The sequence below is a fragment of the Stenotrophomonas sp. ZAC14D2_NAIMI4_7 genome (assembly GCF_003086675.1).
Lineage (GTDB): Bacteria > Pseudomonadota > Gammaproteobacteria > Xanthomonadales > Xanthomonadaceae > Stenotrophomonas.
Genome location: NZ_CP025995.1, coordinates 4,407,581 through 4,465,251 on the forward strand (window position 1 = coordinate 4,407,581; position 57,671 = coordinate 4,465,251).

A 57,671-nucleotide genomic window follows, 5' to 3' on the forward strand; every position below is an offset into this window, starting at 1 on the left:
CCGACATCGGCTCATTCAATCGCGCAAGGCCCGAAGGTCCCCTGCTTTCACCCGTAGGTCGTATGCGGTATTAGCGTAAGTTTCCCTACGTTATCCCCCACGAAAAAGTAGATTCCGATGTATTCCTCACCCGTCCGCCACTCGCCACCCGTAAGAGCAAGCTCTTACTGTGCTGCCGTTCGACTTGCATGTGTTAGGCCTACCGCCAGCGTTCACTCTGAGCCAGGATCAAACTCTTCACTTAAAACTACATGATCCGAAGATCAAAATTTAAAGCTGCAGATGATTGATGCTGGCAACGTATCGCTTGCTTTAAAACAATTAATAGTTGCTTGATCAAACGTCTGCAAGATGGACAATCATCCTTCCTGCAGGCGCCTTCACAAGATACCTGCGCATACTTTCAAAGATCAGGGGAAGTGGCCTCAACGCCGTTCCCGTGTGCTGCGAAGTTTCCTTCGTAGCGAGCCGCCCATTATAGCCGGCTTTTCCGCTTCGTCAACACCTTTTTCAAGGCCGTTTCACCGAGGTGGACGTTGTTGCCGATGCCGCTTCGTCGTTGGGCCCAAGGGCCTTTCGTCGTTGCGAGCCGCCTATTATGCCGGACTTTTTCAGTCCGTCAACACCTTCGTTCGATCATCTCGTCCGGCGGTGGTGGCGTTGCTGGTCGCGTGCCGTTTCCGAAGAAGTGGCGCGCTGCAGCAAGGGAGCGAATTCTAGAGATCCTGCAGGATTCGTCAACCCTTTTCTTTCATCCTGATGACAGCCGTGCGCTCGCGTTGCGCACACTGCGCTCCTGGCGCTATGTATGCAGGGATGGATACCGAACACACCGCACCGGCTGCATCGCCGCACTCGCTCTGGTGGCGCGATCTCTCCTTCCCTGCCGTGGTGGCAGGCTTCATTACAGTGCTGGTGGGTTTCGCCAGCTCGGCGGTGATCGTGTTCCAGGCCGCGCAGGCGGTCGGTGCCGACCAGGCGCAGATCGCCTCATGGATGTGGGCACTCGGTCTGGGCATGGGCGTGACCTGCATCGGCCTGTCGCTGCGCTACCGGGTGCCCGTGGTGACCGCATGGTCGACCCCCGGTGCAGCGATGCTGGTGGTGGGTGCAGGCGGGGCTTCGCTCTCTGAAGCCACCGGCGCCTTCCTGCTGGCCGCCGTGCTGGGCATGGTGGCGGGCTTCTCCGGTGTCTTCGCCCGCTTGATGCAGCGGGTGCCGATGGCGCTGGCCGCCGGCATGCTGGCCGGCGTGCTGCTGCGCTTCGGGCTGGATGTGTTCGTGGCGATGAATACCCAGGTGGTGCTGGCCCTGGCAATGTTCGGCACCTGGCTGGCCGGGCGGCGGCTGTTCCCGCGCTATGCGGTGATCGCCACGCTGCTGGTGGGCATCGCGCTGGCTGCCAGTCGTGGCCTGCTGCATGCGCAGGCGGTACACCTGCAGTTGGCCACCCCGCAGTGGGTCACCCCTTCCCTGTCCTGGTCGGCGGTGGCCGGCATCGCCCTGCCCTTGTTCATGGTCACCATGGCATCGCAGAACATTCCCGGGGTGGCGGTGATGCGCGCCTCGGGCTACCAGGTACCGGTGTCCCCGTTGATCGGCTGGATCGGGGTGGTCAACACGCTGCTGGCCCCCTTCGGTGCTTATGCACTGAACCTGGCTGCCATCACCGCGGCCATCTGCATGGGCCGCGATGCCCATGAGAACCCGGCCCGGCGCTATACCGCGGCCATGGCCGCCGGTGCGTTCTATATCGTCATCGGGCTGTTCGGCGCGACGGTGGCGGCCCTGTTCGCCGCCTTCCCCCGCGAGCTGGTGGCCTGCGTGGCCGGCATCGCCCTGTTCGGCACCATCGGCAACAGCCTGGCCAGTGCGCTGGCGGTGGAGCGCGACCGCGAAGCCGCGCTGGTCACCTTCCTGGTCACCGCCTCGGGCGTCACCCTGGCCGGCATTGGTTCGGCGTTCTGGGGGCTGGTGGCCGGCGCGCTGTGTCTGCTGGTGCTGCGGCCGCGCCGCACCCCTTGAACGGGATCGGCCGTTGCCGGACCGCCCGGCAACGGACCACAGGGTGACGCCTACAGCGGCGACACCGACAACGTCTGCACCAGCACATGGCGGCCCTTGGGTGCCACGGTCACCACGTCGGGGCCGGCGTTGGCCGCTTCCAGGCACACATACTCGCGCCAGCCCTCGCCCACGTCGGCCATCTTCGCGGCCGCTTCGGCACCGGGATTCCACGCCACCAGCGAGCGACTGCCCTCGGTGTGCAGCTGGATGCGGCGCTTCAGCACCGGGTCGCGCAGCACGTAACGCCCGCCGGCTGGGCTGTAGATGCGGTCGCTACGGCCGGGATCGCGCGGGTCACGCAGCGACCAGGGCCCTTGCTGGCGGCGGGTCTGGGCGTAGTTCTCGAACTTGTCCTGGTACTCCGCGCCGTCCACGCCATCGACCTCCACGCGGGTGGCATCGCCTACGCGGAAGTAGTTGTGCAGTGCCTGGGTGAAGCTGACCGGCGTGCTGCCGGTGTTCTCGGTAACCAGTTGCTGGCGCAGCTCGCGCCCCACGCGCACGGTCATGGACAGGCGCAGGCCCAGGTCCTGCAGCGCCGGCGGCACCAGGGTCAGTTCGATGCTGCCATCGTCCAGTCGGCGCGCCTGCTGCAGTTCCCATGGCAGGGTGCGCACGAACCCATGCGCGGGCACGTCGTTGCCCTGCCCCTGGCGCCCGAAGTACGGCCAGCAGACCGGGCTGCCGCCACGGATGGGCGTGGGCAGCGCCGCACGCTGCGGCGACAGCCACATCACGTCGGTCTGGCCCTTCGGTATGAACGACAGCAGCTGACCACCGAACACACTGATGGCCGCCGTTGCGAAGGGAGTTTCCACCAGCCAGGCATCGAGTCCCTGGAACTGGCCACTGCTGACACCCTGGATCTGTTGCACGCTGGAACGACTCCGTAGGGCCGGCGACTGCGCGGCGCTGTAGTTGGCGGGAAGACTGAAGCGGCTGGGTACCGTCGGGATGCGCGGCTCAGCCTGCAGGGCACGCAGGATACGTTGCCCGGCGCGTCCATCGGCGGTAACCCAGCCCAGCCGGCGCTGTTCGCTCTGGATGGCGCGGCGGCTGGCGGTACCGATCATGCCATCGGCGCTGCCGATGTCGTGGCCGCGCGCCAGCAGCAGGGTCTGCAGCTGGCGGCGTTCATCACGGCCAAGGCCGGGATCATCGGTGGGCCAGGCGGTGACCAGACCGGTCCCGCCACGCAGGCGATCGGCCAGGGTGGCGATGGCCAGCGCGTAGCTCTCGGCCGCGTTGTAGCTGTAGATCGCATCGTAGTTGCGGAACACCAGCAGCGCCGGCCCTTTCACCCCGGCTGGCAGCAGCAGGGCCGCACGCGCATCGGCGGGCAGGCCTGCCGGGGCCAGTGCGCTGCCATCCAGTGCGGTGACGCCGGCCGCGCGCCAGTCTGCCAGCGGCCGGCGCTGGGTGCGACCGGCCTGCGTGGCCTTGAACCCCTCGGGGACGCGGACCTCGATGCCCCACGGTTCGCCCGTGCGCCAGCCTGCCCGCTGCAGATAGTTCGCGGTGGACGCCAGCGCATCGGGAATACTGCCGACCAGATCGCGGCGACCGTCGCCATCGCCATCCACGGCAATGCGCGCATAGGTACTGGGCATGAACTGGGTGTGGCCGAAGGCCCCGGCCCACGAACCGGTCAGGCCCTGGGCCTGCAGATCGCCCTGGTCGATCAGCTTGAGCAGCGCCAGCAGTTCACCACGGAAGAACGGTTGGCGGCGGCCGGCGCAGGACAAGGTCGCCAGCGACTGCAGCAGCGGACGCTTGCCGAACACGCGGCCATAATCACTTTCCACGCCCCAGACCGCGACGATCGTGGCGGCATCCACGCCGTACTGGGTCGAAACCTGCTGCAGCAGATCACGGTGCTGCTGCAGGCGGGCACGCCCGTCGTCCACCCGCTGGCGATCGACCAGGGCGGCCAGATAGTCCCAGATGGGCGTGGTGAATTCCGGTTGCGCGTCCAGCAGTGGCAGCACGCTGGGGTCGGGCTGCAGGCCCGCGGTGAGCGTGCTGAAGCGGTCGGCGGCGATGCCCTGGCGGCCCGCGCTGACCTGCAGCTGCTGCATGCAGGCGGCAAACGCCGGGTCGGTGGCGGGCGCAGCGGGCAGCGGCGCAGGCGCGGCCAGGGCGGCCGCCAGGCCGAGCGTGGTCATCAAGGGCATGGCGTCCTCCGTGTTGCCGTTACCTGGCCATGGTAACGCGCCGCCGCCGGACAGCGCCCGGCGCTGCCATCAGTGGGCGCTGGCGCGCAGCAGGCGCAGGCCGTACGCCGGGTCGGACGCATTCCAGTGGGCAACCACTTCCAGGCCCGCCTGCTGCAGCAGGTGGTCGAAACTGGCATCGGTGTACTTGTGGCTGTACTCGACCCGGATGGGTTCACCTGCCTGGAAGTGGAACGTGTGGCCATCCAGATGCACGTCCTGCTCGCACTGGCTGACCAGATCGGTCTCGACGCGCAGGCGGGCGGTGCTGTAGCGCGCCTGGTGGCGGAAACCCTGCAGATCGAAGTCACTGCCGACTTCGCGGTTCAGGCGGGTCAGCAGGTTCAGGGTGAAGGCGGCGGTGATGCCGTCGGCGTCGTTGTAGGCGGCTTCGATCAACGCCGGGTCCTTGTGCAGATCGATGCCGATCAGCGCCAGGCCGTCCGCGCCCATGGTCTGGCGCATGGCGCGCAGCAGGGCGATCGCATCATCGCCGGCAAAGTTGCCCAGGGTCGAGCCCGGGAAGAACACCAGCCGCCGCGCCGCCGGGCGGGTGGGCAGTGGCACCTGCACAGGGCGGGTGAAATCGGCGCAGACCGGCAGCATTTCCACGTCCGGCGATGCGGGGGCGAGCAACTCGATGCTGGACAGCAGGGCCGCACGCGAGATCTCGATGGGGGTATAGGCCACCGGCTGGTGCAGTGCATCCAGCAAGCGTGCGGTCTTCCGGCCACTGCCACTGCCCAGTTCGACCACGTGCGCGTGCGGGCCCACCCGCCGCGCGATGTCCGGCAGCACCTGGTCCAGCAGCGCCAGTTCGGTACGCGTGGGGTAGTACTCGGGGGTGTGGGTGATGCGTTCGAACAGACGCGAGCCGTGCGCATCGTAGAAGTACTTGGACGGCAGCTGTCGCTGCGCCCGCGAGAGGCCGGCCACGGCATCGGCCAGCAGCTGCTGGCGGCCTGGGGTGAGATCGGTCAGCGCCTGCAGCGCGTCCTGTACGGTACTCATGGAAGATCCTTGGCCAGGCGCAGGCCGGAAAACTGCCAACGCGCCGGTGGCATGAAGAAATTGCGGTAGCTGGCACGCACATGGCCGCGCGGGGTGGCGCAGCTGCCGCCGCGCAGTACCCACTGCCCACACATGAACTTGCCGTTGTATTCGCCCAGGTTGCCGGCGAAGGGACGGAAGCCGGGATAGGCGCCGTAGGCGCTGCTGGTCCATTCCCATACATCGCCGAACAGCTGGCGCAGGCCACTGCCCTGCCCCGCGTGCGGATGCAGGCGGTCATCGTCGGCGAAGTGGCCGACCGCTGGCTGCGACGCTGCAGCGGCCTCCCATTCGAATTCGGTGGGCAGGCGTGCGCCATGCCAGCGGGCACAGGCATCGGCTTCGTAATAGCTGAGATGACAGACCGGTGCATGCGGGTCGAGCGCGCGCCAGCCGCCAAGCGTGTACTCCTGCTGCAGATCGTCGTGCCAGTACAGCGGATGCTGCCAGCCCTCGGTTTCGCACAGCGCCCAGCCTTCGCTCAGCCACAGCTGCGGCTCGCGATAGCCGCCGGCTTCGATGAAGGCGCGGTATTCGGCGTTGCTGAGTGGACGGTCGGCCAGCGCATGGGCGGGCAGCAACACCCGATGCGGCGGCGATTCGTTGTCATAGGCAAACGCGGCCTGCTGTGGCCAGGGCGCTGCACCGATGCCCACGATGCTTTCCTCGCGTGCGATCCAGGCCTGCGCCGTCTGCACGCTGGCCACGGCCGCCAGCGATGCATCGTAGGGCGGCTGCAGTGGATTGCACCAGAATGCGTGCTTGATGTCGGTCAGCAGCAGTTCCTGGTGCTGCTGTTCGTGCTGCAGGCCCAGCTGCAGGTGCTGCAGGGCATGCTCGCCGAGATCGCCGTCGAGCAGGCGTGCCAGCACCTGTTCGTCCACGTGCTGGCGATAGTCCCGGACCTGCTGCAGCGAGGGCCGTGACAACAGGCCGCGACGGGGGCGCGCATGGGCGGGCCCCAGGGACTTGTAGTAGCTGTTGAACAGGAAGTCCCAGGCCGGATCCCAGCACCTGTGGCCCGGCAGGCTGGCCAGCACGAAACGTTCGAAGAACCAGGTGGTGTGGGCCAGGTGCCATTTGCTGGGGCTTGCATCGTCCATGCTCTGCAGCATTGCGTCTTCGGCGCTGAGCGGCGCGGCCAGCTGCAGGCTTCTCCCGCGGATACGGGCGAACTGGCGGGCAAGATCACGCTGCGCGGCAGCGACGGCGGCAGGTGCGCTGTGCATGGGGCCAGCTTCGACCGTCGTGGGTGAGCGCGATGTCATGGCGTGCCAGCACCGCTTTCACAGGCTGCGTATTCAAGAAGCGCGCGGCAACGCCGCTAACGGCTTTGCCGCGGCCGCTTCGTGACCGCGCGGGAACCACGCTTGTCCGATCATCCGCTCCGCCAGCCTGCGCATTACCTGTTCGTGCTGCCCGCCCTGCTGGTTGCGCTGGTGCTGTGGGCCACCCTGGGCAACGAGGACGTGGCCCGTGCCGGGCAGCGCGTGCTGCCGTGGTTGCTGGCCTGCCTGGGCGCTGGACTGGCGCTGATGTACAACCAGGTGCGCACCCTGTGCCTGCTGCTGGTGGCGGCCGTGGTATTCAGCGTGCTGCACCCGGACGTGGCCCACTACCTGCGGCAGGGTCGGGTGAGTGCGCTGACCCCGCTGCGCTTCCACGCCATTTCGGCCTGGTTGCCGCTGCTGTTCGCCACCCACGCGCTGTGGCCCGAGCGCGGGCGACGCCGCCAGGACCTGCTGCTGCGCGCGATCGCCAGTGGCACCGTGCTGGCCATCTTCATCCTGCTGGCGGCGCAACAGCCGCAGGGCATGCACGACCTGCTGTCCAACCGCCATTTCGAATGGGTGCCGCGCGACTGGAACGCGCTGGCGCAGCTGCCGGCGCTGCTGTTCCTACTGGCCACGGTGGCGCTGGGCTGGCAGGCATGGCGGCGGCCGCGCCCGCTGCACACGGCCATGCTGCTGGCACTGCTGTGCCTGTGGTGGATGCTGCCGCGCATCTACCTGCAACCGGCACTGCTGCCGGCGCTGAGCGTGGCGGCGTTGCTGCTGTTGCTGGGCGCAACCCTGCAGGAATCCTTCCACATGGCGTTCCGCGATGAGCTGACCGGGCTGCCCGGGCGCCGCGCCTTCAACGAAACGCTGCGGCGCGCGGCCGGCACCTACAGCATCGCCATGGTCGATGTGGACCACTTCAAGAAGTTCAACGATACCCATGGCCACGACACCGGCGATGACGTGCTGAAGCTGGTGGCGTCGCGGCTGGCCCGGGTGGGCGATGGCGGCCGGGCCTTCCGCTACGGCGGCGAGGAATTCGCGGTGGTGTTCCTGGACCGGCCCGCCCAGGCCTGTGTCGAAGCGGTGGAGACACTGCGGCAGAGCATCCAGGACAGCCGCATGCAGTTGCGCGACCGCCGCACCCGCAGCCGTGACGACACCGCCGGGCAGCAGCAGCGCGGCCGCGGTGGCGCCGGTGCCGTGGTGCAGGTGACGGTGAGCATCGGCTTGGCCGATAGCCGGGTGGACCCGCGCCCGGCCGGGGTGGTGAAGGCGGCCGACCAGGCCCTGTATGCCGCCAAGGAAGAAGGCCGCAACCGGGTATGCGCGCATGGCGGCCAGCGCGTGCTGGCCGTACGCGCCGGCTGAGCCTCAGACTGCGTCGAGGTAGTACCAGCGGCCGTCGATGCGCTGGAAACGGCTGTGCTCGGTCATTTTCACCGCGCTGCCGCCGCCGATGCGGTAGCGGGCGGTGAAGCGGACCTCTGCGGTATCGGCGCCGGTGACGGTGTGTTCGTGCACGATCAGGCCCAGCCAGTGGGTGCGCTGGCCGGGCGCATCGTCCAGCGACAGCTCGGCCGGACGGGTATCGGGGTGCCAGGTCTGGCGCAGGTAATCGGCCTGCTGGCGTACGTAGGCGCTGTAGCGCGACCGCATCAGGCGCTCGGCATCGGGCGCGGCTTCACCGGCATGGTAGCGGCCGCAGCACGCGGCGTAGGGCGCGGCCAGGCCGCAGGGGCAGGTTTCGGCAGGGCTGGGTTTCATGCCGGTATTGTCGCGCGGGCCGCCGCAGGCTTCCATCGGCAATGGGCGTATGCTGTCGCGCCCTGCTGCTGTGGTTGATGGCCGTGCTGGAGCTGATTCCCCCCGAACTGTGGTGGCTGGTGCTGATCGCCTTCATTGCCGGCCTGGTCGATGCGGCCGTGGGCGGCGGCGGCCTGGTGCAGCTGCCCGGCCTGTTCACGGTGCTGCCGCAGCAGACACCGGCCATGCTGTTTGGCACCAACAAGTTCAGCTCGATGTTCGGCACCGGTGCGGCCGCGTGGCGCTATGCGCGCAACGTGCGTTTCCCGTGGAAGCCAGTGCTGTTCGCGGCCGCCACGGCGTTCGTGTTTTCCTTTGCCGGCGCCACGGCGGTCAGCCTGTTGCCCAAGGACGCGGTGCGCCCGCTGGTGCTGGTGCTGCTGGTGGCGATGCTGGGCTATACGCTGTGGAAGAAGGACTTCGGCGCCCTGCACCGGCCGCAGGAGATCGGCCGCCGCGAGCTGGCGATCGCGCTGGCGATCGGCGCGGCCATCGGCTTCTACGACGGCTTCTTCGGGCCGGGCACAGGCAGCTTCCTGATCTTCCTGTTCGTGCGCTTCTTCGGCCTGGACTTCCTGCGCGCGTCGGCCGCATCGAAGGTGGTGAACCTGGCCACCAACGTGGCCGCGATCTCGTTCTTCATTCCCACCGGCAACATCCTGTGGCTGTTCGCGCTGCCGATGGCAGCGGCGAACATCATCGGTTCGGTGGTGGGCACGCGGCTGGCACTTAAGGGCGGCACGCCCTTCATCCGCAAGCTGTTCGTGGGCCTGGTGGTGGTGTTGATCGCGCGGATGGCGTGGGACACGTTCCGCGGCGCGTGAGCGCGACGCCATGACCCGGTAGGTGCCAACCTTGGTTGGCACGCTGTTCCGCTCGCGGAGAGCCGCCGGGCGTGGCCCGGCACTACCCCATCAGGCGTCGGCTTCTTCCGGTTCGCTGGCCTGCTGGCGGCTGCGCTCGGGCAGCTTCAGGCGCTTGCCTTCTTCGTCGTACTCGATCAGCAGCACGCCTGAATCGTGGCGGCCGCTGATTTCGACGAAGCAGGCGCCGCCAATGAACGGCTCCAGCGTCATCACCGATTTCAGCGGGGTGGCCACCACCATCTGGAAACCGAAGTTGTCGAAGATGTTCATGGCCAACGCGGTGAACTCGTTGTCGGCCTTGTCGAAGGCTTCGTCGAGCACCACGGCGGCATAGCTGGGCAGCTGGCTGTCAGCGCCGCCCAACTGGTAGCGCAGCGCTGCGGCCAGGCAGGTGGTGGCCAGCTTCTGCCGCTGGCCGCCGGATTTGCCGGCGCCGCTGCGGTAGATTTCCACCTGCTGGCGGGTTTCGGCATCCAGTTCCACGCCGATGAACTCCACGTGCATGCGCACGTCCAGCACCAGTTCGCGCCAGCGCTTGTCCTCGCCTTCCTGCGAACCCAGCCGGTTCACCAGCTGGCGCAGCACGGTGAACTGCGATTCGGCCACTTCGCGCTGTTCGGTCTGCTGCTGCGACAGGACTTCACGCAGCTGCTGGTGGAACTCGCCCACTTCCGGCAGACGGCGATCGCTCAGCTCGATGGTCAGCAGGGTGCCGCGGTTGAACGGCACCTGTTCCAGGCTGGCGTTCACTTCGTCCAGGCGCTGGCCGATCGACTTGCGGGCCTCAGCGCTATGGCGCTGCAGGGCCAGCAGGTTGTTCTTGCTCTGGTTCTGCAGCAGGTCAAAGAAGCGCTCTTCGTGCTGCGGCAGGCCGTCGCGCTCCAGGCGTTCCAGACGGGCCAGGAAATCATCGGCCGACGCCACCGAGACGGTGAAGTCGCCCGATTCTTCCGGCCACTGCTGGATGAAGCGGCGGAAGCAGCCCAGCAGCAGGTTTTCGACGCGGTTGACGTCCTGCTGCGAGGACGACAACTGCTCGTTCAGCGCGTTGCTGACCTGGCGCATGTGCGCTTCCAGCGTTTCCAGGCTGAGCGGGCCCTGCTCCTGCAGGCGCTCGGCCAGCCCGGCTTCCTGCTCCTGGGCCAGCGCCGGCAGCACCAGCGCACGGCTCTGCTGCCGTGCGCGGTCCAGACGGTCGCGCTCGCGCACCAGCTGGCCACGCTCCACGCGGGTGTCTTCGTAGGTGCGGCGGGCCTGTTCGATATCGGCGCGTACCGCATCGATCTGCTGCGCCAGGCGGGCCAGGTCGGCATTGCCTTCGCGCAGGTCGCGCAGGCTGGCTTCGATATCGGCCACGCGCTGCTGCGGGGCGGCGATGTCGATCTCGTTCCAGCTGATGCCCACCAGTTCGTGGCAGGCCAGGCGGCGTTCGTTGTCACGGTCACGCTGGCCACGCAGGCGCGCGATGTCGGTCTCGCAGCCAGCGATACGCTTGGCGAGCTCCTGCGCTTCCTTTTCGAACGCACCGACCTTGTCGTGGTTGTTGAAGCCCAGGATCCAGCGGCGGCGGTCGCCGACCGCGCTGCGGTCATCCTTCTCGAAGCGGTCGCCCGGGTGCTTGACCTGGCCTTCGCGGGTGATGCCGCGATCGACGTTGCGCAGCTGCTTGGCATCCACGCATTCGTAGTCGAAGCGCTTGCCCAGCTCGCGGCGCAACCAGCCTTCGAACACATGGTCGCGCAGTTCCAGCTTGTGCAGCAGCGAACGGCCCGACGGCTCGCGGGCGAAGGCCTCGTCGTTGCGGCGCACGCGGTAGTAGGTGAAACGCATGCCCAGGTGGGTGCGGTTCACCCATTCGGCCACGTCGTTGTAGTGCTTGTCGTCGACCAGCAGCGACAGGGCGAAGCCGCCCAGCACGCGCTCGATGGCGCCCTGCCAGGCCTGTTCGTCCGAACGCACCTGGATCAGCTCGCCGACGAACGGCAGTGCCGCTTCGGAAATGCCGGTCTCTTCGGCCAGGCGCGCGCGCAGCTTCTGCATGGGCGCGGGAATGTTGGAAGGCGTGCGCTGCATCGCCTCCAGTTCGCCACGCACTTCACTGAAGCGGCGCTCATCATCGCGCTTGCCTCCGAGGCGGTCGCTGATCGCATCGTCCAGGGCGCTGGAGGCACGCTGGCGGTCCTGCAGTTCGGTCTGCGCCTGTGCGACCAGTTCGGCAAAGCCGTGCGCATCGTCGGGCAGTTCGGCCTGCAGCTTCTGCGCGGCCTCGCGGGCCTGGTTGTACTTGGCCAGGCGACGGTCGCGCTCGGCTTCGGCACGGCCCTGCTCGCGTTCCAGTTCCTCGATGCGTTCGCCGCCCTGCTGGCGGCGCTGCAGTTCCAGTTCGGCCAAGCGCTCGGTGTGGTTGTCCAGCGCGGCCCGGCGCTGCGATTCCTCACCCAGCAGGCCGCGGTCGCGCACGTCCATCTCGCGCAGGCGCGCTTCGATCAGCAGCTGGCGGCGGCTTTCGCGGAAACTGTCGATGCCCAGCTTGAGGGCTTCGTCGTCGCCACGCTGGCGCGACATTTCCTTCAGGTCGTTGTAGTGGGCACGCGCCGGCAGCAGGGTTTCCACCTGGCGACGCGCGGTCACCACGGCCTGGTGCGCGCCATCCAGTTCGGCGAAATCGCTGACCAGGCGCTCGGCCGCATCGAAAGTGCGTGGCGTATCGAGCATGAAGTCGCGCAGGAAGACGTTCAGGTCGCCCAGGTTCTTGGCCGACTGGGTCTTGTGCAGCAGGCGCAGCGCCATCTCGTTGTCGATGCCCAGCAGGTCGCGGAAGCGCTCTGCATAGCCGGAGAACGTGTCGAAATGGTGGACGTCGGCCAGCTTCTGCTTCAGCTTGCGCAGGTCCAGGTCGAAGCCGCCCAGGTCCTTGGCGATGTCGAACGGACGCTCGGCGATCATGTAGTGCTTGCGTACATCGCCGGCCGAGGTGCCGTTGCCGGAGATCCACAGCAGGCGCACCAGGCTGACCACGCGGCCATCACCGGCGCGGTATTCCAGCACCAGGGCGGTCCAGGTGGCGCCCTTGCGCAGGTACTGGGTGGCGATCTCGCCGGTGCCGCTGTCCTGCTGGTCGGCCCACGCGCCGCGTACGTACGACACCAGGTTGCGGTCGCGGCCACTGCGCTCGGCTTCGCGGGCCGCGGCGTTGAAATCGACGATGGCCGGCGGCGTAAGCAGCGCAGACATCGCATCGAGCAGGGTGGACTTGCCCGAGCCGGAGCGGCCGACGAACAGGAAGCCACGCTCGGCGATCGGCACTTCGGTCAGGCCGTTGAAGGTGCCCCAGTTGTGCACCTGCAGGCGTCGCATGCGGAACTGCTGCAGGCGCGGGTCGGGCAGGCCGTCGTTGAACAGGGCGGGAGTGTGCTTGGAAATGGCCATGCGGTGGTCGGGTCTCTCAGGCCTCGGCGGCCGGGGTTTCGCGCAGCTGGCGGTACACCGCCGAAAGCTGGGACACGTCTTCAGCGGAGAACAGCAGCTTCAGCGCCGGCGAGACTTCGTGGCGGTCTTCCTGGCCGCTCAGGCGGGTCAGGATGTGGTTGTCCTTCATCTTCTGCACGGCCGACGCCACGCGGCGGTTGAAGCCGGCGCGGTCGGTGGACAGGTTCTTCTCGTAGATGGCCAGTGCTTCGGCCATCTCGGCGTCAGCCACCACGGCGCGGTTGCCGCGCGCGTCGGCCTCGGCCAACTGCTGGCGCAGGAACAGCAGCAGCACCGAATCGATGAAGGTCAGCGGCGAGGTGCGCAGCAGCACCGGCGCATCCACGTCTTCGGTGTCGGCCTGGCGGGTGAATGCCACGCCGCTGTCGCGGTCCAGCACCAGTTCCAGGAACAGATCGGCCAGCGCCGAGCGGATGCCTGCTTCGCTGCGGATCAGCGCCGGCCACAGCTTGGCGTGGCGCAGCTGGTCGATGCTGGGGCCGATCAGCAGCTGGCACAGCGCGCGGCGCGCATCCAGCGGCAGGCGACCGGTGTCGCCCATGTAATAGACATCGTTGCCGCGGCGCGGATGCGACGCCGCCGGTGCCGGTTCGGCTTCGTAGGCGTCTTCGACCAGCTCGTCCGCCGCTGCTTCGATGGGGTCTTCATGCCAGCTCATGGCGTCTCTCCTGGGTAAACCAAACCAGCGGAATACGTGCGCGGCGTACCTGGCCGTCGCCGCCGCGCCATTGCGCAAGCTCCTGCTCGCCAGCCACCACGTTGCCGAAACGCGTGCCCAGCGACAGGTAGCCGATGACACTGCCCAGGCCCTGCGGGGCTTCGCGCTGCGAAAGTGCCTGGGCGATGCTCAGGCGCGGTTGCGCGTCCAGCAGATCGTGCAGGTCGCGGCGCAGGGTGCGGAAGTCGATTTCCGACGAGGCCACCAGGTCGCCCACGCTTTCCAGGCTGATGCTGGCCGCATCGTTGTACTCAACGTTGCCATCGACCTGCGCGCTGCGCGGATCGTGCAGCTTCCACTGCGACCACGAGCGCAGGCGGCTGGTAGTCAGCTGCAGGTCGCGACCGATGCCACGCTGGGCCGGGAATTCGTCGCGCAGTGCCAGCGCTTCGGACTGGGCCTGCTTCAGCAGCTGGTTCAAGCGGCGCTGTTCCAGGTAGCCACGGCTCTGCACGAAACCGCGCAGGCTGCGCGCGAAGTTCTGCAGCACGTCGTGCACCTGGCCGCCACGCTCGAGCATGGTGCTGGTGAAGCTGCGCAGGAAGTTGCGTTCGTTGCGGTCCAGGCGACGGGCAAAGCCACGCGCCAGCACCGCTTCCAGCGCGGCATCGAGCTGGGCGCTCTGTTCGGCATCGTTGAGCAGCCGCCAGAAGGCCTGGAAGCTGCGGCCGGCATCGCTCTCGCCGATCACATCCACGCCTTCGAACAGCTGCGACAGCACGTCGCCGCGCTCGCCTTCGTCGTCGATGATGCGCTCGCGGAAATCGCGGTTGAGCTGCTCGAAATCATCGCGCACGCGGCGGAAGTCTTCGGTCAGTTCGTCGGCCAGGCCGATGATCTGACGGGTGCGTTCCAGCGCGCGCTTGCCGTCCAGGGCAATCACCCGGCCGGCGCTGACGCGGGCGATTTCCGCATCGATGCGGTCACGCTCGTCGCGCAGCGCGGACAGGCGTGCGTCCGGGTCCGATTCGGTCTGCGCAGCCAGCTGCGAGAGCTGTTCGATCACCAGCGCCAGACGGCTTTCGGTGGCGGCCACGCGGGCCTGTTCCAGGCTGTCGGCGAAACGGATGGCCTGCAGCGCGGGGGTGGACAGTTCGTACTGTTCCTGGTCGGCGCCCTCGGGCAGGCGGCGCTCCAGCCAGCCCTGGGCGAGCCAGTGCGCGATGTAGGCCTGCGCGGTACGCGGCAGGTCGCGCGACAGTTCATCGCTGTTGAGCTGGTCCAGGGCGCGCTGCAGGCGTTCGTGCAGCACCGCCGAGGGCAGCGTGCGCTCGCCGTCCATCAGCAGGCCCTGCAACAGGCCGATGATTTCCGGGGCATGGTCGGCAGCCAGCAGCTTCCACTGCGGCTGTTCGCGCAGGGTGCGGTAACGGGAGATGCGTTCGCGGTGCTTCATGCAGCGACAGTGATCATGTGGGCGGGGTGCGGAAGGCAGCCGCAGGCGGCCGCATGCAATACGGCCGCGCGGGCGCGGCCGGCCACGGCGGGCCGGCGGGGCGCAGGCAAGCGGCTCAGCGCTTGGTGCCCACTTCGATGAAGCGCAGGAACTCGGCGCGGGTACGCGCGTCGTCGCGGAAGCTGCCCAGCATCTTGGAGGTAACCATGCTGACGCCGCGTTTGTGGATGCCGCGGGTGGTCATGCATTCATGGGCGCCTTCGACGACCACGCCCACGCCGATCGGCTGCAGTACATCCTGGATGCACTGGGCGATCTGCGCGGTCATCTTTTCCTGCACCTGGAAGCGGCGGGCGTAGGCCTCGACCACGCGGGCCAGCTTGCTGATGCCCACCACCTTGCCGGCCGGCAGGTAGCCGACGTGCACGCGGCCGATGATCGGCGCCATGTGGTGTTCGCAGTGGCTTTCGTATTCGATGTCGCGCAGCACGATCAGTTCGTCGTAGCCGGCCACTTCCTCGAAGGTGCGTTCCATGTAGGCGCGCGGGTCGTCGCGGTAACCGCTGAACCAGTCGCCATAGGCCTCGGCCACGCGGCGCGGGGTATCCAGCAGGCCTTCACGGGACGGGTCCTCGCCGGCCCAGCGCAGCAGGGTGCGCACCGCATCCTCGGCCTGGTCTTGGGTCACATCGCCCTGCGGGGCGGCCTTTTCGTTGTTCTTGCTCATTGCGTACAGCGTCCCGAACGGGGGGCGAGCATCGTACCCGACCGGGGGGTGGGTCGTCCTGTGGGTCGGGTTCATCGGGGGGTCTGGCGGCGCCTGCCTGCTATCGGTTTGGAGGCGCGGGGGAGGGCAGGCCGGACCAGCCGAAAGCGGGGGCAAAAGCTGGGTTTCATGGCTCCGGAGGGTGCTCTGGTAGCGCCGGGCCATGCCCGGCGGCTGTTTGTGCCGCCGCTGCGCTCGCCGGGCATGGCCCGGGGCTACCGCTCTTGCCTGCAAAAAGCCAACCCACCGCGCTCGCGGGATGATGGGAGGGCAGCGGGGGCCGGGCGGGGCAGGACCGTCCGCGGCATGGATGCCGCGGCCGAGCCTACAGGGACGTACTTGCGGCGTCTCCTGCACCGTCCGGCCCCCGCTGCCCCACCCGACACCAGGCAGGCGCAACGCTTTCCTCAATACACCCACCCATTCAGCAAAAACTATTGATAGGAATGAAATTAGTAGTATCCTATCTATCTCTTATGGACCGACCCCTCGACGAGCGCACCCGGCTGCAGATGCAGCTCAGCTCCGGCCTGCTGTACGCAGGGCGGCAGTGGCAGCGCCTGGCCGACAGCCGGTTGGGCAGCTACGGCATCTCCACCGCCTGCACCATGCCCCTGCTGATGATCGGCCGCTCCGGCGGTGGCATCCGCCAGGTGGCGCTGGCCCAGCAACTGGGCATGGAAGGTCCCTCGCTGGTGCGCCTGCTGGACAAGCTGTGCGCCAGCGATCTGGTCCGCCGCGAAAGCGATGCCAGCGACCGCCGCGCCAACCTGCTGTGGCTGACCGACGAAGGCCAGACCCTGGTGCGCGAGCTGGAAGAACAGTTGATCGGCCTGCGCCAGGACGTGTTCGGCGAACTGACCATGGATGAACTGCACGCCGTGCTGAAGGCATGGCGCCTGCTGGGCGAGGCCGCCGACCGCATCACGTAAGCCCGCACTGCCCCTGCGTGCGCCGCTGCCGTGGACGCGCCAGCGGCGTTGTCGCGTTGTTGTTGTTGCTCCTCCCCTTCCCTACTAACGCCCCCCTACCGATGCCCGGTGAATTCAGTCTCCACGGAGTGTTCGTCCCGACCCTGCTCGGGCTGATGCTGCTGGCCTACCTGGTCAACAGCGGCCTGCACGCGCTGCTGCAGCGTGCCGGCGCCTATCGCCATGTCTGGCACCCGCCGCTGTTCAACCTGGCCCTGTACGGCATCGTGCTGGGTGTGCTGTTCCACCTTCTGCGCTGGATGCAATCGTGAACAAGATCGTGAAAAAGACCCTGCCGGTGCTGCTCACCGGTGCCGCCGTGATCGTTGCCCTGCTGGTGCTGCGCCAGCTCTGGGTCTATTACATGGATGAGCCGTGGACCCGCGATGCGCACGTTGGTGCCGACGTGGTGCAGGTGGCGCCGGATGTGTCCGGGCTGGTGGAGGCCGTGGACGTGGCCGACAACCAGGCCGTGAAGAAGGGCGATCTGCTGTTCGTGGTCGACCGCGCGCGCTACCGCATTGCCCTGGAACAGGCCCGCGCCAGCCTGGCCGAACGCCAGGCCTCGGTGGCCCAGCTGCGCCGCGAGATCGGCCGCGACCGCAGCCTGCAGGACCTGGTGGCCGCCGAGGACGCCGAAGTGCGCCGGGCCAAGCTGCAGGCCGCGCAGGCCGCATTGGCCACCGCTCAGGCCGCCGTGGATCTGGCCGAGTTGAACCTGGCCCGTACCGAAGTGCGCGCCCCGGCCGATGGCCGGGTGAACGACCGCACCATGCGCGTGGGCGACTACGTGGTGGCCGGCAAGCCGGTGCTGGCGCTGCTGGATACCGGTTCGTTCCGCATCGATGGCTACTTCGAGGAAACCCGCCTGCGCGGCGTGGCCCCGGGCCAGCGCGTGGACATCCGCCTGATGGGCGAGGACGTCGCGCTGACCGGCCATGTGGAAAGCATCGCCGCCGGCATCGAAGACCGTTACCGCAGCAACGGCAGCAGCCTGCTGCCGAACGTGACCCCGGCCTTCGACTGGGTGCGGCTGGCGCAGCGCATCCCGGTGCGCATCGCCATCGACGAGGTCCCCGAAGGCGTGCAGCTGATCTCCGGTCGTACCGCAACGGTAACCGTCGACACCCACAGCAAGCACGCAGACAAGGCCGGCACCACGCCGACACAGGCGGGCCTGTGAACACCACCCTGCCCCGTCTCGGCCTGATCATCGCCCTGGCCAGCCTGGCGGCCTGCAAGACCGTGGGCCCTGACTACGCCCTGCCGGAAGGCTCGGCGTTCAAGCGCCCGCAGGCCAATGCGGCCTTCATCGACACCCAGAACCCGGACGTGGCCGCCAACCAGGCGCTGCCCGACCGCTGGTGGTCGCTGTACAACGACCCGGTGCTGGACGGGCTGATCACCCAGGCGCTGCGTGACAACGTCGAGCTGAAGGCTGCCGATGCGCACCTGCGCCGTGCCGCCGCCGTGTACGAGCAGGCGATGGATGCCGGTGGCTTCGAGTACGAAGCCGAGGCCGGCATCAGCCGCGCGCAGCTGTCGGCCGAGTCGTTCCTGCAGGAACACGAACTGCCGGTGATCAACCTGGCCGACGGCAAGTTCGCCGTCAGCTACCAGTTCGATCTGTTCGGCAAGCTCAAGCGCGGTGCCGAGGCGGCACACGCCGACGAACAATCGGTGGCCGCCGCGCGCGACCTGGCCCAGGTGAGCGTGGTGGCCGAGGTGGCCGACAGCTACCTGGAAATCTGCCACGCCAACCACGAACTGCACGTGGCCGAGCATTCGCTGCAGCTGCAGCAGCGCAGCCGTTCGGTCACCCAGCGGCTGATCAATGCCGGCCGTGGCACGCCGCCTGAGCTGGCCCGCGCCAACGCCCAGGTCGCCCTGCTGGAGGCCGCGCTGCCGCCGCTGCGCGCACAGCGGTCGGCCGCGGCTTATTCGCTGGCCGCCCTGCTGGGCCAGACCCCTGGCCAGTTGCCTGCCGGAGTGATCGACTGCGCCGATGCGCCGCGCCTGGCGCAGCCGCTGCCGGTGGGTGATGGCCGCGCCCTGCTGCAGCGCCGCCCCGATATCCGCCAGGCCGAACGCAAGCTGGCCTCGGCCACCGCGCGTATCGGCGTGGCCACGGCCGAGCTGTACCCGGACATCCGCCTGGGCGCCTCGCTGGGCGCGGCCGGTCTGCTGGAAGACTTCGGCACGCCGATGACCCAGCAGTGGTCGATCGGCCCGCTGATCTCCTGGACCCTGCCGTCTTCGGGCACGCATGCGCGCATCCACGCCGCCGAAGCCGGCGCCGATGCCGCGCTGGCCGAGTTCGACCATGCCGTGCTGCAGGCCCTGCGCGAGACCCAGACCGCACTGGACCGCTATGCGCAGGACCTGCGCCGCCTGCAGTCACTGCGCGAAGCACAGCAGCAGGCCGCGCTGGCCGCCGAGCAGAACCGCCGGCTGTACCAGGGTGGGCGCACGCCGTACCTGTCCAGCCTGGATGCCGACCGCAGCCTGGCCACCAGCGATGCCACCCTGGCGGCCGCCGAAGCGCAGGTGTCGCGCGACCAGATCCATCTGTTCCTGGTGCTGGGCGGTGGCTGGCAGACCACGGTTGCCCCCGCCACCGCACAGGCCCCGGCGAAATAAGCGATGGACGGACTGACCGACCGCCAGGCCTGGCTGTTTTCGATCAAGACCTACCTGGCCGCGATCGCGGCGCTGTACATCGCCATGGCCGGCAACCTGTCCCGCCCGTACTGGGCGATGGGCACGGTGTACATCGTCAGCCAGCCGCTGCTGGGCCCGACCCGGGCCAAGGGCGTGTACCGCATCGTCGGTACCCTGGTGGCCGGCCTGGCCACCCTGCTGGTACTGCCGGCGCTGGTGGAAACGCCGATGGTGCTGAGCGCGGCCATGTCGATCTGGCTGGCCGCCTGCCTGTTCCTGGCCCTGCTCAACCGCGGCCCACGGGGCTATGCGTTCCTGCTGGCCGGCTACACCACTGCCTTCATCGGCTTCCCGGCCGTCACCTCGCCGGAGACCATCTTCGACACGGTGGTGGCGCGCAGTGAGGAGATCATCCTGGGCACGGTGGTGGCGGTGCTGTTCGCTTCGCTGCTGTTCCCCGCCTCGGTGCGACCGATGCTGCGCGGGCGCATCAACAACTGGATGGAAGACGCCGCGCAATGGTGCCGGCAGATCCTGGAGCGCGGCCGCGCGCATGCCCCGCGCAACCGGCTGGCCGCCGATCTGGTGCAGTTCGAGGCCCTGATCGAGTTCCTGCGGCGCGATGATCCACGCCATGCCGGCTCCGCCGTTTCGATGGAACGGCTGCGTGAGCGCATGCTGCTGTTGCTGCCGGTGCTGTCGTCCATTGCCGACCGCTTGAGCGCGTTGCGCAGCCACGGCCAGGTGCTGCCGCAGGGCCTGCCGGAACTGGTGGACGATATCCGTGAGTGGATCGACACCCCTGCCAGCGCCAGCGACTACGCGCGCCTGCACGCGCGGATCAGCGCGCTGAAGCCGCAGGTGGACCGCGACCTGCAGCACCTGCAGCTGGCCAGCCTGCTGCTGCGCCTGGAGGAGCTGGTGGACCTGTGGCAGGACTGCCGCACCCTGCAGCACGCCATCGACCACGGCACCGCACCGCTGGACCGCGCGCACTACCGCATCCGCACCGAGCGCGTGGCCACCGACAAGCACGTGGACTACGGCATGGCGCTGTTTTCCGCGCTCAGCGCCGGTGTGGCCCTGATGAGCTACTGCGTGCTGTGGATTGGCCTGGGCTGGGAAGGCGGTGGCAACGGCGCGATGATGGCGGCGGTCACGGCGGCCTTCTTCGCCGCACAGGATGATCCGGCGCCGAGCATGGTCTCGTTCCTGGTCTGGGCCATTGTCGCGTCGCTGGTGGCCGGCGTGTATCTGTTCGGCGTATTCCCGGCCGTGCATGACTTCGGCCTGCTGGCGCTGGTGCTGGCGGTGGCGTTCCTGCCGCTGGGCCTGCTGCTGCATCACCCCAAGAGCGCCCTGTTCGCACTGCCGCTGACGGTGAACCTGGCCGCGCTGCTGAGCCTGCAGAACACCTACAGCGCCAACATCCAGAGCTTCCTGAACTCGTCCATCGCGATGTTCATCGGTATTGGCTTTGCCGTGGTGATGACCCGCCTGTTCCGTTCGGTGGGTGCCGAATGGACCGCGCGCCGACTGGTGCGGCAAGGCTGGACCACGCTGGCCGAGGCCGCCGAAGGGCGCGGCCAGCAGGACCGCCAGCGTTTCGCCGCCCGCATGCTGGATCTGCTGGGCCTGCTGGCACCGCGCCTGGCCGCGACGCCGGAAGGCAGCGACATCGCCTCGGTGGACATGCTCAACGAGGCGCGCATCGGCCTGAACATCCTGCAGCTGCGCCGTGCCCGGCTGGAACTGCCCGAGCGCAGCCGCGAAGCGGTGGAACACATCCTGGAGGAACTGGCCGCGCACTACCGGCGCCAGGTGGCGGCACGTCGCCCGATCGCCGCCAGCGAGGCCCTGCGCGAGCGACTGGATGCCTCGCTGGGGCGCGTGGGCAACGTTGCCGCCTGCAAGGCGCGCGATGAAGCGCTGATGGGCCTGATCGGCGTGCGCTTCGCGTTGTTCCCCGAGGCGAAGGCGCTGGCGCCGGGCGTGGCGATGAGTGCGGCCGGACAGCCGTAGCGCGATACCCTGTGCAGCCACAGACCCTGCGATGGGGTCAGAGCCCTCTCCTGCGGAGAGGGATCCGACCCCGGCGCTGCAACAGGACGGTTCAATGAGTTACGACATGATGGTCTTCGAGGCCAGCGCTGCACCACGCGAAGCAGCGGCCTTCATCGCCTGGTTCGAGAAGCAGGCGCAGTGGGGCGAGAACCACGAGTACGACGACCCGGCGGTCAGCAGCCCGGCGCTGCAGGCCTGGTTTGCGGACATGGCGCGGGAGTTCCCGCCAATGAACGGCCCGCTGAGCAACGATGATGACGACCGCGCCGAAGTGACCGATTACAGCATCGGCCGCGAGGTGATCTACGGTGCGTTCGCCTATTCGGTGGCGGAGCGTGCGCACGGGCGCGTGCAGGACCTGGCCGAGAAGCATGGCGTGGGGTTCTTCGATCTCAGCGCCGATGAAGCCGCGATCGTGTTTCCGGATGGGCTGGTGTTGATCGCGGAGTGAGGGTGGCGGCAGGGCTGCGCCCTGCACCCGCAGAATCAACGGCAACGGCAACGTCAAAAGCGGGGATGGCGGGGTGGGTCCGGCTGCGGGGGACGCTGCAAGTACGTCCCTGTAAGCTCGGTCGCGCCATCCATGGCGCTCACGCCCCCGCAGCCGGACCCACCCCGCCTTCGACAGTTTCCGGCGATCTGCCGGAGCACGGGGTCGGATCCCGTTGCTGCGCAACCGGCTCTGACCCCATCTGAATATCGATGTCTGACAGAAAAATCGTGTCGACCAAGGTCGACACCTACCAACAGCCTGTCGGAGTCGACACAGCAGATCCACGCCATGCGTGGATGGGGGTCAGAGCCCGTTCCCGTCGGGAACGGGATCCGGCCCCGCTTCGGCGCCCAGCCGCCAGGCGAGGCCGCCCAAGCGGCTCGCGTGCCGCTTCAACGCGGCCACCAGCACCTCTTCGCTGCCGGCCAGATGCAGCCGCTGGCGGGCGCGGGTCAGGCCGGTGTAGACCAGTTCGCGCGAGAGCACGCGGCTGTCCTGCCGCGGCAGCTGCAGCCACACCTCATCGAACTCCGAGCCTTGGGCCTTGTGCACGGTCATCGCGAAGGCGCTCTCGTGCGCCGGCAGTGCGGCCGGATGGAAGGCGCGGGGCTGGTCGAGCGTGTCGCCGGGGAACCAGGCCGCCATCGCACCCTTCGGGTCGCGCAGGCAGATGCCGATATCACCGTTGAACAGGCGATGGCGGTAGCTGTTTTCGGTCACCAGCAGCAGACGCCCCTGGAAGTAGCCGGGTGTGTTGCCGGCCAGCAGCTGTTCAATGCGGCTGTTGAGCCCGCGCGCGCCCTGCGGGCCTTCGCGCAGTGCGGTGAGCACGCGCAGGCGACCAGCCTGCTGCAGCGCGCGGCCGGGATCGTCGGCCTCGGCCAACGCGCGCCAGTGCGAGAGCAGGTGCTCGCGCTGGCCGCGCAGCGGATCGGCATCGTGTTCGTGGAAGCTGACCCCGGACAGGCTGCCGTCGCGCAGCAGGGCGAGGGCGGCGCCGCTGTCACCGTCGCGCACGGCCTGGGCCAGCGGTGCCAGCTGCAGCGCATCGCTCTGCCGATAGCCGCGCTGCAACTGCACGCGGCGGCCAGCGAAAGCGCGTGGCGGTGCCTGCGGCTGCAGGGTGGGCGCGGCCAACAGGCCGTGCAGCGCCTGCGCGTCGTCGGCACGGGTGCCGCTGCCATCGCCACTGGCACGCAGGATCGCGCTGAGCACATCGCCGGCTTCCACCGACGGCAACTGGTCCGGATCGCCCAGCAGGATCAACCGCGTACCGCTGGCGATTGCATCGACCAGCTTGGCCATCAGCGGCAGATCGATCATCGATGCTTCGTCCACCACCACCACGTCCACCGGCAGTGGATTGTCGGCGTGGTGGCGGAAGCGTGGCGAATCGGGAATGACGCCGAGCAGGCGATGCAGGGTGGTGCCGGTGCTCGGCAGCGCTGCACACAGCGCCGGGTCCAGCCCTGCTTCCTGCAGCCGCTGCACGGCCAGGCGCAGGCTTTCGGCCATGCGCTCGGCGGCACGCCCGGTGGGCGCGGCCAGGGCCACCTGCGGTGCCGGTTGCCCCGCCTGCAGCGCCTGCGCGGCCAGCAGCAGCAACAGGCGGGCGATGGTGGTGGTCTTGCCGGTACCGGGGCCGCCGGTAACCAGCGCCAGCGGGTGGCGCAGGGTCACCCCGGCCGCACGTGCCTGGTGGTCTTCCTGGGTGGCGGCGGCGGGGAACAGACGCGCGAACAAGGGCGCCAGCGCGGCCATGTCCGGCGCCGGCAGCGGGTGCCGGCCGATGCGCTGCAGTCCGGCGGCCAGCTGCCGCTCGTATTCGCGGTAGCGGCGCAGGTACAGCAGGCCGTTTTCCAGCACCAGGGGTGCCTCGGCGGCGGCGGCATCCGGGTCATCGGGCTGTGCCACCCAGGGCGAGGCCTGCAGCTGGGCCAGCCACTGCGGCGGCGGCGGCCACGCGGTCACGCCCTCGATCAGGCGACCAGGCTGCGCCGGATCGAAACCGGCATGGCCCTGCGATACCGCCAGCGAGGCCAGCGCGGCGGCCACCGCCACCGCATCGGGCGTATCGTCGCGCAAGCGCAGCAGGCTGGTGGCCAGGGCATGGTCGAGCGTCCGCAGGTGGCGCCCCACGTACAGCTGTTTCAGCAGGCTGGTGCTCATGCGCTGGCTCCGATGGCACGCGCGGCCAGTTCGGCATGGGCGGCGTCGCCACCGGCAAACAGCGCGTCCAACCCATCGACCAGCTCGGGGGCGAAGCGGTCGACATGGACCCCGTTGCCATTGCCGTCCAGGCCGCGGCAGAACAGGTAGCGGATGCCGCCGATGTCACGCGCGTAGTCGTAGGCGCGGCCCAGGCGGAAGCGCAGCCAGCGGTGCAGCGCCACGGTATAGATCAGCGCCTGCAGGTCATATTCGCTGTGGCGCATGGCGATCTGCAGCAGGTCCGGGCTGTAGCCCGGCAATCGGTTGGATTTGTAGTCGAGCACGTACCAGCGCCCATCGCGCACGTAGGTCAGGTCGATCTTGCCGGTCATCAGGCCTTCCAGGCGGCGGCGCAGGCCGAAGCCGCGGCGCGCGCTGGCGATGCCATGGGCGTGCAGCAGCTGCAGCAGCGCCGCCACACTGGTCGGCTCGATGGCGAAGTGGAACTCGATCTCGGCGCGGCGTTCGCCCTCGCCCAGGCTGTGCAGGGCACCGCCCTCGGGCAGCGCGACAGTGAGCGTGTGGCCCACCAGCGGCACCAGCACGGCCACACCATCGTCCAGGTCCTGGTCGGCGTAGCCTTCGTCGTGCAGCGCCTTGCGCAGCAGCGCGGCCTGCCCTTCGGGCGCGGGCTGCTCGGGCGTCCAGCTACCCCACGCGGCGAAATCGACGTTCTCCAGCGCCTCATGCAGCACGTTGCCGAAACGACTGCCCATGAAACGCGGGTCCGGCGGCTCGGCATCTGCGGCGGCCACGTCGGGCAAGGCCGGTTCCAGCGGCAGTTCGGCGCCGGCCGGTTCATCGGCGGCCGGTGCCGGCAGTTCGGTGGCGGCCGCTTCGACATCGTTGCCGGCATCGGCGTGTGCGAGCTGGGTGAAGCTGTACACCCACCAGTCGTGCGGCACGCGCCGGGTCAGGCTGCGCACGGCCGGCAGGTCGCCTTCCTGTTCGGCCGGCAACTGCGGCAGCCGCAGCACCGGCGCGCTGTCGTCAATGCAGACGTCGGCGTGCGTGCGCAGCGTCTGCAGATCCCCCAGCAGCGGCGCCAGGCGGGTCTTGCCCAACCCGGCAAGGTCACCGATGGCGATCCACAGCGCGTGCTCGGCGCGGGTCAGGCCCACGTACAGCAGGCGGGCGTCCTCGGCACGCTGCTCGCGATCGCGCTGGCTGCTGGCAGTCTCCCAGGCCTCGTCCTTGTCCAGCTTCCAATGCAGCTGGCGCTGGCCGTCCACGTGCACCGTGCAGTGCGCCGCGCTGTTGGGCGCGCCGCCGTCGATGCCAACGAACGGCAGGTACACCAGCGGGTATTCCAGGCCCTTGCTCTTGTGCAGGGTGATGATCTGCACCCGCCGCGCATCCGATTCCAGGCGCAGCAGCTGCTGTTCGTCGTTCTGGTCGGCATGGACCATCTGCCCCTGCAGCCAGTCCAGCAGGCCATGCATGCCCAGTGCCTGCGCCGAGGCCTCCTGCAGCAGTTCGCCCAGCTGCAGGTAGTTGGTCAGCCGGCGCTCGCCATCGATCAGCGCCAGCAAGCGTTCGCCCTGCGCGGCACAGACATCGGCCACCACGGCGAAGGGGCCGCCGCGCTGCCAGCGCTCGCGCCAATGCAGCAGCTGGGTCTGGAAGCCCCGCTGCAGGTCGCCTTCGCGCTCCATGCTGGCGATCGCGCTGGCGGGCTGGCCCAGCAGCACGGTCGCCAGCGCGGCGCGCAGCCGCCCTTCGTCGGCCGGCTGCAGCAAGGCGAGCAGCAAGGCGCGCAGATCGCGGGCCTCGCGGGTGGCGAACAGGCTCTGCTTGCCGGCGGCCACGGCGGGAATGCCCACCGCGGCCAGCGCGCGCTGCACCAGCGTTGCCTCGCGGTGCGAACGCACCAGCACGGCGATATCACCGGGCTGTACCGGCCGACCACGCAGCACCGCCGCGCCCGCGCGGGCATCGACCAGGGTCTGGTGGATGGCGGCCACGCAGGCCTGGGTCGCTGCCGCGCGCGAGGCGTCGGCGCCCATCGTCTTGTCGCCGTCACTGCGCAGCACGCGCAGGGTCAGTGCCGGCGCCGCTGCACCATCACGCAGGTAATCGTCATCGCCGCGCACGCCACCGGGACGCACCGGCTCGAAGCCGATACCCGCCTCCAGGAAGGCCTCGTCGCCGCCGTTGTCATACAGCGCCTGCAGCGCGCGCAGCACCGAGGGCCGCGAGCGGAAGTTCTGATCCAGCGGCGGCGCCGGCTGCGCGGCCTGCTTGGCCTTCAGGTAGGTGTGGATGTCACCGCCGCGGAAACCATAGATGGCCTGCTTCGGGTCGCCGATCAGGAACAGCGCCGGTGCCAGGCCCAGGGTCTGCACCTCGGTCGAATCGCCGAACACCGTGTGGAAGATGCCCCACTGGCGGTCGTCGGTGTCCTGGAATTCATCGACCAGGGCGATGCGGTACTGCTGGCGCAGTTTGCGCACCAGGTCCAGCCGCTGCGGCCCCTCCAGCGCCTGGGCCACGCCGTCGATCAGGTCGTCATAGGTCTGTACCCGGCGCGTGCGCTTGAGTGCGGCCAGGCGCTGGGCGGCCTCCTCGCGCAGGACGTGCAGGAAGTTCAGTGCGGTGCCGCGCAGCCACTGTTCACGCTGCGCCAGAAGTGCCACGTAGCGCTGCAGCGGTGCCTGCAGCGGGGAAGACGGCGTGCGATCGACGAACTTCTTGTTGGTCTTGGCCGCCAGCGCATCGGGCAACAGGGCCGGCAGACGCTCGCTGGAGAGCAGTTCGGTCGCATCGCCACGCTCGCCCCAAGCCAGCAGCTGCCTGCCCAGCGGGTGCAGCCAGCCCAGCTTGTAGGACACGCCGTTGATCCATTTGTTGTCGACCGCTTCGCACAGATCCAGGAAGAACTGTTCGCCATGCTCGCGCACGGCAAGCAAAAGTTCTGCCGCCGCGCTCTGCAGCGCCGGGCGCGGGTCATCCACGGCCAGCGGCTGCGGGCGCGGGTACAGCGGCGGCGAGGCCAGCAGCGCACGCAGGTCCGACGCCAGCGCATCGGGGTGCGACCACAGCCAGGTCAGCGGTTCCAGCGTGGCCGGGTCGTTGGCATGCACGCGCCACAGGTCGGCAGCCAGTTCCTCCAGCAGTTCGCGGTCGCTGGCCAGCAGCTCCGGCGGATCGAAGGTATGCCCGCTTTCCAGTGCGTACTCGCGCAATACGCGCGTGCAGAAGCCATGGATGGTGAAGATCGAGGCCAGGTCGATCTCGTCGGCGGCGACCTGCAGGCGGCGCTGCAGGGCGGCCGCACCTTCGCTGCCGCCATCAAGATGCCGCTGCAGCACCTGCCGGGTCAGCAGCGCGTCGGGGGCTTCGTCGGCGGCCGGCGGCAGGTCCACCAGCCGCGCGGCCAGGGCCAGACGCTCGCGGATGCGCTTGCGCAGTTCCTGGGTGGCCGCATCGGTGAAGGTCACCGCCAGGATCTGGCCGATGCGCAGGCGCTGTTCCACCACCAGGCGGGTGAACAGCGTGGCCAGGGTGAAGGTCTTGCCGGTACCGGCGCTGGCCTCGATCAGGCCGATGCCCTGCAGCGGCAGCAGCAGGTAGGGATCAACGGGGGGATTCATGCGTCGGCCTCCTTGCCGGTGCCAGCGGGACCGCGCCCGCCGCGTACCGCACCGAACACGATCTGGCTGTTGCGCAGCAGATCGGCATAGCTGTCGTCATCGGCAAAGGGATCGGCACCCCGCAACAGCAGTTGCCAGGCATCACTGTTCGCTTCGCCCCAACTGCGGTCGCTGCCGTGCCATTGCTTCCATCCTTCGCTGCGCTGTTTTTCCACGGGCGCGGTGAACAGCACCCAGCCGGTGTACGGGGCGAAGCGCAGCGGTTCTCGCAGGCCGCGCTGGCGCAGCTGCAGCAGCGCACGCAGCGCAGCGCGGGCCGAGGACACGCTCAGCGCAGGCAGCAGGTGCGGGCCGGGGCCGGCGTCGCCGCCATCGTGGAACTGCACCAGCGGCAGCGCATCGCCGGCGGCATTGGCCAGCAGCCAATCCAGCCCCTGGCGGATGACCGCATTGCCGTTGAGCGTGCCCGCGCGCAGCCGCACCAGGCCATCGGGATGGCGATCGGCCACCCGGCCATGCAGGCGCACGCCGTCGATGTCCACGTCGTAGCGGCGGCTTTCCAGCGGCTGCCCCTGCATCCAGCCCAGCATCGCACTGGCATAGGGGCGGGTCTTGAGCTGTTCGGCTTCGAACTGGCGTTCGCCCAGCGCACCGGACGGCAGCAGCCCGCGCGCGCGCAGGCGCGGGTACAGCGGCTCGGCATCGCCGTTGAGGGTGGCGCGCACGACGGCGGCCTGCACGCTGCGCTTGTCCGGCCCGCGCGCGGACAGCACCAGCGGCTCCAGGTCATCCACCTCCTCGACCTCGTCGGCCAGGCGCAGGCCCAGGGCCTGGGCCAGGAACTGTCCGGCCGGGTCACACAGGAAGCGGCGCAGCGCATCCAGTGCGACCTCCGCTTCCACCGCACCGTCCAGCGGCGGTGGCAGCGGCGCGTCGAACCACGCGGGCAGCCCAGTGCGCTGGCCGGACAGGCGCCCGGCGGCCGGGTGCCACTGCCGGCGGTAACTGAAGCGGCGCCCATCGCCTTCGCCGAACGCAGCCGGCGAGAACGGCTGCAGCGCGTGGCGCACGGTGAAGTCACGCGTGGCTGCGGCCGGGTCCAGGTGGTAGCCGGCCGCGGCGTCGATCAGTTCACTGACCAGCACCGAAGGTTCACGCACGCTGCCGTCGCGCGGGTCCGCCCCCAGGTAGCTCAGGTAGAACACGTCCTGGGCGGCGGCGAACAACTGCAGGAACAGGAAGCGATCATCCTCGCGGGTGGAACGGTCGCCTGGGCGACGACGCGGCGTATCCAGTTCGGCGGTGAGCTGGTTCAGGCCCGCAGCCGGGTCGCGGCGCGGGAAGTCGCCATCGTTCAGGCCCAGCACGCAGATCACCCGGAACGGCAGCAGGCGCATCGGCACCATGCGGCCAAAGCTGATGCCACCGGTCAGCAGCGGCGCGCGGGTATCGGCTTCGGATAGCGCACCGGCGAAGTGGGCACGCACCACCTCCGGTGGCACACCCTCTTCGAAGCCGGCGCGGGTGGCATCGTCGGCAAACTGGTTCAGCAGCTTGCGCAGACGCTCCAGTGCGCGCTGGCTGTTGGGTGAGGTGGGCGCTTCGGGCAGCAGCGCATCGAGCAGGGCCAGCAGGCGCTGGCGCCACTGTGCCGGGGTCAGCGTTTCGCCCAGCCGGCGCTGGTACAGGGCCAGCACCCGCAACAGGCGCAGCAGCCGGTCCAGCGCGTCCAGTGCACCGCCTTCCAGTTCGGTCCACGGCGCCACACCGGCCAGATCGACGTCGCTGCCGGTGGCGTGGCCCAGCAGCAGCCGGTCCAGCGCGAACTGCCAGGTATAGGCATCATCGCGCGGCGCCTGCATCTGCCCGCGGTGGTTGGCATCGATACCCCAGCGTGCGCCGGCCTGCTGCAGCCAGCCGTGCAGACGGTCGAAATCCACCGCCTCCAGGCCGGCGGCCTCGGCCAGCGGCGCGCTGGCCAGCAGGTCCAGGATCTCGTTCAGGCCGAAGCGCGATACCGGCAGGCCCAGCAGGTGCACGAACACATCGGCCAGCGGCTCACCGGCCAGCGGGCTGCTGTCGGCCAATGCATAGGGAATGTGGTCTTCTTCGCCGCTGCGGCCGCCGAACACCGCTTCCAGATACGGCACGTAGGGGTCGATGTCCGGCGCCAGCACCGCGATGTCGCGCGGCTGCAGCGGGGGATCGAAGCGCGGGTCCTGCAGCAACGCACGCAGCTGGTCGTGCAGCACCTGCAGTTCGCGCAGGCGGGTGTGGCAGGCGTGCACCTGCAGGCTCGGGTCATCGCTGTGCAGGCCATCGCGCAGTTCCCCCGAAGGCAGCGCGCGGCGGTGGAAGAGATCGCGCTGCAGGCGGTGCAGCAGGCTGTCGGCCAGGCCGCCCTCGGCCAACGTGGGCCGGGTGTCTTCTTCCGGGTCGGCATAGGCGGCGATCTCGCCGGCCGGATGCACCACTTCGTAACTGCCCAGCACCGCCATGAAGTCGCGGCCGGCGGCGCCCCAGGCCTCCAGCAGGCGGTTTTCGCCGGCGGCTTCGCCGAACGGGTCCGGTGCACCGCTGCGCAGGCGCTCGGCAAGCGTCTGCAGGTCGCCCCAGTACGACTGCACCGGGGTCGGCATATAGAAGTGCATCGCGCCCACGCGCGACTGGGTGGCCATGACCCGCAGCACATCTGGCGAGATGTTCAACGTGGCGAAGGCCGACAGGCGCGGCGGCAGGCCCTGCGGCAGCGGCTTGCCCACGCCTTCGTAGCGATCCAGGTAGTCCTGGATGCGCCGCGCGCGGTAGCCCTGGCCATGGGCGATGGCCCGCCACAGGATCGCCTGCGGATCGTCCGGGTCGGCACCGGCATCCCAGCGCAGCAGCCAGTCGCGGCGCCAGGCCTGGTATTTCTCGAAGACCGCGGCCAGTTCGCCGGCCAGCGCCCAGGGCTTCAGCGTGTCGCCGCCGGCCAGGTAGGACTGCAGCGCGCGCATCGCCGGCTGGGCCAACAGCGACGGATCGCGCAGGGCACGGTACAGTTTCCAGTGCAGCCCGGCCGCATCCAGGTCGTCGGCTTCACCGGGCACGTTCGCGTTGAGGGCGCGGGCAACGAATTCGCCCGGGGTGAGGAACTCCAGGTTCGCCGCTACGCCATACTCGGCCGCCAGGGTGGCCTGCAGCCAGCGGCGCATGGCTACCTGGGGAATCAGCACCACCTCCGGGGCCAGCAGCGGCTGGCCGGGAACCGGCGCACGCACGTTGCGCGCCAGCAGCGCGGCCAGCACATCCAGGGAGTTGGAATGGTAGAGACGGAAATCGTTGCCGGGGTCACTCATCGTGCACAGTGTGCCGCACGACCGCCGCTATTCAATGGTGTACCGGCAGGACCGGTACGGATTGTTCCGGGGTACCGCAACATTGTCCCGGCCGCGCCGGTGGCACGGCGTGCCACAATACTGCACCGTCCAGTCCGCTTATGTTCAGCCGACTGGCCCGATTCTGCCCTGTCGAAAAAACGTTAATGGTGCCCATGTCGGCTTCCGCCTCCAGCTTGGTGCAGTTGTCCAACGTCCGCATCGACCGGAGCGGGCGCACGATCCTGCGCGATGTATCGCTGCAGGTTCCGCAGGGCAGCATCACCGCCGTGCTCGGCCCGTCCGGCAGCGGCAAGTCCACCCTGCTGGCCGCGCTTACCGGTGAACTGCGCCCGGTATCCGGGCAGGTCACCCTGTTCGGCAAGCCCATTCCGCACGGCAGCGCCGAACTGCTGGAGATGCGCCGCAGCGTGGGCGTGCTGCTGCAGGGCAATGGCCTGCTGACCGACCTGACCGTTGCCGAGAACGTCGCCCTGCCCCTGCGCACCCACACCCGCCTGCCGGCGCCGGTGCTGCGCCGGCTGGTGCAGATGAAGCTGCACGCGGTGGGCCTGCTGGCCGCCGCCGATGCCTGGCCGCGCGAGCTGTCCGGCGGCATGGCGCGGCGCGTGGCGCTGGCCCGCGCGCTGGCCCTGGACCCGCCGCTGATGATCTACGACGAGCCGCTGACCGGGCTGGACCCGATCGCCTCGGGGGTGATCATGAGCCTGATCCAGCGCCTGAACCACAGCCTGGGCCTGACCAGCATCATCGTCAGCCACCACGTGCACGAGACCCTGCCGATCTGCGACCAGGTCATCGCCATCGCCAACGGCGGGGTGGTGTTCCAGGGCAGCCCCGAAGCGCTGCAGACCAGCCAGGACCCGCTGCTGCGGCAGTTCCTGCATGGCCAGCCCGACGGCCCCATTCCCTTTGACGCTGCGCCGCGGGCGAGGGTCGCCTGATGCCGTTCGTGCAAGCCACCCGTTCGCTGGGCCGCGCCGGTCTGTTCTCGCTTACCGTGCTGCGCGGTTCGCTGCCCACGCGTGATTTCCTGGCCGAGCTGACCCGCGAGATCTACAAGATCGGCGCGCGCTCGCTGCCGATCATCGCCGTCGGCGGTGCCTTCGTCGGCCTGGTGCTGACCCTGCAGGGCTACCGCACGCTGACCACCTTCGGTGCAGCCGACGCGCTGTCCACGCTGCTGGGCCTGTCGCTGTACCGCGAGCTGGCGCCGGTGCTGACCGCGCTGCTGTTCATCGGTCGCGCCGGCAGTTCCATCGCCGCCGAACTGGGCCTGATGCGCGCCACCGACCAGATCAAGGCACTGGAACTGATGGCCATCGACCCGGTGGCCAAGGCCGTGGCCCCGCGCTTCTGGGCGGCGGTGCTGACCGTGCCGTTGCTGACCGGCGTGTTCTGTTCGCTGGCCATCAGCGCCAGCTATTTCGAGGCCGTGCACGTGCTGGGCCTGGACAACGGCGTGTTCTGGTCGGCGCTGCGCAACAGCGTGGACTTCTGGGACGACTTCGGCGTGGCAATGCTGAAGTCGGCCATCTTCGGTGGTACCGCCGCGCTGGTGGCCTCGTATGTGGGCTTCCACGCCGAACCGACCATCGAAGGCACCTCTGTGGCCACCACCCGTGCGGTGGTGAACGCCTCGCTGCTGGTGCTGATGTTCAACTTCGTGCTGTCGGCAATGCTGTTCACGTAACCCTTTCCACCGGCGGTGCGCAGGGCGCGCTGCCACCCAGAGACGATCAGGTATTCCACATGGCCATCCGCGGTCCCAGACTTGAATTCTCCGTCGGCGCATTCCTGCTGCTGGCCCTGGCTTCGCTCATGGTGCTGGCCGTTGCCTCCACCAACCAGCGTTGGAGCTGGGGCAGCCAGGGCTACGAGCTGAAGGCGCGCTTTTCGCAGGTCGGCCAGCTGCGCAAGCAGGCACCGGTGAAGATCGGCGGTGTGACGGTCGGCCAGGTAGCGGCCATCGATCTTGACCCGGTGAAGTTCGAGTCGATCGTGACCCTGCGCATGGACAGCAAGATCAAGGACCTGCCGGCGGACACCTCGGCCGGCATCTTCACCAGCGGCCTGCTGGGCGAAAGCTACATCGGCCTGCAGCCGGGCGGCGATCCGGACGTGCTCAAGGCCGGTGACGAGATTGTCTTCACCCAGCCGGCGGTCGATCTGATCCAGCTGGTGGGCAAGTACATGTTCAGTGGCGGCGCCGGTGGCGGCGCCGACCAGAAATCCAACGAGAGCGCCCCCGCGCCTGCAACGGAACCGCAACCATGAAGACGAAACTGATCCCGGCCCTGCTCGCTTCCTCGCTGCTGCTGGCCAGCCCGCTGCTGGCCCAGGCGCAGCAGTCCACCGCACCGGCCGTGGCCGCCCCGCAGGGCCAGGCCGGCAAGGTGGTCATTGATGCCAGCACCCGCATCCTGAACACCCTGCAGCAGCGCCGCAGCGAGTTCAGCAGCAACCCGGCCAGCCTGCGCAGCTACATCGACAGCGAGCTCAACCGCACCTTCGACCGCGACTACGCCGCGCGCCTGGTGCTGGGCACGCACGCCCGCGGCGCCTCGGACGCCGACATCAAGCTGTTCGCCGATGCCATGGCCGACAGCCTGATGCAGCGCTACGGCTCGACCCTGCTGAACATCCAGGGCAAGCCCAGCTTCCGCCTGAAGGGCGAAACCCCGCTGCCGGGCAACCGCGGCGTGCGCGTGGCCACCGAACTGGTGCGCGCCGGCGCCGAGGGCACCCCGGTGGAGTACTGGATGCGCAATGTGGGCGGCCAGTGGAAGATCTTCGACGTGAACATCGAAGGGATCTCCTACGTGCAGACCTTCCGCAACCAGTTCGACGCGCCGCTGCGCCAGAAGGGCATCAAGCAGGTGGCCAGCGAACTGCGCAGCGGCAGCATGCAGGCCGGGCCGGCGGGCAATGGCAAGTAAGCCGCTGGCGCTGCTGGAAGGCGACACCCTGCGCCTGCGCGGGGTGTTGGACCGCGCCGCGGTCATCGCCCTCTGGCCGCAGCTGCAGGCCCTGCCGGCCAAGCTGGCACGGCTGGAACTGGGCGACGTGGAACGCGTGGACAGCGCCGGTCTGGCGCTGCTGGCCGAACTGGCCGCACGTGCACGCGCACAGGGCCATACCCTGGCCATCGCCGGCGCCCCGGCCGGCTACAACGAACTGAGCGCGGCCTACCGGCTGTCGCCCACCCTGGATTTCACCGCACCTTCTGCTGCGAGCTGACATGAACGTCGTACGCGCCATCTCCCTTCTTCTTGTCGCCGCCGCGCTGAGCGCGTGCGCCGGCAAGCCCGCGCGCAGCGACGCGCCCGTGGCCGACACCGTAGTGCCGGCCGCCGCCAGCGAACCGGTGGCCAGCGATGCCGTGCCGGCGACCGACGTGGCGCCGATCACTGACAGTACGGCCGCCGCACCGGCCACTGCCGCTGCCACAGCCACGCCGCCTGCCGCCCAGGAGGACAGCGCTGGCAACACCACCGCCGCTGCCGGCGACGATGACGACTTCGATGCGCTGTATGGCAGCAATGCCACCACCGCCGATGCCTCGGCCTACGACCCGTGGGAGCCGCTGAACCGCAAGGTGCACGCGTTCAACAATGCTGTTGATCGTGGCGTCGCGCGCCCGCTGGCCACCGCCTACACCCACGTGGTGCCGCGCTTCGCCCGCACCGGTGTCAGCAACTTCTTCAGCAATCTGCGTTCGCCGCTGACCATCACCAACCAGCTGCTGCAGGGCCGACCGGGCGATGCCTGGGACACCCTGGGTCGCTTCCTGATGAACAGCACGCTGGGTATCGGTGGCCTGTTCGATCCGGCCAGCAAGGCCATGGTCCCGCGTCGCAATGAAGACTTCGGGCAGACCCTGGGCGCCTGGGGCTGGCGCCGTTCGCGCTACGTGGAACTGCCGTTCTTCGGCCCGCGTACCGTGCGCGATGTGTTCGGCCTGGCCGGTGACATTCCGCTGTCACCCATCCGCACCATCGAGGACGACAAGGTCCGTATCGGCCTGCAAGGCCTGCAGCTGGTGGACACCCGCGCACAGCTGATGGCGCTGGACGATATCCGCGACAGCGCGGTGGACGAATACGCGCTGACCCGCGATGCCTGGCTGCAGCGCCGCAACTACCAGATCGAGAACGATCTGCGTGGCAAGCGCGAACGTGGCAGCGACGACGCCAATTCGCCTATTCCGGTCGATGCCATGCCGATGCCGCAGTGGAGCAACTGATCGCTGCGACCGGCGCATGAAAAAACCCCGCCTTGGCGGGGTTTTTTTCTGGCTGCTGCCCTGGGGTCAGGCGGCCAGAGCGGCCTCGACCGCTTCGCGCAGGCGCGCATCATCGGCGGCCACGTCCGGTGCGAAGCGGGCGATGACCTTGCCGTCGCGGCCGATCAGGAACTTCTCGAAGTTCCACAGCACCGCCGGCGCCGGCAGAGTGGGAATGTCCTTGCCGGTCAGCAGCTCGCGCAGCGGACCTTCGCCGATGGCCTGCGGCTGGGCGGCGGTCAGCTGCTGGTACAGCGGGTGGATGTCCTCACCGGCCACGCTGATCTTGGCGAACATCGGGAAGCTGACGTTGTAGGTCAGCTGGCAGAACTGCTGGATCTCGGCTTCGCTGCCCGGCTCCTGGCCGAGAAAATTGTTGGCCGGGAAGCCCAGCACTTCCAGGCCCTGCGCCTGCTTGTCGGCGTACAGCGCCTGCAGGCCTTCGTACTGCTTGGTCAGGCCGCACTTGGAGGCCACGTTCACCAGCAGCAGGACCTTGCCGTTGTAATCGGCCAGGGACGACGGCTGGCCGTCGATGGTGGTGAGGGAAATGTCCTGGATCGGGGTGCTCACGCGGGTGCTCCGGCAATGGCGGGAAAGGTCTGCCAGCATAGCGCCGCGCGCGTGCTGCGCGCGCTCAATCCACGCAGATCGTGCCCTGTGCCTTGCCCGCTTCGATGCGCTGGCGGCAACCGAAGTTCTGGCTGACATCGCGCTGGCAGGTACCCGTGGCGACCACGCCTGCCTCGGTTTCACCGGTGGCCAGGCACTGGCCGCTGCAGTCCTGCTTGCCGCTGCAGGTCTTGCCCGCATCGGCATAGGGAATCACGCACTGCACGCGCTGCAGGCGGCCCAGCGGCTGAAGGGTGCCGCCGGCGGCGCGGCAGTCGACATCGCGCGCTTCCTGGTAGGCCTGGCTGGCTTCAGCGGTATCTTCCGCGGCCGGCTGTGCCGCCGCATCGGCCGCCGGCGGCGTACTGCTGCAGGCGGCCAGCAGCACGCCCAGGACAAGGCTGGCAAGGAAACGAAGGCGCATGGTCGGACCCGCTGGCGGTAATCGAGGCCGCCAGCATACGCACCGCACGGTGCAAACGGTGTGTCAGCCCTGCCCGGCTTCGTCGGCCTCGGGGGCTTCGTCTGCGGCCAGACCGTCGGGGAGCAGCTGCCGGCTCTGTTCGGCCGGCAGGGACTCCACCTCGCGCAGCCTGCGCGCGATCGCCCGCGTGCGCACGCCGGTCTGGTCGATCTGCTTGCTGGCCTGGTCCAGCTTGGCCTTCACGTTGTCCAGCACATCGCCGAACTTGCCGAATTCGGTCTTCACCGCGCCCAGCAGGCTCCACACCTCGCTGGAGCGCTTTTCGATGGCCAGGGTGCGGAAGCCCATCTGCAGGCTGTTGAGCAGCGCGGTGACCGTGGTCGGCCCGGCCACCACCACGCGATGGTCACGCTGCAGCAGGTCCACCAGCCCGGGGCGGCGGATCACTTCGGCGTACAGGCCTTCGGTGGGCAGGAACATCACCGCGAAATCGGTGGTGTGCGGCGGCACGATGTACTTCTCGCAGATGGACTTGGCCTGGATCTTCACCGCCCGCTCCAGCTGCGCGCCCTGCACGCGCACCAGTTCGGCGTCGCCCTGCTCCTGTGCATCCAGCAGACGCTCGTAATCCTCGCGCGGGAACTTGGAATCGATCGGCAGCCACACCGGTGCATCGTCGGCGGCGCGGCCAGGCAGGCGCACCGCGATATCGACCATCTCGCCACTGTCCGGGCGCACCTTCACTGCGCGTGCGTACTGCTCCTGGATCAGCGTCTGTTCCAGGATGTTCTCCAGCTGCACTTCGCCCCAGCTGCCGCGCGTCTTCACGTTGGTCAGCACACGCTTCAGATCGCCCACGCCGGTGGCCAGCTGCTGCATCTCGCCCAGGCCGCGCTGCACCTGTTCCAGGCGCTCGGACACCAGCTTGAACGACTGCCCCAGGCGGGTTTCCAGGGTGGACTGCAGCTTCTCGTCCACCGTCACCCGCATCTGTTCCAGCTTCTGCGCGTTGTCGGTCTGCAGCGCGCGCAGCTGCTCTTCCAGGGTGGCGCGCATTTCGGCAATGCGCTGCTCGTTGCGCTGGGTCAGTTCCTGCAGCCGCAGGCCCAGGCTTTCGGTCAGACGCTGCTGCGACTGCGCGCCTTCTTCGCGGCCCTTGCGCGCATCGTCCACCAGGGTCTGGCGCAGCGCGCCCAGCTGGGTATCGGTGCGCGTGGTCAGTTCCTGCAGTTGCTGGCCGAAGGCATGGATGCGCGCTTCCTGTTGCTGGCCGAACACCTCCAGCTGCGCGCGCAGCTCCTGCAGGCGCTGGCCCAGCAACGCGCCGCTGCGCTGCTGGCTGTCGGCCGCTTCGGCGCGCGCCTTGCGGGCGTCTTCGCCCAGCGCTTCGCGCAGCAGGTCCAGGCGCTGGTCGGTGCGGGTCGAAAGATCGGTCAGCGCGCGGGCGAAGCCATCGAGCTGTTCACGCAGTTCGCTGCGGCCACTGCGGGCCTCTTCGCGCACGGCCTGTTCCAGGCGGTCATGGGGGGGGCGGCGCAGCAGGGCGACCAGCTGCAGGACAAGGATGGCCAGCAGGAGGCCGCCAACGATGAGGAATTCAGTTTGCATGCCGCCAGTGTAGGCTGGCCCCGTCTCAAACGCTGCGCCTGACCATGCTGGAACTGTACGGAAAGCCGACGTCGATCAACGTGCGCAAGGTGCTGTGGCTGGCGGCCTTGCTGGGCCAGCCGCTGCGGCACCACGTGGCCCCGGCGGCCGAGCTGCTGCGCGGGCTGAACCCCAACGCGCAGGTACCGGTGCTGCGCGAGGGCGACTTCGTGCTGTGGGAATCCAACAGCATCTGCCGCTACCTGGCCGCGCGTGCCGGGCGCGATGATCTGCTGCCGATGCAACCGCAGGCGCGGGCACGGGTGGAGCAGTGGATGGATTGGCAGGCCACCGACCTGAACACGGCGTGGCGCGCGGTGTTCATGGCCCGCGTGCGTGGCCATGCCGACTACCCGGACGATGCGCGGGCGGAGGCCAGCCTGCTGCAGTGGAACGGGCTGATGGCGATGCTGGATGCGCAACTGGCGCAGCGTGCCCACGTGGCCGGTGATGCCTTCACCCTGGCCGACATCGTGCTGGGGCTGTCGACCCAGCGCTGGCGCTGCACACCGGGCGACAAGCCGGAGCTGGCCAACGTGGCCGCCTGGTTCGAGCGCCTGCGGCAGCAGCCGGGGTTTGCCGAGTACGTCGACAACGGCGTGGCCTGAGAGGTGGGTGTTTCTGCAGGGCTTGCAGCCCTGCACCTGCCGTAGAGTCGAGCCATGCTCGACTGAAGAAGCAACAGCAACAGCGGGCATTCCGTGGGATGGCCGGGTGGGTCCGGTTGCGGGGGACGCCGTAAACCCATACATGGGGGCTTAGCCGCGCCATCCATGGCGCGGATACCCCCGCAACCGGACCCACCCCGCCTTCGACAGACTTCCGCGATCTGTCGGAACGGCACGGGGTCAGATCCCGTTGCATCGCAACGGGCTCTGACCCCGGTTCTGCTCTTGATCTTGATTTTGTTTTTTCTTTTCCGTGGCTGACCGCACACGGAAACTGTCAGAGGTCGGGCGGGTTGGGTTCGCGGGACCGCAGGCGCCATGGATGGCGCCTACGAGCCTTATCTGATGGAAATCTGGCAGCGTAGGTGTCGAGAGCCGGCGTGGGCCGCCGTATGAGCCTGGATCTCGACGATCGCCGTGTAGCTTGGCGCCCACGCCGGATTCTCCCTTGATCCGCCCGAATAGATATGAGGTTTGTTTCAAATTGCAGGTCGCCAAGGAGGCCTGTAACACCTCCACATCGGTCAAGGCCGTTGCCCGCCGCCATGGCCTGGAGTTCTCCACGGTGAGGCGGTGGGCAGCGACCTACCGGCTGCATGGTCGTCAGGGGTTTAACCGCAAACCCCGGTCTTACGATCTCCAGTTCAAGCTGGCCGTCCTGGAGAAGATGAGCCAGGACGGCATGTCCGCGCGCGAAGCGACCACTTTCTTCCAGATCGGCAGCGCCGGCGCAGTAGGAGAGTGGCTCCGCCTGTATGCTGAGGGGGGTGCCCAAGCGTTGGCGCCGCCACCATTACCGCCTCAAAAGCCCATGAAAAAGACCCGCTCGTCCAAGCCCGCCGAGGACATGAGCCGCGATGAGCTCCTCAAGGAAGTGGCCTACCTGCGTGCGGAGACCGCTTACCTAAAAAAACTCGATGCCTTGATCCGGGAAGAGCAGGCGGCGCAAGACGCAAAGCGCAAGCCGTCCAAGGATTGAGGCAGACCTACGCACTGCCGCTGTTGCTCGAGGCAGCCGAGCTCTCTCGCAGCACGTTCTATTACCAGATCAATGCCTTGGCCCAGCCCGATGGGGGCGAGGAGGAACTGCGTGAGCGCATCCGCTCGATCTACGACAGGAACCAAGGGCGCTACGGCTACCGCCGCATAACGCTGGAGCTGGCCAATCAGGGCGAAGCCATCAACCACAAGCGGGTGCAGCGGCTGATGACCGAACTGGGCCTTCGCTCGCGGGTACGCATCAAGCGCTATCGCGCGTTCAAGGGAGCGGCCAATGTCGTGGTTCCCAACGACCTGGGCCGCCAGTTTGAGGCTGAGATGCCCAATCGTAAGTGGGTGACCGATGTAACCGAGTTCAAGGTGCAGGGCATGAAGCTCTATCTTTCGCCGATCATGGACCTCTACAACGGCGAAATCGTGGCATACCAGATGAAGCGCCGGCCCGTGTTTGACCTGGTGGGTGAAATGCTCGACCAAGCGATCAAGAAGCTTTCGCCCGAAGATCGGCCGATGATCCACTCCGACCAAGGCTGGCACTACCAGCACGAGAACTACCGCCACAAGCTCGAAAAGCACTCGCTGAAACAGAGCATGTCCCGGCGCGGCAACTGTCTGGACAACGCGGCCATGGAGAGCTTCTTCGGGACCCTGAAGTCGGAATTCTTCTACCTGAACACCTTTGACAGCATCGATAGCCTGGAAGCTGGCCTGGTGGAGTACATCCGTTACTACAACGAGAATCGTATCCGCCTGAAATTAAAGGGCTTGAGCCCGGTAAAGTACCGGGAGCAGGCCGCGCTGGCCGCCTGATCCCCCAGCCTTTACGGCATCCGGTAGATCCACGCCATGCGTGGATGGCAGGCCAAGCGTGCGCACCAAGGTGCGCACCTACCAAACGCAGGGCTTTACGGCATCCGGTAGATCCACGCCATGCGTGGATGGCACGCCAAGCGTGCGCACCAAGGTGCGCACCTACCAAACGCAGGGCTTTACGGCATCCGGTAGCAACTGTCTTGTCAGGGTCTGCCGAGGGCCAACTCGGCGTCCCGCTTGCGAGCATTGAGGATCACAAGCATTTTGCGCATGACAGCCACCAAGGCGACCTTGCTCACTTTGCCTTTGGCCTTCAGGCCAGCGTAAAAATCGCGCAGCCGTGGTTCGTACCGGATGGCTGTAAGGGCCGCCATGTAGAGGGCTTCACGCACCACCGCGCGCCCACCACTTATGCGCCGCTGGCCGTGCCACGTCCCACTTTCACGGTTCATCGGCGCCACGCCCACCAGGGATGCAATGGCTTTGCTCCCGAGGCTGCCCAGCTCGGGAAGCTCACAGGCCAGCGTGCTGACCAAGACAGGACCCACCCCTTTGAGGGAGCCGATGTCTTTCCAGGAAGGCTGTCCTTCAACCTGCTCGGCGATAGCCCTATCCAATTTTTTCAGGTCTTCAGATAGCTGAGCTATGTGGCGTTGCTTCATCGCAATCAGATCCGGATCAGCCAAACGCCGCAAGCGCTGCGTCTCACTGACCCGCATCTGCACCAGTTGCCTGCGGCACTGTGAAAATTCAGCCAGCCGTTGTTGCCAGGGAGCCGGCGGGACGTAGCGGGTCAGTTTCAGCAGATGGGCCATCTCCGCCAACACCTTGGCATCGAGCCTATCGGTTTTCGCAGCCTGACCGGTGCCTTGGGCAAACCGTCGGGAACGCGCCGGATTGATGCGCACCATGGGCAGGCCGGCAGCGTGCAAGGCATCCAGCGCGGCCCGCTCGTAACCCCCGCTGGCCTCGAGAACAATCTGCTTGATGGGCCACTTCTTCAGCCACCGGATCAAGCTGGAAAAGCCACGCTTGTCGTTGCTGAATTGGCGGAACTGGTCCTCATGGACGGCCACATCCAGCGTACCTTTGCTCACATCGATCCCGATCCCAAACATGACAGAACTCCGCTAGGCTGACAGGGTCGAGAGCTCTCCCTGCTTGCCCAGTCTTATCAGTTCGAGCGCCAACTCAACCAACTGTTCGGGCGATTCAGGGAGAATCCGGCGTGGGGACCCAAGCTGCTCTACGGACGAGCCGTGATGCGGAAGATGCTGGTCATTCTCAACGCCCGCGTGCGCGACGCCTCAAGCGGACCGATCCCCGCTTGAGGCACGCCCAGGGCGCACGGCAGCGGCTGCCGGCCGGCAGCCGGCTTTGCCGTGCCTGTCTGCCAGACGGCCAAAATCCCATCCCACAACACAGTTGCTACAAGGACGTACTTGCGGCGTGTCCCGCGAACCCAACCCGCCCGACCAAGCGCAGGCTTTCCGCGACCAACCCACAGCCACGAGGGGCTCAGCCGTTGGCCGGAACCCTCACCAGCCTTCCAGCACGATCTTGCCCTTGGCGCGGTGGCTTTCCAGCACTGCGTGCGCGCGGCGCAGGTTGGCCGCGTTGATGCGCCCGAAGTGCTCGCCCAGCGTGGTCTGCAGCACGCCGGCGTCGACCAGCTCGGCTACCCGGTTCAACAGATCGTGCTGCTTCTGCATGTCCGCCGTCTTGAACAGCGGGCGGGTGAACATCGATTCCCAGTGCAGCGACAGCGCCTTGCGCTTGAGCGCCATCACGTCCAGTTGGCCCGGGTCATCAATCAGCCCCAGCTGGCCCTGCGGCGCCAGCACCTCCACGATCTGCGCGTAGTGCTGGTCGGTGTGGGTCAGGCTGGCCACGTGTTCCACCTGGGGGATGCCCAGCCGGGCCAGGCCTTCTGCCAGTGGCAGACTGTGGTCGATCACGTGGTGGGCGCCCATGGCGTACACCCAGTCCTGGGTATCGGGGCGCGAAGCGGTACCGACCACCGTCAGCCGGGTCAGCTGGCGTGCCAACTGCACCAGGATCGAGCCGACACCGCCGGCGGCGCCGATCACCAGCAGGGTCTGCCCTTCACCGCCGCCCTCGGCAACGCGCAGGCGGTCGAACAGCAGCTCCCAGGCGGTGATCGCGGTCAGCGGCAGGGCTGCCGCCGCGGCATCGTCCAGCGTGGCGGGCTTGCGGCCGACACTGCGCTCGTCCACCAGCTGATATTCGGCATTGCTGCCCGGGCGGTCGATCACGCCGGCGTAGTACACCGCGTCGCCCGGCTGGAACAGCGTCACCTCGCTGCCCACCGCGTCGACCACGCCTACCGCGTCCCAGCCCAGCACGCGCGAGGTTTCGGTGGCGGCGCTGCGGCGGACCTTGGTGTCGACGGGGTTCACGGCCACCGCGCGCACGCCCACGCGCACATCGCGCGGGCCGGGCTGGGGCAGGTCCAGGTCGATATCGACCAGGGCCTGGGGGTCATCGATGGGCAGGCCGGCGTGGGTATAGGCAATGGCGCGCATGGGGCGGTCCAACGGGGAAGGAAGGCACAGCGTGCGCCGCGCACAGTCCCTGGGAAAGGCGCAGAATCAGTCAGCACTTTCACTCTGGCAATGAAAATGATCCGTTTCGACGACCTGCAGCTGTTCGTCCGCACCGCCGCCCTGGGCAGCTTCTCGCAGGCCGCGCGCGAAGCCGATCTGCTGCCTGGCCAGGTGGCCGCCGCGGTGGCGCGGCTGGAACGCGAGCTGGACCTGCGCCTGTTCGTGCGCACCACCCGCAGCCTGCGCCTGACCGGCGAAGGTGCGCTGTACCTGCCCTATGCGCAGGAGGTGCTGGCCACCCTGCGCGAGGGCCAGGCACGGGTGCAGGGCGACGCGGCCGAACTGCACGGCACCCTGCAGCTGTCGGCGCCGTCGGATTTCGGCCGCAACCTGCTGCTGCCGTGGCTGGCGACCTTCCGCGCCGCACATCCCAAGCTGCGCCTGCACCTGCGACTGTCCGACGAGGTTGCCGACGTGTTCCGCGACCCAGTGGACGTGGCGATCCGCCTGGGCCAGTTCGACGATGCCAACTACGTGGCCCTGCCCCTGCTGGAAGGCAACCGCCGCGTGCTGGCCGCATCGCCGGCCTATCTGCAGCGGCGCGGTGTGCCGGCACGTCTGGAGGATCTGCGCGAGCACGACTGCCTGGCCTACCAGCTCGGCGGACGCACCTACGACCGCTGGGCCTTCGAGGTGGACGGGCGGCGGGTGGTGGTGCCGGTGCGCGGCCCACTGGTCTGCGACGACGCCGACGTGGTGCGGCGCTGGGCGGTCGCGGGTGAAGGCATCACCTACAAATCCTGGCTGGACCTGCGCCAGGACGTGCTGGAGGGCCGTCTGCAGGTGCTGCTGGGCGGCGTGGGCAGCCACATTCCGCTGCAGCTGGTCTGCCCGCACCGCAAGCAGTTCTCGCCGGCGGTGCGGCAACTGCACGCGCAACTGCGCCAGCACCTGCAACCGCTGCTGTCCGGCCTGCCCGCTGGCGACGGCGTGCCCCTGTCCCCCACTGCGGCTCTGGCCGACAATAACGGCCCCCCGCAACAACAATGAGCCATGCCATGCCGTGGATGGGCATCCAGGACCTGTGGACGTTCCTGCTCGCCGTACTGGTGTTCCTTGCCCTGCCCGGGCCCGGCACCTTCACCCTGCTCACCGCCACCGGCCGTGGCGGCGTGCGCGGCGGCTACACCGCGTTGGCCGGGCTGCTGGTGGGCGACCAGATCCTGATGTGGCTGGCCCTGGCCGGCGTGGCCGCGCTGCTGAAAGCCAACCCGCTGGTGTTCCACGCCGTGCAGTACCTGGGCGCGGCCTACCTGGTGTGGGTGGGCATCAGCCTGCTGCGCACGCCGAAGCCTGATGGCGGCGATGGCGGTCCGATCCGCATGCAGCCCGGCCGCTACTTCCAACAGGCGATCCTGGTCAGCCTGCTCAACCCGAAGGCGATCCTGTTCTACATGGCGTTCCTGCCGCTGTTCATCGATCCCACCGCGCACCACGGCATCGCCACGTTCGCGGCGCTGGCCGGCATCATCTTCGTGGTCAGCGTGGCCTACTGCTCGCTGCTGATCGGTGCGGGCAACCTGGCGCGGCGGCGGTTGATCCAGCACCCGCGCGTGAGTACGGCGCTGCGCCGGGTGGCTGGCCTATTCCTGGTCGGCTTCGGTATCCGCCTGGGCTTGAACGGGTAACACAGCCCCGTAGCACCGAGCGTGCTCGATTGAAGGAGCCGTAGAATCGAGCTTGCTCAACTGCTTTTGGCAGGAGCAGTCGAGCAAGCTCAACTCTACCAACCCCGAGCAGTGGAGCGAGTTTGACGCTACAGGCCGGCCATTTTATGCCGATTCCGTCACCCTGATCGGCCCATGGCGCGTGACATGGCGGGTATGACCCCCGTCAGTGGTAATGCTGCGCTGCGTTGGGTCACACTCGGGAACTTGTCGTTCCAAGTCATCCCCTTCCGAGGCCTGCATGTCCCTGCTCCGGCGCAAGTCCCTAGATTCCGTCACCGACCATGAAGCCGGTCGGCGCCTGGTCCCGACCCTCAGCTGGCCGCACCTGATCGCCCTGGGTATCGGCGCCATTGTCGGCACCGGCATCTACACGCTGATCGGCGTGGGCGCCAACCTGGCCGGTCCGGCAGTGCTGATTTCCTTCGCCATCGCCGGCGCCGTGTGCGCCTGCGCGGCGCTGTCCTACGCCGAACTGTCGACCATGATGCCGGCCGCCGGCAGCGCCTATACCTACAGCTACAGCGCGCTGGGCGAAGTGTTCGCCTGGGTGGTGGGCTGGAGCCTGATCCTGGAGTACTCGCTGGTGGTGAGTACCGTGGCGGTGGGCTGGTCGGGCTACTTCGTTGGTTTCCTGCAGTGGGTGCATACCCAGTTCGGCATCGACATCACCCTGCCTGCGGCGCTTGCCGCCGGGCCGCACGTGGCCGGCGGCTTCATCAACCTGCCGGCCATCGTCATCACCTGGCTGGTGGCGCTGATGCTGATGGCCGGGACCAAGGAAAGCGCCACCCTCAACGCCATCCTGGTGGTGTTCAAGCTGATCGCGCTGGCCGTGTTCGTGGCCGTGGCCCTGCCCGCCTTCGACAGCAGCAACCTGCAGCCGTTCATGCCGCACGGCTTCGCCAAATCCATGGGGCCGGACGGCGTGGAGCGCGGCGTAATGGCTGCGGCGGCCATCATCTTCTTCGCGTTCTATGGCTTTGACGCCATTTCCACCGCGGCCGAAGAAACCAAGAACCCGGGCCGCGACCTGTCGATCGGCATCATCGGTTCGATGGTCGGCTGCACCATCGTGTACGTGCTGGTGGCGCTGGCCGCCGTGGGCGCGATGAGCTATGCGGTGTTCGGCCAGAGTGCCGAGCCGCTGGCCCTGATCATGCGTGAACTGGGCAGCCCCAAGGCCGCCATGTTCATCGGCGTGGTGGCCATCATCGCCCTGCCCACCGTGCTGCTGGCCTTCCTGTATGGCCAGAGCCGCATCTTCTTCGTGATGAGCCGCGATGGCCTGCTGCCGCGCCGCTTGTCCAAGGTAAGCGCGCGCACCGGTACGCCGGTGGCGACCACGCTGTTCACCGCCGTGGTGGTGTCGGCGCTGGCCGGTGTGGCGCGCCTGGACGAGATCGCGGCGCTGGCCAACGCCGGTACCCTGGCCGCGTTCACCGCCGTGGGCATCTGCCTGGTGGTGCTGCGCCTGCGCGAACCGAACCGCGAACGCAGCTTCCGCACGCCGCTGGCGTTCGTGGTGGGGCCGCTGGCCGCACTGGGCTGCATCTATCTGTTCATCAGCCTGCCGCACACCACTCAGCTGTACTTCCTGCTGTGGAACGTGGTCGGCCTGGTGCTGTACTTCGTGTACAGCCGCCGCAATGCGGTGATCGCGCGCTGATCTGTAGAGTCGAGCCATGCTCGACTGCTGTTGGCAGAAGCAGTCGAGCACGGCTCGACTCTACAAAGGCGCAGTCGAGCATGGCTCGACGCTACGGAGACGCGTAGGCCTGCGCTTGGCGCATCACCCGCAGCAGGTTGCCGCCCCAGATGTCGGCAATCTGCTGTTCGGTGTAGCCCTTGCGTAGCAGCCAGGCGGTGATCTTCGGCAGTTGGCTGACATCGGGCAGGTCGCTCAGGCCGCCACCGCCATCCCAGTCCAGGCCGATGCCAACGTGCTCCGGACCGACGACTTTCAGAATGTGCTCGAAGTGGGCGAAGAAGTCGTCCAGGCTGGCGTGGCGTATCGGGTGTTCATGGTCCAGGGCCCGCTCGGCCTGCTGCAGGGCGACGCCCTGGGCGATGGTCATGCCTTCCCAGCCCCCCATCTGCCTGCCCAGCGCTTCCTCGGCCTGTTTGCGTTCGGGCGTCTTGCCGGTGTCAATCAGATAGCCGCCGTAAGCGTTCACCTGGATCACCCCACCGGCCTTGGCCAGCTTGCGCAGGCGCGCATCATCCAGATTGCGCGGGTGGTTGTAGACCGCCTTGGCCGAACTGTGCGACAGCACGAACGGCACCGGCATCATCGCCAGCAGATCGTCGAACACGGCATCGGAAGCGTGCGACTGGTCGATGACGATGCCCAGCTTCACCGCCGCGCGCACCAGGTCCTTGCCGGCCGGGCTCAGGCCTTTCCACTCCGGCCCCTTGGGATCGGTGGCCGAGTCGGCGAACTCATTGTTGGCGAAGTGCACGGTGCTGAGCAGGCGCAGGCCGGCACGGTGGTAGAAGCTCAGCAGCGTGGGGTCAGCCACCAGCGGGCTGGCGTTTTCCATGCTGATGTAGACCACGCGCTTGCCTTCGCCCTTGATCCGCGCGGCATCATCGGCGGTCAACGCCAGCGCGAAGCGCTCCGGGTTGGCGGCCAGCATCTGCCGGATCTCCAGCAGGCGCTGCAGGCCGTGGTCGCGCTCGGCCAGGTGGGCGGCGGCGCTGCGGTCGCCCTGGTCGGTGTAGATGGCCCAGAAACCGCCATCCAGTGCGCCATCCACCATACGTGGGTAATCCACCTGCGAGAGCGCGTTGTGGTCATGCCGCTGCTCGATGTCAAAGCCGCTGCGGCCGAAGTTGGCCGGCGTATCCAGGTGGCTGTCCAGGGTCAGCAGGCGCTGCTGCAGCGCCTTGGCACGGGCCAGCTCCTGCGCGCTGAATTCGATGGCGTGGGCGGACAGCGGCGCACTCAGCGCCAGGGCAAGCAGCAGGGACAGGCGACGCAACGACGGCATGGGCATCCACCGGCAATGGGAAGAGCACGACCATAGCGCCGCGGCGGCCATCACCGGTAGTGCCAGGCAGCCGCGCGCACTCCATTACACTCGGCGGCAGCCGCTATCGACAGCGGCAGCCCGCACGCTGCGCCACCGCTGAAACGGAATTCCCATGTCCCATCCCGTGCCACCACCGCTTCCCACCGTACAGCCTGCGCCCGATAGCGCGCCGCTCAGCGTCGAGCAGCTCAAGCGTGATGTGCTGCCGGCCTTGTTCCTGGGGCGCATCGACATCGGCCGCTACGGGCCGGCCGACCTGGCCAGCGCCAGTGCGGAGCCGGCGTGGCAGGAAGGCAGTGCCCACGCGCTGGCCAGGGCACTGGCCGATCTGGTCAGCCGCCTTTCCGAACACGACCCCAATGCACTGCTGGAACGCGCCAGCTGGTGGGACCGCTTCACCGGTGCCGATATCGAACGGCGGCTGCGCCGGCGCATCGCGATGGGCGGCAACGGTGACGTGCTGTCCGAAGTCGAGCACCAGGCCGCTGCGGTGCGCAGCAGCGTGGACCGTTTGAATGCACAGTTGGATGCACACGACGAACAGGGGGCGCGCCTGCAGATCTACATCGATGCAGGCGTGCAGTTCCTGCAGGAGCTGCCAGCGGACAGCGGCAGCAGCGACGATCCGCTGGTGCTGGACCGCCCCGTGGAACGCCTGCAGCGGCGGGTGGCGAACCTGACCGCGCTGCTGGCCAGCCATTCGATGAGCCGCATCCAGGTGCAGCTGGCGCGCAACCACGCCATTGAACTGCTCGACCGCTACTGCGAAACCGTGCAGATCCTGCTGCCGATCTGGCGGCAGACCATCCAGGCCCTGCAGAACAGCGACAACGCCAGCCCGCAGATGGTGGCGCGTGCGGCACAAGCGCAGGACCAGCTGAAACAGGCCCTGCAGCAGCTGCTGCGTACCTCCGGAGCACCGGCATGACGTCTTCCAGTCCCGATCCACTGCAGGTGCCGGCGGCGTTGCAGCCGCGGGTCGAAGCCGTTCCCGGCCTGCGCGCGCTGTACCGCCGGGGTTCGTTCGCGCGCACCCTGGGTCTGGCGTGTTTCGCGGTGCTGCCGGCCACGGCGCTGCTGTCCATCATGCTGCTGCAGGGCCTGACCGGCAGTCCGCCCTCGGCGCACGTTCCCGCCGGCTACGGCAATGTGCCTTCGACCCTCGCCCTGCTGGCATTGGCCAACCTGAGCATCGTGGGCGGCCTGCTGGTCTGGATGGGGTTCGGCCTGCGCAGGGTGCTGCTCAACCGCGGCGTGCGCCACTTCACCTTCTCGTTCGTGATCGGTGGCTCGGTGCTGGTGGCCCTGTTGGTGGGCAACGGCTTCGTCAGCCCCGACTTCAGCCGGTCTGAGGCCGGCGATGGCAGCAAGCTCGACAGCACGCAGCTGCCTGCGCTCATCGACAGCCCGGGGTTCACCGCGCTCAGCCCGCAATGGCAGGGCTATCTACAGGCGCAGCGTTCGCTGGCACGCGCCTCCTCGCCCTTGAACGACACCGGCTTGGCCATCGCCCGCGGCGAGGATATCGGCATCGCGGTGCCGGCGGTGCTCCGTGCGCGCTTCGAAGCCAAGGCCAAGCTTCCCTATTCGGCGGCCAGCCAGGCATGGCAACGCGACCACTGGCTGCGCAACGGCGTGCAGCATGTCGTTGGCATGGCGATCGCCTGGTCGCTGCTGCTGCTGATCATCGCCGGCATCGGCCTGACCACGCTGGGGTACCACGTGCGCGGCCGGGCGCGGGTGATCAATGGCCTGCTGCTGCAGTTGCAGGGGCCGTCGGTACCGGGTGTGGCACCTGTAGCGTCGAGCCATGCTCGACTGAACTGATCAGCACCTGTCGCGTCGAGCACCGCTCGACGCGACAGGTCGGAATCAGTCGACCACGCGGCAGAACACGGCCTTCAGGTAGCGCGATTCCTGCACGTGCGCCATGAACGGGTGGTCCGGACCGGCGCCGGCCACCTTCAGGATCTGGATCGTTCGGCCGGAGAAGTACGCCGCGCGGCGCAGCATGTCCAGGAACTGATCCTCGGCCACCAGGCCGGTGCAGGAGAACGTGGCGAACAGGCCGCCCGGCTTCACCACGCCCAGTGCCAGCTTGTTCATGTCCAGGTACTTCTTCAGCGCGGTGATTACCTGGTCACGGTCGCGGGTCATCTTCGCCGGGTCCAGGATCACCACGTCGTACTGCTCGCCGCGGTTGGCGGCATCGCGCAGCCACGGGAAGATGTCGGACTGGATGAACTTCGGGCGCACGTTGTTCAGGCGCGAATTGCCCTTGGCGATCTGGATCACGTCTTCATCGATGTCGATGCCGACCACTTCCGACGCACCACGCGCGGCCGCGTACACGGCGAAACCACCGGTGTTGCAGCACAGGTCCAGCACGCGCTTGCCTTCCACCTGCTGGCTAAGCCACTCGCGGTTCTCGCGCTGGTCAGCGAAGAAGCCGGTCTTGTGCGCACCGGCCGGGTCGGCACGGAACTTGATGCCGTACTCGGTGATGACCGACGCTTCGGTGGTGGTGTTGCCGTGGAAGTCGAAGCTTTCCTGCTTCTGCACGTGTTCGTCGGCGAAGCTGTGGAAGCGGCAGCCCGGGAACTGCTCGCGCAGCGCGTCGTAGATCCACTCGCGGTGGCGGAACATGCCGGCGGCGAAGAATTCGACCACCACCAGGTCGCCGTAGCGGTCGACCACCAGGCCGGACAGGCCGTCGCCTTCGCTGTGCACCACGCGCCAGGCGTCGGACACCGCGTCGAGCTTCAGCACCTCACGGCGCAGCGACACCGCCTGGGCGATCCTGCGCGAGAACCAGCCGGCATCCACCGGCACGTTCTGATCGATTTCAAGGATGCGCACGGCAATGCGCGAGTGCCCGTTGTAGAACCCGCGGCCGATGAATTCGCCATCAATGCCGACCACGTCGACGATGGAACCGGGCTTGGGGCGGACGGTCGGCTTTTCGACCAGCTTCTGGAAGATCCACGGGTGGCTGGAACGCCACGCATTCTTCAGGCGGACAACGGGCAGGGGGGTATTCATCCGCCTATTGTAAACCGGCCGGCGCGCCAACCAAGGTTGGCACCTACCAAGGCGGCATGGGGTCAGAGCCCCTGCGGGGATCTGACCCCGTCGGGCGGCCCTATTTGACGGCGGGCCGGCCAGGCCGCAGAATCGGCGCCAGAAGGGGAGTAGCTCCCAGACGTTGTCGCCGTCAATTCGAGCCCGCAGGCTCCGGTGCAACGGCAATCCCACCCGCGTGGGGTTGCGAGCGAGACCTTCGCCGTACTGGCGAAGCTCTGTCCCTGGATCCCCCGATCCTCCGTTGCAGATCCTCGCCGTACGGCCTGGCATTCATCTTTCCAACGGATATTCCCAATGCAGACGATCGGTAATGTGTGGATGTGGGGCGGCTTCGTGGCGGTGGTGATCATCGCCCTGCTGGTCGACCTGGTGTTGATGCGTCACGGCGGCCCGCACAAGGTCACCTTCAAGGAAGCCCTGTGGTGGTCCATCGGCTGGGTCGCCCTGGCCCTGCTGTTCAACGCGGGCCTGTGGTTCTACCTCAGTGAAACCGCCGGCCAGGTCGTGGCCAACAAGGTGGGCCTGGAGTTCCTGACCGGCTACCTGGTCGAGAAGGCCCTGGCGGTGGACAACATTTTTGTCTTCCTGATGATCATGAGCTACTTCGCGGTGCCGGAGGAACAGCGCCAGAAGGTGCTGATCATCGGCATCCTGGGTGCGATCGTGCTGCGTACGATCATGATCTTCGCCGGTAGCGTGCTGATCAGCCAGTTCCATTGGCTGCTCTATGTGTTCGGTGCCTTCCTGCTGTTCACCGGCTGGAAGATGTGGTTCGCCGCCGGCCAGGAACCGGATCTGGAAACCAACCCGGCCCTGCGCTGGATGCGCAAGCACCTGCGCCTGCTGCCGGGCTATGAAGGCAATGCGCTGAGCGTGAAGCGCGATGGCGTGCGCTGGTTCACCCCGCTGTTCGCGGTGCTGATCCTGATCGCGGTGACCGACGTGATCTTCGCCGTGGACAGCATCCCGGCCATCTTCGCCATCACCACCGACCCGTTCATCGTGCTCACCTCCAACGTGTTCGCGGTGCTGGGCCTGCGCGCCATGTTCTTCCTGCTGGCCGGCATGGCCGACCGCTTCCACCTGCTGCCGTATGGTCTGGCGCTGGTGCTGGGCTTCATCGGCATCAAGATGATGATCATCGACCTGTTCAAGATCCCCACCCCGGTGTCGCTGGGCGTGGTGGCGGTGATCATCGCCGCGACCGTGGTGCTCAGCCTGAAGTACCCGCCGAAGGAAGGCACCGGCGCGGCCTGATCCTGGCCGGGCCTGCAACACGGCCGGCGGGATTGTCCCGCCGGCCGCGCCCACTCTCCCGCAGCGGTGGCCTTGGTTTCGCGCCAGCCACCGCCATTGCTGAAGCATGGACAACAACGCGCCCCTGCCCGCCGGCGACGTGCCGGCCCCCCGCAATGACCGCCAGCGCATCGTGCGGGCGTTCAACACCAGCCTGGCCGCCGTGCTGGTACTGGTGGTCGTGTTCGCCCTGCAGGGCAGTTTCGACTGGCGGCCCTGGGCGGTGGCGCCGCTGGAAGCCAAGGGCCTGCTGGGCCTGATCGGTGGGCCGATGCTGCATGCGTCGGTGGAGCACATCGCCGCCAACAGCATCGCGATCCTGATCCTGGGCACCCTGGCCGGCAGTGTCTATCCGAAGGCGACCCTGCGAGCCCTGCCCCTGCTGTGGCTGGGCTCGGGCGTGGGCGCGTGGATGCTGGGCAACCCGGGCAGCGTGCACCTGGGTGCCAGCGGCGTGACCCACGGCCTGATGTTCCTGCTGGCCAGCCTGGGCCTGCTGCGCCGCGACCGCGCGGCCATCGCCACCGGCCTGATCGGCATGCTGTTCTACGGCGGCATGTTGATGACCATCCTGCCGCATGCCGACGGCGTGTCGTGGCAGTCGCACATGGGCGGTGCCTTTGCCGGCATCATCGCCGCCCTGCTGTTCCGCAACGCCGACCCGCTGCCGCCGCGCCCGCACTACAGCTGGGAAGACGAAGAAGACGAGGTGCAGCCGCTGGCCGACGACGAGCTGGAGCCGCCGTCGCCGCAGCGCGTGCCAGTGCTGTGGCAGCCGCGCGAAGGGCCGGATTACGTGGTGATTCCGTTCCGCCGGCCGGACGAACCGCGCGGTTGACCGGTGCCGCGGTCAGATCCCTGAAGGGGCTCTGATCCTACCCGCACGTGTCATTGCCCGGTAGCGGCCGAGCTCGGTCGGCGCGATTGTTGTGTGCCAACCAAGGTTGGCACCTACCAGGGCACGCCCCAAGCCGATCAGTTCGCTGCTGCGCCCGTGCCATCCACCGCCTGCCGGCCCAGTGCCGGGTCGTCGGTGAAGAATGCATCGATGCCTGTCGCCAGGTAGGCGCGCATTTCCGCAATCGAACCTTCCGGGTTGCGCGCGTTGTCCGCGCCCTTGCGCAGGTTGCTGGCCTGGAAGTGGTTTTCCGGGCGGAAGGTGTAGGGAATGACCAGCAGCCCGGCCGCATGCGCATCGCGTACCAGGGTCGTGGGCGTGCCCAGCGCGCCATCGGCCTGCAGCGGAATGATCGAGCGCAGCTCCGGCCCGATGCCATCGGCATAGGTGGCGATGTGCTCAAGGCCGGCGGGGGTCATCATCTGTGCGTAGGTCAAGCTGCCGCCGGCCTTGGTGATGTCCGCCGGCTTCACCTCGCCCTTCCACAGCAGCTGCAGCAGGCGGATGTTGCTGCCACGCCCCAGCTTGCCGCGCAGGTAGCGCAGGTTGGCGGTCTCGAACGACTGGATGGTGACCGGGCCGACGTTGGTATAGGCATTGCCACGCAGCGCGGCCAGCAGCGCGTCTTCCATCGGCAGGCCGATGGACTGGAAGTAGCTCGGGTGCTTGATCTCCGGCACCAGGCCGATGCCGCGGTTGGCACGCCCGGCCTGCTGCACCAGGAAGGCCAGGATCTCGTCCAGGGTGGCGATGCGGAACTGGCCATCGAAGGCGGTGCTGCGCAGTTCCGGCAGGCGCTCGCGGGTGTACAGGGTCTTCAGCTCGGCCAGGGTGAAGTCTTCGGTGAACCAGCCGGTCACGCTCTGGCCGTCGATCACCTTGGTGGTCTTCCGCTTGGCGAATTCCTCGTGCTCGGCCACGTCGGTGGTGCCACCGATCTCGTTCTCGTGGCGGGCCACCATCACCCCGTCCCTGGTCATCACCAGGTCCGGTTCGATGTAGTCTGCGCCATCGGCGATGGCCTGGGCATACGCGGCCAGGGTGTGTTCGGGCAGCAGCGCACTGGCGCCGCGGTGGCCATAGACCAGCGCCTTGGGCGCGGCCGGGGTGGACGATTCAGCACTCATGGCCACCGATGGTGCCACGGCCAGCGACAACAGCAACGCACAACCCCACGACTTCACTGCGACGTCCCCAAACGATCTGTGATGGCCGTCAGTATGCGGCGGCAATGTGACAGACGGGGGAAGCACGGGCCGGATTCCCGCAGGGGCTCAGACCCCAGCGTCTGGCCTGAGCCTTATGCCAACCAAGGTGGGCATCTACCAGAGGCGGAGCCTATTTGCCGATGCAGAAGCTGGAGAAGATCCGGCCCAGCAGGTCATCCGCACTCATCTGGCCGGTGATCTCGCCCAGCGCGTCATGCGCCAGCCGCAGCTCCTCGGCGGCCAGTTCCAGGTGCTCGTGCACCAGCTCGCCATCGGCGCGCTGTGCGTGTTCCTGCGCGCGTTCGATCGCGTCCACGTGGCGGGTGCGCGCGGAGAACTCACCGTCCACCTGCTCGCCTGCCCCGGCCGAGGCGATGCCGCGCAGGCGTGCGTGCAGGTCGTCCAATCCCGCGCCGGTCGCCGCCGAAACGAACACGCGTTCCGGGTCGTCCAGCGCCGGCAACGCGTCCAGCAGGTCCGACTTGTTGTGGATGTAGACCTTGTGCGGCACGTCGGCCACGGCCTGCCCCAGCGCGGCCTCACCGGCGGCCGGATCGCGCGCGTCCAGCACGATCAGGGCCAGGTCGGTGCGCTCGATCTCCACATGGGCGCGGCGCATGCCCTCGCGTTCGATGGCATCGCCGCCGTCGCGCAGGCCGGCGGTGTCGACCAGGGTCAGCTCCAGCCCGTCCAAGCGGATCGTCTCGCGCAATGTGTCGCGGGTGGTGCCGGCAATGTCAGTGACGATCGCGCGTTCGCTGCCGGCCAGCGCGTTCAGCAGCGAGCTCTTGCCGGCATTGGGCGGGCCGATCAGCACCGCGTGCAGGCCATCGCGCAGGCGGCGGCCGCGCTCGGCATCGCGGCGCAGCAAGGCCAGGTCGCCGCGCGCTTGTTCCAGTCCCCGCCGCACCTGTGCGCCGCCCAGGGTATCCAGCGGTTCGTCGGCGAAGTCGATGGCTGCTTCCACGTGGATGCGCAGCAGCACCAGTTGTTCCACCACCGCGTCAATGCGGCGCGAGAACACGCCGTCCAGCGAACGCCGTGCCGCGCGTGCGGCGCGGTTGTCGCCCGCGGCGATCAGGTCGGCGATGGCTTCGGCCTGGGCCAGATCGAGTTTGCCGTTGAGGAAGGCGCGTTCACTGAACTCACCTGGCCGCGCCTGGCGCGCGCCCAAGGCGATGCAGCGCGCCACCAGTTGCTGCAGCAGCACCGGGCTGCCGTGGCCCTGCAGCTCCACCACTTCTTCGCCGGTGAAGCTGTTGGGCGCCGGGAACCACAGCACGATGCCATCGTCGATCACCTCGCCGTCGGCATCACGCAGACGTGCGTAGTGGGCGTGGCGCGGGCGCAGCGAGGGCGCGCCGAGCGCGCTGGCGATGGCGGCGGCTCGCGGGCCGGACAGGCGCAGCAGGCCGACACCGCCCGCGCCGGGCGCACTGGCGATGGCGACGATGGTATCGGTGCGGGTCACGTCGTTCATGGCTCAGAGCTTCTCCAGCTGTGCGCGCGCCTGTGCGGCGCCACTGCCCTGCGGCTGCAGCGCCAGGTAGGTGGTGTAGGCCTGCTTCGCCTTGGCCTTGTCGCCGGCATTGAAGTAGGCATCGCCCAGGTTGAGATGGGCGACCGCGCGCGACGGGTCGATCTTCAAGGTGTTTTCCAGCCAGCGCGCCGCTTCGGCGTAGCGCTGTTGGCGGTAGTAGACGAAGCCGAGGTTGTTGGCCGCCTGGGCGAAGTCCGGGCGCAGCTTCAGTGCTTCGGCGAACTGCGCGGCGGCTTCGTCATACTGCTTCTCGCGGTACAGCTGCAGGCCGCGGTCGTTGGCCTGCTGCGCGCGCTGGCGGTCCGAGGCCGGACCGGCCGTGGGCACCACCAGCTTGGCTTTACCGCCCTGCAGGTCGGCCACGGTCACCGGCGCCTGCGTGCCCTTGGCATCCTGCACGGCGTCGACCTTGTTGTTCAGCGCGATCGCATCGGCGGTCAGCTGGCGGGTATCGGCGTTGAGGTATTCCTGGCTGTCCGGCACCTGGAACACGAACTCGCCGCCCTGCGAACCGGGCAGGCTGCCGAAGGCCGGGGTCTGCTGCGAAACCGCCGACACCGCCGGCGCGACGTAGGCGGCCAGCTCGGTACCGGTGATCAGGCCATCGCCATTGAGATCGCCCTTGCCGGCCAATGCCTGCAGCAGCACCCAGGTGAACACCGAATGGCCGTTCGGGCCGGCATCGGCCACCTGCTGATCGGCGCCACCGGCGGTCAGCATCTGCCGCGCGCTGCGGCGCGCGTTCTCGCGCAGGAACGACGACGACGACGGACCACCGCGGGTCAGGCCCAGGCCGCTGTAGCAGGCATCCATCACGAACATCACGTGCTTGGCCTGCATGCTCTCGGCGATGTTCTGGATATCGGTCATCGCGATGGCGTCGGTGGCGAATTCCTTCGGGTCCGAATCCACCGGAATGATGTAGCCAAGATCGCGTCCGGAGGCGAGCTGCCGGGTCGCGCCGTGGCCGGCGAAGAACACGAACACGCGATCGTTCTTTCCGGTGCGGTCGTCGGCCAGGCGGTCGTGGAAGGCGGCCAGGATGTTGTTGCGGGTGGCCTGTTCGTTCTTCAGCACGATCACCTGCGAAGACGGGAAGCCGAACTGCCCGGTGAGCGTATCGGCCACCGCCTGCGCATCGTGGCTGGCGTATTCCAGCTTCGGCCACTTGGCGTAGCTGTCGATGCCGACCACGATCGCCCATGATTTCTCGTAGCCGGTGGTGACAGTGGCATCGTTGCTGGCGCCCTTGCGCGGGCGCGCGACGGTGAATTCGCGGCCGTTCCAGCCGGCGAACTGGTAGCCGTCGGCAATCAGCCGATCGAGGATCTGCGGCAGCGCCTTCACCGCGCGGTCGTGGATATCGTGGAACAGGATGATGCCGCGCTGTTCCTTGTTCACCTGGCCCAGCACGCGCTGCACGATCGATTCCGGCACCGGGTCGGCCCAGTCCATGGAATCGATGTTCCACATGATCGACTTCAGGCCTGCTTCGTTCAGCAGCTGCAGGCCTTCGGCATTGCGTGCACCGTAGGGGAAGCGGAACAGCGGCGCGCGCTTGCTGTCCACGTCCTTCAACAGGGTGTCGGTGTCCAGCACCTGCTGGCGCAGCGCATCGCCGGTGGTGCGCGAGAGCTGGGCGTGGGTCAGGCTGTGGTTGCCCACGGCGTAGCCCTCTTCCATCAGGCTGCGGCTGATCTTCGCCATCGGCCCCAGGGTGACCTTGCCGTCGGCGTCGACCTTGCCCAGGTTGCGGCCCACTTCGAAGAACACGCCCGGCACGTCGTAGCGCTTCAGGATGGCCACCACTTCATCGGTATAGGCCTTGTGCGGGCCATCATCGAAGG

The 57,671-nt window shown here is 68.1% G+C and carries 45 protein-coding genes and 1 other annotated feature (2 of these 46 running past the window's edge); of the genes, 24 read left to right on the forward strand and 21 right to left on the reverse strand.

The features are described 5' to 3' along the window. Positions 1-197: a sequence feature (16S ribosomal RNA rRNA prediction is too short), on the reverse strand (it extends 94 nt beyond the left edge of the window). 619 nt (positions 198-816) lie between these two features. Further along, positions 817-2,025 (forward strand): benzoate/H(+) symporter BenE family transporter, encoded by a 1,209-nt coding sequence (locus tag C1922_RS20055; RefSeq protein WP_108751389.1) that lies wholly within the window; start codon positions 817-819, stop codon positions 2,023-2,025. A 50-nt stretch (positions 2,026-2,075) separates the two neighbouring features. On the opposite strand, the gene C1922_RS20060 is transcribed toward C1922_RS20055, so the two are convergent. The 3 genes from C1922_RS20060 to egtB all read right to left on the reverse strand — a co-directional run bounded on the left by C1922_RS20060 (position 2,076) and on the right by egtB (position 6,559). Next, positions 2,076-4,232 (reverse strand): lytic murein transglycosylase, encoded by a 2,157-nt coding sequence (locus C1922_RS20060; RefSeq protein WP_108751670.1) that lies wholly within the window; start codon positions 4,230-4,232, stop codon positions 2,076-2,078. Positions 4,233-4,310: 78 nt separating this feature from the next. Then, positions 4,311-5,291 carry an L-histidine N(alpha)-methyltransferase gene (egtD, locus tag C1922_RS20065; protein WP_108751390.1) on the reverse strand — a complete coding sequence of 327 codons (981 nt, stop codon included), beginning with the start codon at positions 5,289-5,291 and terminating at the stop codon, positions 4,311-4,313. Beyond that, positions 5,288-6,559 (reverse strand): ergothioneine biosynthesis protein EgtB, encoded by a 1,272-nt coding sequence (gene egtB, locus C1922_RS20070; RefSeq protein WP_108751391.1) that lies wholly within the window; start codon positions 6,557-6,559, stop codon positions 5,288-5,290. Before egtB ends, egtD begins: the two co-directional genes overlap by 4 nt. Before the next feature lie 141 nt (positions 6,560-6,700). Between egtB and C1922_RS20075 the strand changes: the two genes are divergently transcribed. Continuing rightward, on the forward strand, positions 6,701-7,981 hold the full coding sequence (locus tag C1922_RS20075; protein WP_108751392.1) for a GGDEF domain-containing protein: 1,281 nt from the start codon (positions 6,701-6,703) through the stop codon (positions 7,979-7,981). Between the two features lie 3 nt (positions 7,982-7,984). Here the strand turns inward: C1922_RS20075 and C1922_RS20080 are convergent, their stop codons facing one another. Further along, entirely contained in the window at positions 7,985-8,377 is a 393-nt protein-coding gene (locus C1922_RS20080; RefSeq protein ID WP_108751671.1) for a YchJ family metal-binding protein, read from the reverse strand. Between the two features lie 83 nt (positions 8,378-8,460). Here C1922_RS20080 and C1922_RS20085 point away from each other — a divergent pair, with 83 nt between their 5' ends. Further along, positions 8,461-9,240, forward strand: a complete 780-nt coding sequence (locus C1922_RS20085) for a sulfite exporter TauE/SafE family protein (RefSeq protein ID WP_108751672.1) — start codon at positions 8,461-8,463, stop codon at positions 9,238-9,240. A gap of 90 nt (positions 9,241-9,330) precedes the next feature. Here the strand turns inward: C1922_RS20085 and C1922_RS20090 are convergent, their stop codons facing one another. The 4 genes from C1922_RS20090 to folE form a co-directional block, all read right to left on the reverse strand. After that, on the reverse strand, positions 9,331-12,711 hold the full coding sequence (locus C1922_RS20090; protein ID WP_108751393.1) for an SbcC/MukB-like Walker B domain-containing protein: 3,381 nt from the start codon (positions 12,709-12,711) through the stop codon (positions 9,331-9,333). 16 nt (positions 12,712-12,727) lie between these two features. Next, a complete protein-coding gene (locus C1922_RS20095; protein ID WP_108751394.1) occupies positions 12,728-13,429 on the reverse strand; it encodes a DUF4194 domain-containing protein in 702 nt (233 codons plus the stop codon). Then, entirely contained in the window at positions 13,416-14,885 is a 1,470-nt protein-coding gene (locus C1922_RS20100; protein WP_108751395.1) for a DUF3375 domain-containing protein, read from the reverse strand. Before C1922_RS20100 ends, C1922_RS20095 begins: the two co-directional genes overlap by 14 nt. Before the next feature lie 115 nt (positions 14,886-15,000). After that, on the reverse strand, positions 15,001-15,612 hold the full coding sequence (gene folE, locus C1922_RS20105) for a GTP cyclohydrolase I FolE (RefSeq protein ID WP_108751396.1): 612 nt from the start codon (positions 15,610-15,612) through the stop codon (positions 15,001-15,003). A 515-nt stretch (positions 15,613-16,127) separates the two neighbouring features. Here folE and C1922_RS20110 point away from each other — a divergent pair. From C1922_RS20110 to C1922_RS20135, 6 genes are all read left to right on the forward strand, one after another. Further along, positions 16,128-16,583: a MarR family transcriptional regulator gene (locus C1922_RS20110; RefSeq protein ID WP_108751397.1), complete on the forward strand. Its 456-nt coding sequence runs from the start codon at positions 16,128-16,130 to the stop codon at positions 16,581-16,583. Between the two features lie 101 nt (positions 16,584-16,684). Further along, positions 16,685-16,894, forward strand: a complete 210-nt coding sequence (locus tag C1922_RS20115; protein ID WP_108751398.1) for a DUF1656 domain-containing protein — start codon at positions 16,685-16,687, stop codon at positions 16,892-16,894. Then, a complete protein-coding gene (locus tag C1922_RS20120) occupies positions 16,891-17,805 on the forward strand; it encodes an HlyD family secretion protein (protein ID WP_199912207.1) in 915 nt (304 codons plus the stop codon). The genes C1922_RS20115 and C1922_RS20120 overlap by 4 nt, the downstream gene beginning before the upstream one ends. Beyond that, positions 17,802-19,262 (forward strand): efflux transporter outer membrane subunit, encoded by a 1,461-nt coding sequence (locus C1922_RS20125; protein WP_108751400.1) that lies wholly within the window; start codon positions 17,802-17,804, stop codon positions 19,260-19,262. The genes C1922_RS20120 and C1922_RS20125 overlap by 4 nt, the downstream gene beginning before the upstream one ends. A 3-nt stretch (positions 19,263-19,265) precedes the next feature. After that, on the forward strand, positions 19,266-21,305 hold the full coding sequence (locus C1922_RS20130) for an FUSC family protein (RefSeq protein WP_108751401.1): 2,040 nt from the start codon (positions 19,266-19,268) through the stop codon (positions 21,303-21,305). Positions 21,306-21,399: 94 nt separating this feature from the next. Continuing rightward, positions 21,400-21,798, forward strand: a complete 399-nt coding sequence (locus C1922_RS20135; RefSeq protein ID WP_108751402.1) for a hypothetical protein — start codon at positions 21,400-21,402, stop codon at positions 21,796-21,798. A 345-nt stretch (positions 21,799-22,143) separates the two neighbouring features. Here the strand turns inward: C1922_RS20135 and recD are convergent, their stop codons facing one another. Genes recD through recC form a run of 3 tightly spaced genes read right to left on the reverse strand, consistent with a single transcriptional unit; the run spans position 22,144 to position 30,982 of the window. Then, entirely contained in the window at positions 22,144-24,009 is a 1,866-nt protein-coding gene (gene recD / locus C1922_RS20140; RefSeq protein ID WP_108751403.1) for an exodeoxyribonuclease V subunit alpha, read from the reverse strand. Beyond that, a complete protein-coding gene (gene recB, locus C1922_RS20145) occupies positions 24,006-27,644 on the reverse strand; it encodes an exodeoxyribonuclease V subunit beta (RefSeq protein WP_108751404.1) in 3,639 nt (1,212 codons plus the stop codon). The genes recD and recB overlap by 4 nt, the downstream gene beginning before the upstream one ends. Further along, positions 27,641-30,982 (reverse strand): exodeoxyribonuclease V subunit gamma, encoded by a 3,342-nt coding sequence (recC, locus tag C1922_RS20150; RefSeq protein ID WP_108751405.1) that lies wholly within the window; start codon positions 30,980-30,982, stop codon positions 27,641-27,643. The genes recB and recC overlap by 4 nt, the downstream gene beginning before the upstream one ends. A gap of 194 nt (positions 30,983-31,176) precedes the next feature. Between recC and C1922_RS20155 the strand changes: the two genes are divergently transcribed. The 6 genes from C1922_RS20155 to C1922_RS20180 are packed head-to-tail and all read left to right on the forward strand — an operon-like array spanning position 31,177 to position 35,267. Beyond that, positions 31,177-31,965, forward strand: coding sequence for an ATP-binding cassette domain-containing protein (locus tag C1922_RS20155; protein WP_108751673.1), 789 nt, complete (start codon positions 31,177-31,179; stop codon positions 31,963-31,965). After that, positions 31,965-32,714 (forward strand): MlaE family lipid ABC transporter permease subunit, encoded by a 750-nt coding sequence (locus C1922_RS20160; protein ID WP_108751406.1) that lies wholly within the window; start codon positions 31,965-31,967, stop codon positions 32,712-32,714. Before C1922_RS20155 ends, C1922_RS20160 begins: the two co-directional genes overlap by 1 nt. Before the next feature lie 59 nt (positions 32,715-32,773). Then, entirely contained in the window at positions 32,774-33,298 is a 525-nt protein-coding gene (mlaD, locus tag C1922_RS20165; protein ID WP_108751407.1) for an outer membrane lipid asymmetry maintenance protein MlaD, read from the forward strand. Then, positions 33,295-33,960 carry an ABC transporter substrate-binding protein gene (locus C1922_RS20170; protein ID WP_108751408.1) on the forward strand — a complete coding sequence of 222 codons (666 nt, stop codon included), beginning with the start codon at positions 33,295-33,297 and terminating at the stop codon, positions 33,958-33,960. Before mlaD ends, C1922_RS20170 begins: the two co-directional genes overlap by 4 nt. Further along, entirely contained in the window at positions 33,950-34,261 is a 312-nt protein-coding gene (locus C1922_RS20175) for an STAS domain-containing protein (protein WP_108751409.1), read from the forward strand. The genes C1922_RS20170 and C1922_RS20175 overlap by 11 nt, the downstream gene beginning before the upstream one ends. Before the next feature lies 1 nt (position 34,262). Beyond that, complete coding sequence (locus C1922_RS20180; RefSeq protein ID WP_108751410.1) at positions 34,263-35,267, forward strand: VacJ family lipoprotein; 1,005 nt, start codon at positions 34,263-34,265, stop codon at positions 35,265-35,267. 66 nt (positions 35,268-35,333) lie between these two features. On the opposite strand, the gene C1922_RS20185 is transcribed toward C1922_RS20180, so the two are convergent. From C1922_RS20185 to rmuC, 3 genes are all read right to left on the reverse strand, one after another. Next, positions 35,334-35,879 carry a glutathione peroxidase gene (locus C1922_RS20185; RefSeq protein ID WP_108751411.1) on the reverse strand — a complete coding sequence of 182 codons (546 nt, stop codon included), beginning with the start codon at positions 35,877-35,879 and terminating at the stop codon, positions 35,334-35,336. A gap of 64 nt (positions 35,880-35,943) precedes the next feature. Beyond that, a complete protein-coding gene (locus C1922_RS20190; RefSeq protein ID WP_108751412.1) occupies positions 35,944-36,342 on the reverse strand; it encodes a hypothetical protein in 399 nt (132 codons plus the stop codon). Between the two features lie 63 nt (positions 36,343-36,405). Then, complete coding sequence (rmuC, locus tag C1922_RS20195) at positions 36,406-37,950, reverse strand: DNA recombination protein RmuC (protein WP_108751413.1); 1,545 nt, start codon at positions 37,948-37,950, stop codon at positions 36,406-36,408. Between the two features lie 44 nt (positions 37,951-37,994). Between rmuC and C1922_RS20200 the strand changes: the two genes are divergently transcribed. Beyond that, entirely contained in the window at positions 37,995-38,597 is a 603-nt protein-coding gene (locus C1922_RS20200; protein ID WP_108751414.1) for a glutathione S-transferase N-terminal domain-containing protein, read from the forward strand. 511 nt (positions 38,598-39,108) lie between these two features. Continuing rightward, a protein-coding gene (locus C1922_RS20205) for an IS3 family transposase (protein WP_108751674.1) occupies positions 39,109-40,466 on the forward strand; the annotation gives its coding sequence in 2 pieces (ribosomal slippage) (positions 39,109-39,562 and positions 39,562-40,466; 1,359 coding nt in all). A gap of 206 nt (positions 40,467-40,672) precedes the next feature. On the opposite strand, the gene C1922_RS20210 is transcribed toward C1922_RS20205, so the two are convergent. Together C1922_RS20210 and C1922_RS20215 are read right to left on the reverse strand one after the other, a co-directional pair. Beyond that, positions 40,673-41,587 carry an IS110 family transposase gene (locus C1922_RS20210; RefSeq protein ID WP_108750631.1) on the reverse strand — a complete coding sequence of 305 codons (915 nt, stop codon included), beginning with the start codon at positions 41,585-41,587 and terminating at the stop codon, positions 40,673-40,675. Between the two features lie 420 nt (positions 41,588-42,007). After that, complete coding sequence (locus tag C1922_RS20215; protein WP_108751415.1) at positions 42,008-43,015, reverse strand: zinc-binding alcohol dehydrogenase family protein; 1,008 nt, start codon at positions 43,013-43,015, stop codon at positions 42,008-42,010. 90 nt (positions 43,016-43,105) lie between these two features. Here C1922_RS20215 and C1922_RS20220 point away from each other — a divergent pair, with 90 nt between their 5' ends. From C1922_RS20220 to C1922_RS20230, 3 genes are all read left to right on the forward strand, one after another. Then, on the forward strand, positions 43,106-44,086 hold the full coding sequence (locus C1922_RS20220) for a LysR family transcriptional regulator (protein WP_108751416.1): 981 nt from the start codon (positions 43,106-43,108) through the stop codon (positions 44,084-44,086). Between the two features lie 8 nt (positions 44,087-44,094). Beyond that, positions 44,095-44,724, forward strand: coding sequence for a leucine efflux protein LeuE (gene leuE, locus C1922_RS20225; RefSeq protein WP_108751417.1), 630 nt, complete (start codon positions 44,095-44,097; stop codon positions 44,722-44,724). 280 nt (positions 44,725-45,004) lie between these two features. After that, complete coding sequence (locus C1922_RS20230; protein ID WP_108751418.1) at positions 45,005-46,432, forward strand: amino acid permease; 1,428 nt, start codon at positions 45,005-45,007, stop codon at positions 46,430-46,432. Positions 46,433-46,523: 91 nt separating this feature from the next. On the opposite strand, the gene C1922_RS20235 is transcribed toward C1922_RS20230, so the two are convergent. Next, the gene (locus tag C1922_RS20235) at positions 46,524-47,756 is read right to left on the reverse strand and encodes a dipeptidase (RefSeq protein WP_108751675.1); all 1,233 of its coding nucleotides are present in this window, start codon (positions 47,754-47,756) and stop codon (positions 46,524-46,526) included. Positions 47,757-47,910: 154 nt separating this feature from the next. Here C1922_RS20235 and C1922_RS20240 point away from each other — a divergent pair, with 154 nt between their 5' ends. Together C1922_RS20240 and C1922_RS20245 are read left to right on the forward strand one after the other, a co-directional pair. After that, positions 47,911-48,726 (forward strand): protein klaA, encoded by an 816-nt coding sequence (locus C1922_RS20240; RefSeq protein WP_108751419.1) that lies wholly within the window; start codon positions 47,911-47,913, stop codon positions 48,724-48,726. Next, positions 48,723-49,625 carry a hypothetical protein gene (locus C1922_RS20245; RefSeq protein ID WP_108751420.1) on the forward strand — a complete coding sequence of 301 codons (903 nt, stop codon included), beginning with the start codon at positions 48,723-48,725 and terminating at the stop codon, positions 49,623-49,625. The genes C1922_RS20240 and C1922_RS20245 overlap by 4 nt, the downstream gene beginning before the upstream one ends. A gap of 45 nt (positions 49,626-49,670) precedes the next feature. On the opposite strand, the gene C1922_RS20250 is transcribed toward C1922_RS20245, so the two are convergent. Next, positions 49,671-50,840: a class I SAM-dependent rRNA methyltransferase gene (locus tag C1922_RS20250; protein ID WP_108751421.1), complete on the reverse strand. Its 1,170-nt coding sequence runs from the start codon at positions 50,838-50,840 to the stop codon at positions 49,671-49,673. 336 nt (positions 50,841-51,176) lie between these two features. Here C1922_RS20250 and C1922_RS20255 point away from each other — a divergent pair, with 336 nt between their 5' ends. Both C1922_RS20255 and C1922_RS20260 read left to right on the forward strand, forming a co-directional pair. Continuing rightward, positions 51,177-52,139 (forward strand): TerC family protein, encoded by a 963-nt coding sequence (locus C1922_RS20255; protein ID WP_108751422.1) that lies wholly within the window; start codon positions 51,177-51,179, stop codon positions 52,137-52,139. 106 nt (positions 52,140-52,245) lie between these two features. Further along, positions 52,246-53,016, forward strand: a complete 771-nt coding sequence (locus C1922_RS20260) for a rhomboid family intramembrane serine protease (RefSeq protein ID WP_108751423.1) — start codon at positions 52,246-52,248, stop codon at positions 53,014-53,016. 137 nt (positions 53,017-53,153) lie between these two features. Here C1922_RS20260 and C1922_RS20265 read toward each other — a convergent pair whose 3' ends face one another. From C1922_RS20265 to C1922_RS20275, 3 genes are all read right to left on the reverse strand, one after another. Next, positions 53,154-54,260 (reverse strand): glycerophosphodiester phosphodiesterase, encoded by a 1,107-nt coding sequence (locus C1922_RS20265; protein ID WP_108751424.1) that lies wholly within the window; start codon positions 54,258-54,260, stop codon positions 53,154-53,156. 154 nt (positions 54,261-54,414) lie between these two features. After that, entirely contained in the window at positions 54,415-55,764 is a 1,350-nt protein-coding gene (mnmE, locus tag C1922_RS20270; protein WP_108751425.1) for a tRNA uridine-5-carboxymethylaminomethyl(34) synthesis GTPase MnmE, read from the reverse strand. Positions 55,765-55,767: 3 nt separating this feature from the next. Beyond that, positions 55,768-57,671, reverse strand: the 3' portion of a protein-coding gene (locus tag C1922_RS20275) for a polysaccharide deacetylase family protein (protein WP_108751426.1). It continues 769 nt past the right edge of the window; only the last 1,904 of its 2,673 coding nucleotides appear in the window; the start codon falls outside the window, past its right edge; it ends in the stop codon at positions 55,768-55,770.

Coding starts and splice junctions, on each gene's coding strand:
- recB (WP_108751404.1), bottom strand. CDS start 27,644: ATGAATCCCCCCGTTGATCCCTACCTGCTGCTGCCGCTGCAGGGCATC.
- C1922_RS20080 (WP_108751671.1), bottom strand. CDS start 8,377: ATGAAACCCAGCCCTGCCGAAACCTGCCCCTGCGGCCTGGCCGCGCCC.
- C1922_RS20115 (WP_108751398.1), top strand. CDS start 16,685: ATGCCCGGTGAATTCAGTCTCCACGGAGTGTTCGTCCCGACCCTGCTC.
- C1922_RS20060 (WP_108751670.1), bottom strand. CDS start 4,232: ATGACCACGCTCGGCCTGGCGGCCGCCCTGGCCGCGCCTGCGCCGCTG.
- C1922_RS20110 (WP_108751397.1), top strand. CDS start 16,128: ATGGACCGACCCCTCGACGAGCGCACCCGGCTGCAGATGCAGCTCAGC.
- C1922_RS20210 (WP_108750631.1), bottom strand. CDS start 41,587: ATGTTTGGGATCGGGATCGATGTGAGCAAAGGTACGCTGGATGTGGCC.
- C1922_RS20200 (WP_108751414.1), top strand. CDS start 37,995: ATGCTGGAACTGTACGGAAAGCCGACGTCGATCAACGTGCGCAAGGTG.
- egtB (WP_108751391.1), bottom strand. CDS start 6,559: ATGCACAGCGCACCTGCCGCCGTCGCTGCCGCGCAGCGTGATCTTGCC.
- folE (WP_108751396.1), bottom strand. CDS start 15,612: ATGAGCAAGAACAACGAAAAGGCCGCCCCGCAGGGCGATGTGACCCAA.
- C1922_RS20170 (WP_108751408.1), top strand. CDS start 33,295: ATGAAGACGAAACTGATCCCGGCCCTGCTCGCTTCCTCGCTGCTGCTG.
- C1922_RS20160 (WP_108751406.1), top strand. CDS start 31,965: ATGCCGTTCGTGCAAGCCACCCGTTCGCTGGGCCGCGCCGGTCTGTTC.
- C1922_RS20235 (WP_108751675.1), bottom strand. CDS start 47,756: ATGCCGTCGTTGCGTCGCCTGTCCCTGCTGCTTGCCCTGGCGCTGAGT.
- leuE (WP_108751417.1), top strand. CDS start 44,095: ATGCCGTGGATGGGCATCCAGGACCTGTGGACGTTCCTGCTCGCCGTA.
- C1922_RS20260 (WP_108751423.1), top strand. CDS start 52,246: ATGGACAACAACGCGCCCCTGCCCGCCGGCGACGTGCCGGCCCCCCGC.
- C1922_RS20255 (WP_108751422.1), top strand. CDS start 51,177: ATGCAGACGATCGGTAATGTGTGGATGTGGGGCGGCTTCGTGGCGGTG.
- C1922_RS20240 (WP_108751419.1), top strand. CDS start 47,911: ATGTCCCATCCCGTGCCACCACCGCTTCCCACCGTACAGCCTGCGCCC.
- C1922_RS20220 (WP_108751416.1), top strand. CDS start 43,106: ATGAAAATGATCCGTTTCGACGACCTGCAGCTGTTCGTCCGCACCGCC.
- C1922_RS20155 (WP_108751673.1), top strand. CDS start 31,177: ATGTCGGCTTCCGCCTCCAGCTTGGTGCAGTTGTCCAACGTCCGCATC.
- C1922_RS20180 (WP_108751410.1), top strand. CDS start 34,263: ATGAACGTCGTACGCGCCATCTCCCTTCTTCTTGTCGCCGCCGCGCTG.
- C1922_RS20090 (WP_108751393.1), bottom strand. CDS start 12,711: ATGGCCATTTCCAAGCACACTCCCGCCCTGTTCAACGACGGCCTGCCC.
- C1922_RS20245 (WP_108751420.1), top strand. CDS start 48,723: ATGACGTCTTCCAGTCCCGATCCACTGCAGGTGCCGGCGGCGTTGCAG.
- rmuC (WP_108751413.1), bottom strand. CDS start 37,950: ATGCAAACTGAATTCCTCATCGTTGGCGGCCTCCTGCTGGCCATCCTT.
- C1922_RS20095 (WP_108751394.1), bottom strand. CDS start 13,429: ATGAGCTGGCATGAAGACCCCATCGAAGCAGCGGCGGACGAGCTGGTC.
- recC (WP_108751405.1), bottom strand. CDS start 30,982: ATGAGTGACCCCGGCAACGATTTCCGTCTCTACCATTCCAACTCCCTG.
- egtD (WP_108751390.1), bottom strand. CDS start 5,291: ATGAGTACCGTACAGGACGCGCTGCAGGCGCTGACCGATCTCACCCCA.
- mnmE (WP_108751425.1), bottom strand. CDS start 55,764: ATGAACGACGTGACCCGCACCGATACCATCGTCGCCATCGCCAGTGCG.
- C1922_RS20100 (WP_108751395.1), bottom strand. CDS start 14,885: ATGAAGCACCGCGAACGCATCTCCCGTTACCGCACCCTGCGCGAACAG.
- C1922_RS20055 (WP_108751389.1), top strand. CDS start 817: ATGGATACCGAACACACCGCACCGGCTGCATCGCCGCACTCGCTCTGG.
- C1922_RS20250 (WP_108751421.1), bottom strand. CDS start 50,840: ATGAATACCCCCCTGCCCGTTGTCCGCCTGAAGAATGCGTGGCGTTCC.
- mlaD (WP_108751407.1), top strand. CDS start 32,774: ATGGCCATCCGCGGTCCCAGACTTGAATTCTCCGTCGGCGCATTCCTG.
- C1922_RS20135 (WP_108751402.1), top strand. CDS start 21,400: ATGAGTTACGACATGATGGTCTTCGAGGCCAGCGCTGCACCACGCGAA.
- C1922_RS20230 (WP_108751418.1), top strand. CDS start 45,005: ATGTCCCTGCTCCGGCGCAAGTCCCTAGATTCCGTCACCGACCATGAA.
- C1922_RS20130 (WP_108751401.1), top strand. CDS start 19,266: ATGGACGGACTGACCGACCGCCAGGCCTGGCTGTTTTCGATCAAGACC.
- recD (WP_108751403.1), bottom strand. CDS start 24,009: ATGAGCACCAGCCTGCTGAAACAGCTGTACGTGGGGCGCCACCTGCGG.
- C1922_RS20215 (WP_108751415.1), bottom strand. CDS start 43,015: ATGCGCGCCATTGCCTATACCCACGCCGGCCTGCCCATCGATGACCCC.
- C1922_RS20190 (WP_108751412.1), bottom strand. CDS start 36,342: ATGCGCCTTCGTTTCCTTGCCAGCCTTGTCCTGGGCGTGCTGCTGGCC.
- C1922_RS20175 (WP_108751409.1), top strand. CDS start 33,950: ATGGCAAGTAAGCCGCTGGCGCTGCTGGAAGGCGACACCCTGCGCCTG.